This is a genomic window from Paenibacillus sp. FSL R10-2778, from assembly GCF_038593035.1.
GTDB classification, from domain to species: Bacteria; Bacillota; Bacilli; order Paenibacillales; family Paenibacillaceae; genus Paenibacillus_AQ; species Paenibacillus_AQ odorifer.
Genome location: NZ_CP151956.1, coordinates 1,383,981 through 1,441,651 on the forward strand (window position 1 = coordinate 1,383,981; position 57,671 = coordinate 1,441,651).

General features: G+C 44.6%; 59 protein-coding genes and 1 other annotated feature (3 of these 60 running past the window's edge). Of the genes, 38 read left to right on the forward strand and 21 right to left on the reverse strand.

What is annotated here, in order from left to right:
• Nucleotides 1-14 carry the end of a MaoC family dehydratase N-terminal domain-containing protein gene (locus tag NST40_RS06075; protein WP_076278027.1) on the forward strand. The gene continues 388 nt to the left of window position 1, outside the view, so 14 of the gene's 402 nt are visible here — the last part of the coding sequence; its start codon lies off the left edge, out of view; its stop codon occupies nucleotides 12-14.
• On the forward strand, nucleotides 1-330 hold the 3' portion of the coding sequence (locus tag NST40_RS06080) for a MaoC family dehydratase (protein ID WP_076308066.1). The gene continues 12 nt to the left of window position 1, outside the view; only the last 330 of its 342 coding nucleotides appear in the window; its start codon lies off the left edge, out of view; its stop codon occupies nucleotides 328-330. The genes NST40_RS06075 and NST40_RS06080 overlap by 26 nt, the downstream gene beginning before the upstream one ends.
• Before the next feature lie 2 nt (nucleotides 331-332).
• Nucleotides 333-1,154, forward strand: coding sequence for an SDR family NAD(P)-dependent oxidoreductase (locus tag NST40_RS06085; protein ID WP_342410514.1), 822 nt, complete (start codon nucleotides 333-335; stop codon nucleotides 1,152-1,154).
• Nucleotides 1,155-1,955, forward strand: coding sequence for an energy-coupling factor transporter ATPase (locus NST40_RS06090; RefSeq protein ID WP_342410515.1), 801 nt, complete (start codon nucleotides 1,155-1,157; stop codon nucleotides 1,953-1,955).
• Nucleotides 1,940-2,797: an ATP-binding cassette domain-containing protein gene (locus NST40_RS06095; protein ID WP_342410516.1), complete on the forward strand. Its 858-nt coding sequence runs from the start codon at nucleotides 1,940-1,942 to the stop codon at nucleotides 2,795-2,797. Before NST40_RS06090 ends, NST40_RS06095 begins: the two co-directional genes overlap by 16 nt.
• Entirely contained in the window at nucleotides 2,790-3,593 is an 804-nt protein-coding gene (locus NST40_RS06100; RefSeq protein WP_342410517.1) for an energy-coupling factor transporter transmembrane component T, read from the forward strand. Before NST40_RS06095 ends, NST40_RS06100 begins: the two co-directional genes overlap by 8 nt.
• A gap of 6 nt (nucleotides 3,594-3,599) precedes the next feature.
• Nucleotides 3,600-4,565 (forward strand): nitronate monooxygenase family protein, encoded by a 966-nt coding sequence (locus NST40_RS06105; RefSeq protein ID WP_076142180.1) that lies wholly within the window; start codon nucleotides 3,600-3,602, stop codon nucleotides 4,563-4,565.
• Between the two features lie 84 nt (nucleotides 4,566-4,649).
• Here the strand turns inward: NST40_RS06105 and NST40_RS06110 are convergent, their stop codons facing one another.
• Complete coding sequence (locus NST40_RS06110) at nucleotides 4,650-5,744, reverse strand: Xaa-Pro peptidase family protein (RefSeq protein ID WP_342410519.1); 1,095 nt, start codon at nucleotides 5,742-5,744, stop codon at nucleotides 4,650-4,652.
• Between the two features lie 225 nt (nucleotides 5,745-5,969).
• Here NST40_RS06110 and NST40_RS06115 point away from each other — a divergent pair, with 225 nt between their 5' ends.
• Together NST40_RS06115 and NST40_RS06120 are read left to right on the forward strand one after the other, a co-directional pair.
• Nucleotides 5,970-6,812 (forward strand): SDR family oxidoreductase, encoded by an 843-nt coding sequence (locus NST40_RS06115; RefSeq protein ID WP_076185723.1) that lies wholly within the window; start codon nucleotides 5,970-5,972, stop codon nucleotides 6,810-6,812.
• Between the two features lie 25 nt (nucleotides 6,813-6,837).
• Complete coding sequence (locus NST40_RS06120) at nucleotides 6,838-7,341, forward strand: N-acetyltransferase family protein (protein WP_342410521.1); 504 nt, start codon at nucleotides 6,838-6,840, stop codon at nucleotides 7,339-7,341.
• 17 nt (nucleotides 7,342-7,358) lie between these two features.
• On the opposite strand, the gene NST40_RS06125 is transcribed toward NST40_RS06120, so the two are convergent.
• Nucleotides 7,359-7,703, reverse strand: coding sequence for a helix-turn-helix domain-containing protein (locus NST40_RS06125; RefSeq protein ID WP_076128100.1), 345 nt, complete (start codon nucleotides 7,701-7,703; stop codon nucleotides 7,359-7,361).
• A 91-nt stretch (nucleotides 7,704-7,794) separates the two neighbouring features.
• Between NST40_RS06125 and NST40_RS06130 the strand changes: the two genes are divergently transcribed.
• The 10 genes from NST40_RS06130 (at nucleotide 7,795) to NST40_RS06175 (ending at nucleotide 15,941) form a co-directional block, all read left to right on the forward strand.
• A complete protein-coding gene (locus NST40_RS06130) occupies nucleotides 7,795-8,055 on the forward strand; it encodes a YqkE family protein (protein ID WP_036681837.1) in 261 nt (86 codons plus the stop codon).
• Nucleotides 8,056-8,283: 228 nt separating this feature from the next.
• A complete protein-coding gene (locus NST40_RS06135) occupies nucleotides 8,284-9,231 on the forward strand; it encodes an ABC transporter permease (RefSeq protein ID WP_036681839.1) in 948 nt (315 codons plus the stop codon).
• 2 nt (nucleotides 9,232-9,233) lie between these two features.
• Nucleotides 9,234-10,178 carry an iron chelate uptake ABC transporter family permease subunit gene (locus NST40_RS06140; RefSeq protein WP_036681842.1) on the forward strand — a complete coding sequence of 315 codons (945 nt, stop codon included), beginning with the start codon at nucleotides 9,234-9,236 and terminating at the stop codon, nucleotides 10,176-10,178.
• Nucleotides 10,172-10,927, forward strand: a complete 756-nt coding sequence (locus tag NST40_RS06145) for an ABC transporter ATP-binding protein (RefSeq protein ID WP_342410523.1) — start codon at nucleotides 10,172-10,174, stop codon at nucleotides 10,925-10,927. The genes NST40_RS06140 and NST40_RS06145 overlap by 7 nt, the downstream gene beginning before the upstream one ends.
• Before the next feature lie 122 nt (nucleotides 10,928-11,049).
• Nucleotides 11,050-12,054, forward strand: a complete 1,005-nt coding sequence (locus NST40_RS06150; RefSeq protein ID WP_282579687.1) for a siderophore ABC transporter substrate-binding protein — start codon at nucleotides 11,050-11,052, stop codon at nucleotides 12,052-12,054.
• Between the two features lie 168 nt (nucleotides 12,055-12,222).
• Nucleotides 12,223-12,726: a sigma-70 family RNA polymerase sigma factor gene (locus tag NST40_RS06155; RefSeq protein ID WP_036681849.1), complete on the forward strand. Its 504-nt coding sequence runs from the start codon at nucleotides 12,223-12,225 to the stop codon at nucleotides 12,724-12,726.
• On the forward strand, nucleotides 12,719-13,912 hold the full coding sequence (locus tag NST40_RS06160) for an anti-sigma factor (RefSeq protein ID WP_076220004.1): 1,194 nt from the start codon (nucleotides 12,719-12,721) through the stop codon (nucleotides 13,910-13,912). The genes NST40_RS06155 and NST40_RS06160 overlap by 8 nt, the downstream gene beginning before the upstream one ends.
• Before the next feature lie 202 nt (nucleotides 13,913-14,114).
• The gene (locus NST40_RS06165; RefSeq protein WP_036681852.1) at nucleotides 14,115-14,621 is read left to right on the forward strand and encodes a metallophosphoesterase; all 507 of its coding nucleotides are present in this window, start codon (nucleotides 14,115-14,117) and stop codon (nucleotides 14,619-14,621) included.
• Nucleotides 14,622-14,723: 102 nt separating this feature from the next.
• Nucleotides 14,724-15,185 (forward strand): GNAT family N-acetyltransferase, encoded by a 462-nt coding sequence (locus NST40_RS06170; protein WP_342410524.1) that lies wholly within the window; start codon nucleotides 14,724-14,726, stop codon nucleotides 15,183-15,185.
• A 33-nt stretch (nucleotides 15,186-15,218) separates the two neighbouring features.
• Nucleotides 15,219-15,941 (forward strand): HAD family hydrolase, encoded by a 723-nt coding sequence (locus NST40_RS06175; protein WP_076219374.1) that lies wholly within the window; start codon nucleotides 15,219-15,221, stop codon nucleotides 15,939-15,941.
• 147 nt (nucleotides 15,942-16,088) lie between these two features.
• Here the strand turns inward: NST40_RS06175 and NST40_RS06180 are convergent, their stop codons facing one another.
• Nucleotides 16,089-17,195 (reverse strand): FAD:protein FMN transferase, encoded by a 1,107-nt coding sequence (locus NST40_RS06180; RefSeq protein WP_076219375.1) that lies wholly within the window; start codon nucleotides 17,193-17,195, stop codon nucleotides 16,089-16,091.
• 173 nt (nucleotides 17,196-17,368) lie between these two features.
• Nucleotides 17,369-18,301, reverse strand: a complete 933-nt coding sequence (locus NST40_RS06185) for a glycosyltransferase family 2 protein (protein ID WP_036681860.1) — start codon at nucleotides 18,299-18,301, stop codon at nucleotides 17,369-17,371.
• Nucleotides 18,302-18,537: 236 nt separating this feature from the next.
• Between NST40_RS06185 and NST40_RS06190 the strand changes: the two genes are divergently transcribed.
• Entirely contained in the window at nucleotides 18,538-19,260 is a 723-nt protein-coding gene (locus NST40_RS06190) for a DsbA family oxidoreductase (RefSeq protein WP_076142179.1), read from the forward strand.
• A gap of 139 nt (nucleotides 19,261-19,399) precedes the next feature.
• Here the strand turns inward: NST40_RS06190 and NST40_RS06195 are convergent, their stop codons facing one another.
• From NST40_RS06195 to NST40_RS06235, 9 genes are all read right to left on the reverse strand, one after another.
• On the reverse strand, nucleotides 19,400-20,980 hold the full coding sequence (locus NST40_RS06195) for an oleate hydratase (protein WP_342410525.1): 1,581 nt from the start codon (nucleotides 20,978-20,980) through the stop codon (nucleotides 19,400-19,402).
• Between the two features lie 157 nt (nucleotides 20,981-21,137).
• Nucleotides 21,138-21,707: a TetR/AcrR family transcriptional regulator gene (locus NST40_RS06200; protein WP_036681438.1), complete on the reverse strand. Its 570-nt coding sequence runs from the start codon at nucleotides 21,705-21,707 to the stop codon at nucleotides 21,138-21,140.
• Between the two features lie 20 nt (nucleotides 21,708-21,727).
• Nucleotides 21,728-22,123 carry a hypothetical protein gene (locus NST40_RS06205; RefSeq protein WP_076219377.1) on the reverse strand — a complete coding sequence of 132 codons (396 nt, stop codon included), beginning with the start codon at nucleotides 22,121-22,123 and terminating at the stop codon, nucleotides 21,728-21,730.
• A gap of 47 nt (nucleotides 22,124-22,170) precedes the next feature.
• Entirely contained in the window at nucleotides 22,171-22,692 is a 522-nt protein-coding gene (locus NST40_RS06210) for a hypothetical protein (RefSeq protein WP_076193016.1), read from the reverse strand.
• Nucleotides 22,693-22,845: 153 nt separating this feature from the next.
• On the reverse strand, nucleotides 22,846-23,826 hold the full coding sequence (locus NST40_RS06215) for an RluA family pseudouridine synthase (protein WP_076219378.1): 981 nt from the start codon (nucleotides 23,824-23,826) through the stop codon (nucleotides 22,846-22,848).
• Nucleotides 23,827-23,927: 101 nt separating this feature from the next.
• Complete coding sequence (locus NST40_RS06220) at nucleotides 23,928-24,116, reverse strand: CLC_0170 family protein (protein ID WP_076219379.1); 189 nt, start codon at nucleotides 24,114-24,116, stop codon at nucleotides 23,928-23,930.
• 24 nt (nucleotides 24,117-24,140) lie between these two features.
• Complete coding sequence (locus tag NST40_RS06225) at nucleotides 24,141-25,364, reverse strand: Ger(x)C family spore germination protein (protein WP_342410527.1); 1,224 nt, start codon at nucleotides 25,362-25,364, stop codon at nucleotides 24,141-24,143.
• Entirely contained in the window at nucleotides 25,357-26,460 is a 1,104-nt protein-coding gene (locus NST40_RS06230) for an endospore germination permease (protein ID WP_342410528.1), read from the reverse strand. Before NST40_RS06230 ends, NST40_RS06225 begins: the two co-directional genes overlap by 8 nt.
• The gene (locus tag NST40_RS06235) at nucleotides 26,453-28,066 is read right to left on the reverse strand and encodes a spore germination protein (protein ID WP_139329939.1); all 1,614 of its coding nucleotides are present in this window, start codon (nucleotides 28,064-28,066) and stop codon (nucleotides 26,453-26,455) included. The genes NST40_RS06230 and NST40_RS06235 overlap by 8 nt, the downstream gene beginning before the upstream one ends.
• 170 nt (nucleotides 28,067-28,236) lie before the next feature.
• Here NST40_RS06235 and recQ point away from each other — a divergent pair, with 170 nt between their 5' ends.
• Both recQ and NST40_RS06245 read left to right on the forward strand, forming a co-directional pair.
• Nucleotides 28,237-30,072, forward strand: coding sequence for a DNA helicase RecQ (recQ, locus tag NST40_RS06240; RefSeq protein WP_342410529.1), 1,836 nt, complete (start codon nucleotides 28,237-28,239; stop codon nucleotides 30,070-30,072).
• A gap of 15 nt (nucleotides 30,073-30,087) precedes the next feature.
• On the forward strand, nucleotides 30,088-31,977 hold the full coding sequence (locus NST40_RS06245; protein WP_342410531.1) for a B12-binding domain-containing radical SAM protein: 1,890 nt from the start codon (nucleotides 30,088-30,090) through the stop codon (nucleotides 31,975-31,977).
• 1,689 nt (nucleotides 31,978-33,666) lie between these two features.
• Here NST40_RS06245 and NST40_RS06250 read toward each other — a convergent pair.
• Genes NST40_RS06250 through NST40_RS06265 form a run of 4 tightly spaced genes read right to left on the reverse strand, consistent with a single transcriptional unit; the run spans nucleotide 33,667 to nucleotide 37,220 of the window.
• Nucleotides 33,667-34,617 (reverse strand): alpha/beta hydrolase, encoded by a 951-nt coding sequence (locus tag NST40_RS06250; protein WP_076219070.1) that lies wholly within the window; start codon nucleotides 34,615-34,617, stop codon nucleotides 33,667-33,669.
• Between the two features lie 27 nt (nucleotides 34,618-34,644).
• Entirely contained in the window at nucleotides 34,645-35,613 is a 969-nt protein-coding gene (locus NST40_RS06255; RefSeq protein WP_076128070.1) for a type I phosphomannose isomerase catalytic subunit, read from the reverse strand.
• A gap of 48 nt (nucleotides 35,614-35,661) precedes the next feature.
• A complete protein-coding gene (locus tag NST40_RS06260; protein ID WP_076219068.1) occupies nucleotides 35,662-36,264 on the reverse strand; it encodes a class I SAM-dependent methyltransferase in 603 nt (200 codons plus the stop codon).
• Entirely contained in the window at nucleotides 36,264-37,220 is a 957-nt protein-coding gene (locus NST40_RS06265) for a TIGR01212 family radical SAM protein (RefSeq protein WP_076107276.1), read from the reverse strand. Before NST40_RS06265 ends, NST40_RS06260 begins: the two co-directional genes overlap by 1 nt.
• Before the next feature lie 324 nt (nucleotides 37,221-37,544).
• Here NST40_RS06265 and NST40_RS06270 point away from each other — a divergent pair, with 324 nt between their 5' ends.
• Both NST40_RS06270 and trmB read left to right on the forward strand, forming a co-directional pair.
• Nucleotides 37,545-37,724 (forward strand): hypothetical protein, encoded by a 180-nt coding sequence (locus NST40_RS06270; protein ID WP_036679526.1) that lies wholly within the window; start codon nucleotides 37,545-37,547, stop codon nucleotides 37,722-37,724.
• A 196-nt stretch (nucleotides 37,725-37,920) separates the two neighbouring features.
• Nucleotides 37,921-38,637: a tRNA (guanosine(46)-N7)-methyltransferase TrmB gene (gene trmB, locus NST40_RS06275; protein WP_036679523.1), complete on the forward strand. Its 717-nt coding sequence runs from the start codon at nucleotides 37,921-37,923 to the stop codon at nucleotides 38,635-38,637.
• 91 nt (nucleotides 38,638-38,728) lie between these two features.
• Here the strand turns inward: trmB and NST40_RS06280 are convergent, their stop codons facing one another.
• Nucleotides 38,729-39,844 carry a glycosyltransferase gene (locus NST40_RS06280; RefSeq protein ID WP_342410532.1) on the reverse strand — a complete coding sequence of 372 codons (1,116 nt, stop codon included), beginning with the start codon at nucleotides 39,842-39,844 and terminating at the stop codon, nucleotides 38,729-38,731.
• 51 nt (nucleotides 39,845-39,895) lie between these two features.
• Nucleotides 39,896-40,423, reverse strand: coding sequence for a phosphatase PAP2 family protein (locus NST40_RS06285; protein WP_076128062.1), 528 nt, complete (start codon nucleotides 40,421-40,423; stop codon nucleotides 39,896-39,898).
• A 404-nt stretch (nucleotides 40,424-40,827) separates the two neighbouring features.
• Between NST40_RS06285 and NST40_RS06290 the strand changes: the two genes are divergently transcribed.
• From NST40_RS06290 to rplT, 4 genes are all read left to right on the forward strand, one after another.
• Nucleotides 40,828-42,066, forward strand: a complete 1,239-nt coding sequence (locus NST40_RS06290; protein WP_036679513.1) for a glycosyltransferase family 2 protein — start codon at nucleotides 40,828-40,830, stop codon at nucleotides 42,064-42,066.
• Nucleotides 42,067-42,144: 78 nt separating this feature from the next.
• Nucleotides 42,145-42,289: a sequence feature (ribosomal protein L20 leader region), on the forward strand.
• Between the two features lie 57 nt (nucleotides 42,290-42,346).
• The gene (gene infC / locus NST40_RS06295) at nucleotides 42,347-42,844 is read left to right on the forward strand and encodes a translation initiation factor IF-3 (RefSeq protein ID WP_036679510.1); all 498 of its coding nucleotides are present in this window, start codon (nucleotides 42,347-42,349) and stop codon (nucleotides 42,842-42,844) included.
• Nucleotides 42,845-42,904: 60 nt separating this feature from the next.
• Entirely contained in the window at nucleotides 42,905-43,105 is a 201-nt protein-coding gene (rpmI, locus tag NST40_RS06300) for a 50S ribosomal protein L35 (protein ID WP_036679507.1), read from the forward strand.
• 31 nt (nucleotides 43,106-43,136) lie between these two features.
• Nucleotides 43,137-43,496, forward strand: coding sequence for a 50S ribosomal protein L20 (gene rplT / locus NST40_RS06305; RefSeq protein WP_036679505.1), 360 nt, complete (start codon nucleotides 43,137-43,139; stop codon nucleotides 43,494-43,496).
• 129 nt (nucleotides 43,497-43,625) lie between these two features.
• Here rplT and NST40_RS06310 read toward each other — a convergent pair whose 3' ends face one another.
• Complete coding sequence (locus NST40_RS06310) at nucleotides 43,626-44,168, reverse strand: acyl-CoA thioesterase (RefSeq protein ID WP_051491073.1); 543 nt, start codon at nucleotides 44,166-44,168, stop codon at nucleotides 43,626-43,628.
• Nucleotides 44,169-44,477: 309 nt separating this feature from the next.
• On the opposite strand from NST40_RS06310, the gene NST40_RS06315 reads away from it, so the two are divergent.
• From NST40_RS06315 to NST40_RS06335, 5 genes are all read left to right on the forward strand, one after another.
• Nucleotides 44,478-45,527 (forward strand): BMP family ABC transporter substrate-binding protein, encoded by a 1,050-nt coding sequence (locus NST40_RS06315; protein WP_076107271.1) that lies wholly within the window; start codon nucleotides 44,478-44,480, stop codon nucleotides 45,525-45,527.
• A 179-nt stretch (nucleotides 45,528-45,706) separates the two neighbouring features.
• The gene (locus NST40_RS06320; protein ID WP_036679500.1) at nucleotides 45,707-47,245 is read left to right on the forward strand and encodes an ABC transporter ATP-binding protein; all 1,539 of its coding nucleotides are present in this window, start codon (nucleotides 45,707-45,709) and stop codon (nucleotides 47,243-47,245) included.
• Nucleotides 47,238-48,311 carry an ABC transporter permease gene (locus tag NST40_RS06325; protein ID WP_076107269.1) on the forward strand — a complete coding sequence of 358 codons (1,074 nt, stop codon included), beginning with the start codon at nucleotides 47,238-47,240 and terminating at the stop codon, nucleotides 48,309-48,311. Before NST40_RS06320 ends, NST40_RS06325 begins: the two co-directional genes overlap by 8 nt.
• Entirely contained in the window at nucleotides 48,312-49,268 is a 957-nt protein-coding gene (locus NST40_RS06330; RefSeq protein ID WP_036679496.1) for an ABC transporter permease, read from the forward strand.
• A 184-nt stretch (nucleotides 49,269-49,452) separates the two neighbouring features.
• Nucleotides 49,453-49,782 (forward strand): hypothetical protein, encoded by a 330-nt coding sequence (locus NST40_RS06335; protein ID WP_076128060.1) that lies wholly within the window; start codon nucleotides 49,453-49,455, stop codon nucleotides 49,780-49,782.
• Nucleotides 49,783-49,804: 22 nt separating this feature from the next.
• On the opposite strand, the gene NST40_RS06340 is transcribed toward NST40_RS06335, so the two are convergent.
• Nucleotides 49,805-50,251: a GNAT family N-acetyltransferase gene (locus NST40_RS06340; RefSeq protein WP_036679492.1), complete on the reverse strand. Its 447-nt coding sequence runs from the start codon at nucleotides 50,249-50,251 to the stop codon at nucleotides 49,805-49,807.
• 591 nt (nucleotides 50,252-50,842) lie between these two features.
• Here NST40_RS06340 and ilvB point away from each other — a divergent pair.
• The 5 genes from ilvB to NST40_RS06365 form a co-directional block, all read left to right on the forward strand.
• Nucleotides 50,843-52,585 (forward strand): biosynthetic-type acetolactate synthase large subunit, encoded by a 1,743-nt coding sequence (ilvB, locus tag NST40_RS06345; protein WP_036679490.1) that lies wholly within the window; start codon nucleotides 50,843-50,845, stop codon nucleotides 52,583-52,585.
• Nucleotides 52,582-53,070: an acetolactate synthase small subunit gene (ilvN, locus tag NST40_RS06350; RefSeq protein ID WP_170914191.1), complete on the forward strand. Its 489-nt coding sequence runs from the start codon at nucleotides 52,582-52,584 to the stop codon at nucleotides 53,068-53,070. Before ilvB ends, ilvN begins: the two co-directional genes overlap by 4 nt.
• Before the next feature lie 177 nt (nucleotides 53,071-53,247).
• Nucleotides 53,248-54,240 (forward strand): ketol-acid reductoisomerase, encoded by a 993-nt coding sequence (ilvC, locus tag NST40_RS06355; protein ID WP_036679485.1) that lies wholly within the window; start codon nucleotides 53,248-53,250, stop codon nucleotides 54,238-54,240.
• Between the two features lie 102 nt (nucleotides 54,241-54,342).
• Nucleotides 54,343-55,884, forward strand: a complete 1,542-nt coding sequence (locus NST40_RS06360) for a 2-isopropylmalate synthase (RefSeq protein ID WP_038569217.1) — start codon at nucleotides 54,343-54,345, stop codon at nucleotides 55,882-55,884.
• A gap of 286 nt (nucleotides 55,885-56,170) precedes the next feature.
• Nucleotides 56,171-57,671, forward strand: partial view of a collagen binding domain-containing protein gene (locus tag NST40_RS06365; protein WP_342410533.1) — the start only. It continues 2,438 nt past the right edge of the window; 1,501 of the gene's 3,939 nt are visible here — the first part of the coding sequence; the start codon lies at nucleotides 56,171-56,173; its stop codon lies beyond the right edge, outside the window.

The window sequence follows — 57,671 nt, forward strand, 5'->3', positions numbered from 1 at the left end:
TGCATAACAGCTGAGGCTATCCGGCAATATGCAACTGCTTCCCAAGATTTGGCGCCTATACATCTAGATGCAGAGGCCGCAGCCAAGGCTGGTTTGGAGCGACCCATCGCACATGGGATGTATCTTATGGGATTAGCCCAATCTTTGTATATTGCTGAGTACCCTACACAGTGGATCACTCAATATGATATGAAATTTCATAAGCCAATAGAGGTCGATAGTGTCGTGATTTTTGATTTTGCAGCGGACGATTGCTTTGTGAAAGTGATCCTTACAACAGAAGCTGGCGATGTTATTGCTGCGGGAGCTTTTGCAGTGAAAGAGGTGTAGTGATGAATAAATTGGCCTTAATTACTGGAGCAACAAGAGGGATCGGACGTAGTATCGCCATGCAGCTTGGCAAGTCAGGTTATATAGTGGTTGTAAATGGTACGAAACAAGTCTTAATTGATGAGGTTGTGCGCGAGATCCGCCAGGCAGGCGGAGAGGCACTAGGGTACGCTGCTAATGTAGCCGATTCCGCCGCAGTCACTGCCATGGTAGGTGAGGTCATTGCCCGATACGGTCGTATCGAGGTGTTGATAGCTAACGCGGGAATTGTGCAGGATCAGAAATGTCAACGTATGACGGATGAACAGTGGAAGAATGTTCTGGATGTGCATTTAAATGGCACTTATTATTGCATTCAACGAGTATTACCACATATGCGTGAAACAGGTGGGGATATCCTGTTGATGACCTCTGCTGCTGGACTAGCAGGTTCCGTAGGTCAGGTGAATTATAGTGCAGCCAAGGCTGGAATACTGGGCATGATGTGGACGCTCGCAGCAGAGCTGAAACGTGACCAGATTAGGGTCAATGCGATTTCTCCAGCGGCATTAACGGATATGACCAGACCAATAATTGACCATTTGAAGGAGAAACATGCCAGTCGTAATGAACCTTTGCCTGATTTTTGGAGAATAGGTGACGCGGAGGCTATTGCTTCCTTCGTGACTGCATTGTTGAGGGAGTCCGACGCGGATTTAACCGGTGAAATCTTTGCTGTGAATGGATCAAAAGTGACAAAATGGGAGAAGCCTGCACCTGCATTTTCCGAGAATAGCATTGAGGCATTTTTTGCTGCTTGGCACCGTCAAAAGGGGACTGAATAAATGCTTACCTTCGATCAAGTTTGTTTTTATTATAAAAAAGGACAACCTCTTCTGGAGGATATTAGCTTTACGATAGACGCAGGGGAGTTTGTGGCGATAGTCGGGGCGAATGGTTCTGGCAAATCCACTATTGCAAAGCTCATGGACGGACTGCTGCTGCCGCGAAAAGGGACTGTACAATTTAAGAGCTTGGACACAGCAAAACCAACGGATCTTGCGGAGATTCATCAGCAAATCGGTTTTGTTTTTCAGAATCCAGAGGATCAATTTATCACTACAACCGTTATGGATGAGGTGCTTTTTGGTTTGGAGAATATCCGTGTGCCGAGGGAGGAAATGCGCAGCCGATTGGATCATGCCTTACAGGCCGTTCATATGGAGGATTATCTGGAAGCTATGCCACATCAGCTATCTGGAGGCCAAAAGCAAGGTGTCGCTATCGCAGCTATATTGGCGATGCGCCCGCAAGTCATTATTTTTGACGAGGCTACCTCAATGCTTGATCCTCAGGGAAGACAGCAGGTTCTTTCCATCATGCAAGAGCTGCATCGTCAAGGCCTGACGCTTATTCATATCACCCACCATATGGAGGAAGTGTTTGCAGCAGAACGCGTATTGCTCCTGCACCAAGGACGACTTGAGTTTGACGGCGATCCACTGACTTTTTTTGAAACCATGCCTGTTGCGGACTATCAATTACAACTGCCCTTCGCAGTGCGTGTACATACATTGCTCCATTCAGCAGCACCGCTAACAGCCGATTGGAAGGGGATAATTCGATCACAATGGTCTACCAATTAAAAAATCTATGTGTGAACTATGCCGATCATGTGGCTTTGCGCAATATAAACTGCACTATTCCTGAAGGCAAATGGATTTCTATTATCGGTCCAACAGGCGCAGGAAAGTCTACCTTTGTCAAAGTGCTGAAGGGCTTGATTCCCACCGAAAAAGGAGACTATTGGATTAACCAGCAGCCTGCCAGCAGAGATGCTAAAGGACGCTTAAAGGTTGTCCCCGAGTTGGGCTTTGTTTTTCAATATCCGGAGCATCAGCTATTCGAAACAACGGTGCATAAGGAGCTTGCTTTTGCTCTGAATCAGCAGGGTGCTTCACGTCAGCAAATTACAGAGGCGATTGAAATGATCTTGCCGCAAGTGGGTTTGCCAGAGGGGATTCTTCCCTTAAATCCATTCCAGCTAAGTGGTGGTGAAAAGCGCCGTGTAGCTATTGCCTCTGTACTGATGACAAATCCGAAGCTGCTGATATTGGATGAACCGACAGCGGGTCTCGATCCAGCTAGCCAAGTGTCTTTGCTGAGGCTACTAAAGGAATGGCAGCAACAAGACAATCGCACCATCCTCTTCGTTTCGCATCAGATGGGTGATGTTGCCGAATTCTCAGATGAGGTCATGGTTTTTCATGAAGGTCAGTTAAAAGGGCATCATGATACCAGAACATTGTTTCTGGAAAAGGAAGAATTACTGCTGGAACTTGGACTATCCTTGCCTGAACCCGTACAGCTCTTGAAGCTAGTGGAGGAATTATCTGGTCAGAAGATTGAAGTTGCCAGCTGTAAAGAGCAGGATATCTTCGAAGCGATTTTGCCGATTTGGCATTCGAGGGGGCAAGGGCATGGCTGATTCCGTATTAGTCGGTCAATATGTGGAGACGCATTCGATTTTTCATCGTTTAGATCCTCGTACAAAGCTTGTAAGTATCGGGATGCTCATGCTTAGCTTTATGATGCTTGGTACGGGGCTTAGTTATGTTTTTGCAACCTTTTTTGTATTGGGATTGTTACTACTGTCTAAAGTTCCTGTGCATTTTTTTTGGCGAGGGCTACGGCCGGTATTATTTATTTTATTATTTACTTTTGTTTACAATGCCGTGTTCACCAAGGGGACGATTCTCTGGTCATGGTTTTTTATCGAGGTGACTGAAGAGGGATTGCGGATAGGATTACGTTTTGTATGGCGGATTATATTGCTCATCTTGTTAGCCTCAATTCTGACATTAACTACTAAACCGCTAGACTTAGCTTATGGTCTGGAGAAGCTGCTTGCCCCTCTGTCCAAATTGGGGGTACCCGTAGAGCAGTTCTCTTTAATGATAGTGATTGCGATCCGTTTTATCCCTACCATCAAGGAGGAGCTTGATCGTATCCTTCTCGCACAAAAGGCTAGAGGTTATGATCTCACAGTATTATCACTGCCTAAACGGATATATGCGTACATTCCGATCATTATTCCTCTGCTCTTCACAACGATTCAACGTGCTGAACAGCTGAGCTATGCAATTGATGCGCGTGCTTATGGGAATGGTAAAGGAAGGACTTCTTTTAAAAGACTGCAATTTCAGCAAATAGATTATCTGGCAGGGGGAGCTGCCCTTTCAATTGCCGTGATTCTGCTTTGCTTAAAGATAGGAAAGGTGTAGATGAAGATGAAATGGAACACCCGTATTACGGAGTTATTGCACATAGAATATCCTATTATTCAAGGAGGACTTGCTTATTTAGGTTATGCAGACCTCGCGGCTGCGGTTTCAAATATCGGTGGACTGGGTCAGGTCACGGCAATGAGTCTTCCGGATGCGGAGGCCTTACGTGCAGAAATACGTCGGGTACGAACACTAACGGACAAACCATTTGGTGTTAATTTTGCTATCGGCATGCATGGGATTGGTTATGAAGATCGGGTGCAGGTCGCCATCGAAGAGCAGGTTCCCGTGGTGAGCCTTACTGGAGGGAATCCAGCCCCTATACTGGAAATGTTACAGCCCACCGATATTAAAACACTTGTGCTCGTCTCCTCACGCAGGCAAGCCCAAAAAGCTGAACAATTAGGGGCTTCTGCGGTTATTGTTGTTGGGCATGAGGGAGGGGGCCACTTAGGGCGTGACGATGTTGGAACCATGGTGCTCGTTCCGCAAGTGGTTGATGCGGTTAATATTCCTGTGATTGCTTCCGGAGGGATCGGAGATGGCCGTGGATGGATGGCTGCTCATGCACTTGGGGCTGAAGGAATCGAAATGGGCACTCGTTTCGTTGCTACAGTGGAATGTGTTCATGCGGCCGCGTCTTATAAAAAAGCTTTAGTAGAAAGCTCAGAGTCGGATACGGTTGTAATCAAACGTTCTATTGGAGCACCCGCACGAGTGTTACGTAGTGACTACATTGATCAAATTCTTGAAATCGAGCGCGTGACACCGACCTATGAAGCATTAAAAGAGTATATCAGTGGTGCAGCCAACAAGCGCTGGATCTATGATGATATCAAAGAAGAGGGCATCGGCTGGGCAGGTCAAGTGACAGGAATGATCCAAGATATTCCTACAGTCGCGGAGCTGATCGGCAGGATGGTGAAAGAGGCTAAGTTGGTTCGCGGGATGTGGGGAACACAGGTTTGAATTTAAAAAAACACAGAGCGGCGATTCTCTCATTATTGGAGGAATCGCTGCTCTGTATTTTTGGCTGTGGCTTGTAATTCTTTTCTATAAATGAAGAATAGTCAGTTCCTTAGGGAAGCTTGTTAAGGTCTCTGCACCTTCAGCTGTAATAATCAGATCATCTTCGATACGTACACCCGCTAGTCCAGGCACATAAATTCCTGGCTCAACGGTGAACACATTGCCGATTTCGATAATGTCGTCGTTCTGTCCGTGAAGTGATGGATATTCATGAACATCCATGCCCAGTCCGTGTCCGACACGGTGTAAGAAATATTCTCCGAATCCAGCTTCTTCAATCACATCACGTGCAGCTTTGTCGACTGAGCCGAAAGGTGCCCCAGGATTGGAGGCAGCGATCCCAGCTTCGTTGGCAGCCAGCACAGTGTTATAGATAGTGACTAGCTTGTCGTCCACGGATTCAATAGCAAAGGTACGTGTAATATCAGAAGCATAACCATCAGCATACACCCCGATATCAAACATCAGAAAGTCGCCGGGTTGAATGACCCGGTTGCCCGGAACACCGTGAGGCAGGGCAGTTTTCGGACCAGAAAGCACCATAGTGTCGAAGGAAGGGCCGGAAGCGCCAACCTTTTTCATTAGATATTCTAGCTCCGCTACTAGATCGTTTTCTGTAACGCCTGTTTTTACGTGGGTAAGAACGCGGCGCAAGGCTTCCTCAACTAGCTCAGCGGCATGTTTCATGCGCTTAACTTCATCCGGGGTCTTTTTGGAGCGCATGCTGCGCAGCAATGGACCAATATCACTAAACCTTTCAGCTGGAACAGCAGCGGTTAGGTGCTCAAAACGGGCTACTGAGAAATGTTCTTTTTCTATGCCGAGAGTACCTAGCTTACTGCTGCCGAAACAATCTTTTAGCAGGTTATAGGGATTATCAGTGTCAGTGTGAGTTAGGATTTTGGTGACCGAAGAAGCCGCTTGAGCCGCTTCTGCATCCAATGCAGGCAGAATGAGCATAGGCTCTTCTCCGCGTATCAGCAGCAGACCCAGAAAACGTTCATGCGGATCGCTGGCGAAGCCGGTTAAGTAGTAGACATGCTTGGGATCTGTTACGAGCAGGGCATCCAGACCTTCGCCCCCCATTTGCTGCTCTAGGCTTGTCAGAGCATTATTCATAGTTGGTGTTCCCCTTTCAACTTCACGATTAGAACTGCAATATTCCTATTATAGATCAAAAATAGACCAGACGCACCTGACGAACTATAACTATTGTTGGCTAATCATGACATGAAGCTTTTCTTAACCCTACTAGTTGGTGTAACATATCTTTAAATATATTTCTCCTAAGGTTAGGCTGAAGCTTATTCGGGTACGGTTGTTGAGAGAGGAGTGATTCTTGCAATGAGAGGAACAATCGCACTTGTTACCGGAGCGAATTCCGGTATGGGGCTGGCCACAACAGTTGAACTGGCTCGCAAGGGAGCTAAAGTTATTATGGTTTGCCGTAATCGCCAGCGGGGAGAAGAAGCACTTGCTGCCGCCAAACAAAAGAGCCACTCCGAGGATATCGAGCTCATGTTGTGTGATCTGGCTTCACTTGAGAGCATTCGCAGCTTTGCTGAGGAATTCACTATGAAATATCCGATGCTAGACATACTTATCAATAACGCCGGGGTAGTCACGATTAAGCGTCAGCTTACGAAGGACGGCTTTGAGATGGATCTTGGCGTAAATCATTTGGGGCATTTTCTACTTACCAATTTGTTACTTAAGTCGTTGCAGGCAGCAGAGCAAGGCCGTATCATTGTGGTTGCCTCCGGTGCTTACAAGATAGGTGCGCTCCATTATGAAGATCCAACCCTCGCTCGCCGTTTTAATCCTGCAAAAGCCTATGCCCGATCCAAGCTAGCCAATATTCTGTTCACGCGGGAGCTGGCTTCGCGTCTTCACGGAACAAGGGTGACGGTGAATTGCCTGCATCCAGGAGCAGTGGGGACGAATATAGGTGTAAACCGGGAGACTGGTTTTGGCAAGTCGGTACTTAAGTTACTCTCATACTTTTTCTTAACACCTGAACAAGGTGCCGATACAGCGATTTATTTAGCTACAGATCCCGATCTTGGAGAGGTAACCGGTCAATATTATTATCGAAGAAAGATTAAACAACTGTCTCCCAGAGCGCAGAATACAATAGAGGCCGAACGGCTGTGGCAATGGAGCCAGGAGCAGGTCGGCCTGAGTTAATTAACACATTTGGAGGAATTAAGGGATGAATTGGGAGAACAGCAGAATTGAAGATGCAACATCTGCAGACTTAGCAGCTATTGTAGATATTTATAACTCAACGATTGCTGGGAGGATGGTAACTGCAGATCTGGAACTCGTTACTGTTGCAGACCGGGAGAAATGGTTTCTTGAGCATAATAGCCATCACCGTCCCTTATGGGTACTGAAGCAAGGAGATGAAATTGCTGCATGGTTCAGTTTTCAATCCTTCTATGGTCGTCCAGCGTATAATGCAACAGCAGAAATCAGTGTATACGTGAATGAAAAGTTCCGTGGTGGTGGTGCGGGCAGAATTCTTCTGACAGAGGCCATTGAGAAAGCCCCTAGTCTCGGAATTAAGAATCTAGTCGGCTTTGTATTTGGACATAATGATCCAAGCCTTGGTCTGTTGAAAAAGTTTGGTTTTGAAGAGTGGGGAATGCTGCCTGGTGTGGCTGAACTTGACGGTATAGAGCGTGATTTAGTCATTGTAGGCCTTAAAATCTAATGCCTCAGATAAAACGCTTACATTTTGAGAGTTGAATTTAGATTATCGGTGTCACAATCGACCCATTCTTTGGACCAACTCTGTAAATCTCGGATGACTGATTCCAGAGCAAGACCTTTATCCGTCAAAGAATATTGGATCCGCACGGGGGTCTCTGGGAACACTTCTCGAAGAACGATCCCTTCCTGTTCCAGCTCTTTGAGCCGTTCGGAGAGCAGTCTTCCACTGATGGGTAATGCCGCTTCAATTACATTGAAACGTTGGGGTCCTTGAAGGAGCTGGTAGATAATTAAACCAGTCCAACGCCTGCCGATAATATCCATACTTTTTTGTAGCCGGGGACATAAATCATTGGACTTCATAGGGCTCACCTCTTAGTAAACATTATAAACGAAAAGACCAATAACTTAAACAAATTCTAATTTAATTCAGTACTAGAAAGGATGATGGACAGTGGCTAAAAAAAAGAAAATGCCTACCACACCAAGAGCCGCTACGAATGATGGCCCTGCTACGTTAAAAGATCTGCTAAGCAGTGATGTTCTAGGAAAGCTGAAGGCGCAATCTGATGCGTTGAAAGCGGAGGAAAATGACCGTAAAGAAGCTGCCCGTAAGGCAGTGGAGGATCAGCGCAAGGCTGAGCAGAAGCGGTTGGATAATGATTTTGCACATCTGCTGGAGAACAGTAATCAGGATTGGAAGAAATATAAATAAATCCTATAGCTTAGCGCTAAAAATATGGCAGAGATTAAAGAGGCACCCGTTAGGGTGTCTTTTTTTATGTAACTTAAGCAGATAAGCCTAAGTCTTAATTATTTTAAATTTAAGTATATGAAAGGGTTGACCCTCAAAGTGGGCTTAGGTATAATTTAAAACATTGCGAATGAAAATCATTATCATAAAATCGCATGTGTAAACTATTAAACAGATAAGGAACAACTCATGAAACTAAAATATTTGTCCCTACTTCTAATAGTATTTTCATTTATATCTTTGTTTATAGGCGTTAAAGATATATCCCCATTAGATCTCTTTCATCTTACGGAATCTCAAGCACAGACCTTGCTGGTAAGCCGGATTCCCCGGTTAGCCGCATTGATTATCGCTGGAGTCAGTATGAGTATTGCCGGATTAATTATGCAACAGCTGTCACGCAATAAATTTGTCTCCCCGACTACGGCAGGGACGATGGATTCCGCGAAATTTGGTATTCTCGTATCCCTCATGTTATTCACAGGCGCAACGCCAATGCAGAAATTGCTGGTTGCTTTTGTTTTTGCACTATTGGGCACCTTTATTTTTATGAGAATCCTGGATCGGATCAAGTTCAAGGATAGTATTTTTATCCCGCTGGTCGGACTCATGTTCGGCAACATTGTAGGCTCGATTACAACATTTTTTGCGTATAAAAATGATTTGATTCAGAATATCTCGTCTTGGATGCTTGGAGATTTCTCAACGATTATCAAAGGCCAATACGAATTAATTTATATCAGCATTCCACTTGTCATCCTGGCGTATCTCTTCGCTAATAAATTTACGGTAGCCGGTATGGGCGAGGATTTCTCCGTTAATCTTGGCATGAATTACAAAGCGGTTGTCAACGTGGGATTGGTAATTGTAGCGTTAATCTCTTCTGTTGTCATTTTAACCGTAGGTACGATTCCATTTCTGGGTCTGGTAGTACCTAACATTGTAACGTTGTACATAGGAGATAACCTCAAAAAAAGTCTGGCGCATACAGCCATTCTCGGTGCGGTGTTCCTCCTGTTCTGCGATATTCTGGGCAGGCTCATTATCTATCCATATGAAATATCAATCAGTCTCACGGTAGGCGTCATCGGTAGTGGTCTGTTTATCTACTTGCTGATGAGAAGAAAGGCGAACTAGAGATGAAGACAAAACTAACTATATTATCTATAAGTGCTGTCGCCCTCATCGTCTTGTTTATGACGTATCATGCTTTGGGAAATTGGGACTACGTTCTGCCCAGCCGGGGAAGAAAGCTGGCGGCCATTCTGATTACCGGAGCTGTGATAGCTGTCTCTACCGTAGTTTTTCAGAGCATCACGAACAATCGTATTTTGACACCAAGTATTCTCGGGCTCGATTCCCTGTACATGTTAATCCAGACATTCGGTGTATATGCCTTAGGTTCATCGAATATGACCTTTATGAATAAAAACATCAACTTCTTGTTCTCTGCATGTCTCATGGTCCTGTTTTCAGGCGTATTATATAAGCTAATGTTCCGTAGGGAAGGACAAAATATTTATTTCCTGCTGCTGGTAGGGCTGATCATGGGGACGATGTTCCAGAGCGCGTCTTCTTTTATGGAAGTGCTTATTGATCCGAACGAATTCCTGATTCTACAGGGTAAAATGTTTGCCAGCTTCAACAATGTCAGCAGTGACCTATTGATTCTCTCCACCATTGTTCTGACGCTAACTACGTTGTATTTCTTGCGATTTGTTAAGTATTTAGATGTTATTTCGCTTGGAAAAGATGAAGCCATTAATCTGGGGATCAATTATGACTATGTGGTCAAAAGGCTGCTAGTTATTGTATCTATCTACGTTTCGATCTCGACGGCTCTAGTGGGGCCAATCACTTTCTTAGGTTTGTTGGTAGCTAATGTGGGACACCAGCTGTTCCGTACCTATAAGCATGCCTATCTGATTCCTGGAACGATTCTGCTGAGCATTGTTGCGCTTGTCGGCGGGCAGTTCCTGGTCGAACGTGTTTTTGGATTCAATACTACGGTCAGTGTGATTATCAATTTTGCAGGCGGCGTCTACTTCGTCTATCTGCTGTTAAAGGAGAATAAGTCGTGGTAGAAGTTAAAAATTTAACCAAACGTTATGGCGGAGTAACCGTCGTTGATGATGTGTCTTTGTCCATTAAAAAGGGCGCAATCACCTCGTTTATCGGACCAAATGGTGCGGGTAAAAGTACACTGCTCTCCATGATCAGCAGACTTATCTCCAAAGACGCGGGAGAGGTGCTGATCGAAGGTAAGGAAATCGGTACCTGCAAAAGTAATGAGCTTGCTCGTAAAATATCGGTGTTAAAGCAGTCCAATCATATTAGCGTACGCCTCACTGTGAAGGAGCTCGTTTCTTTTGGGAGATTCCCGTATTCACAGGGGAAGCTGAGTCCTCAGGATCGGGCGTTCGTTGACGAAGCGATTGCTTACATGGATCTCCAAGAGATGCAGGATAAATATATTGATCAGCTCAGTGGAGGGCAACGCCAGCGGGCATATATTGCCATGGTTATGGCTCAGGATACAGAGTACATTCTGCTCGATGAACCGCTCAACAACCTTGATATGAAGCATTCCGTCCAAATTATGAAGGTGCTTCGCCGTTTGGTGGACGAGAAGGGGAAGACGATTGTGCTCGTTATCCATGATATTAACTTTGCTTCTTGTTACTCTGACTACATTGTTGCGCTTAAAAATGGAAGAGTAGCTTCCTCGGGTACAGCGGATGAAATTATAGATTCTGCAGTTCTTAAAGAGGTATATGACATGGACATTCCTATTGAAACTATAGGAGGCCGAAAAATCGGTGTCTATTTCTAAAAAGGTAACTATTACTATGCGGATATTATTATGACGTAACGTAAGAAGTGAAAGGCGCCAGCTTCTTAACGCATACGCGAATAATTCAAATAGCTTCACTATAAAAATTAGGGGTGAATACATTGAAGAAGAACTTATCTTTACTGATTATGACAGTATTTCTTGCGGTAATCTTGGCGGCTTGTGGCTCCAATAATGCAGCAACTTCAAATAACAACACAGCAGCGGCAGGCAATTCGGAAGCTACTACAGCACCAACAACGGAAGCTACTACAGCACCGACAGAGCTTACTTTCAAGCATGCGCTTGGCGAAACAACTATCAAAAGCAATCCGCAAAAAGTGGTTGTTTTTGACTTCGGTACACTGGATACGCTGGATAAACTGGGTGTAGAGGTGACTGGAGTGCCTCAAAGTAATGTACCGGCTTATCTCTCTAAATATAACGATGCTAAATATGAGAATGTTGGGGGTTTGAAAGAGCCTGACTTCGAAAAAATAAACAGTCTTTCTCCGGACCTGATCATCATTTCCGGCAGACAACAGGATTCTTATGAAGAATTCAGCAAAATTGCACCTACTCTGTATGTGGCTGTAGATAATGCAAACTACATGGAATCTTTTACGAATAACGTGAAAATGCTGGGTCAAATTTTTGGAAAAGAAGCAGAAGTAGAAACTGAGCTTGCGACTATCAATGATTCCATCAAAGCTTTGAATACGAAGGCAACAGCTGATGGCAAAAAAGCACTTGTTATTCTTGCGAATGAAGGGAAAATCAGTGCTTACGGTGCAGGTTCCCGTTTTGGGATTATCCATGATGTGTTCGGATTTGCACAGGCTGATGATAAAATTGAAGTATCCACTCACGGACAAAGCGTATCCTACGAATATGTAGCGGATAAGAATCCGGATTATCTGTTTGTAGTGGACAGAGATGCGGCTGTGAAGAGTGATGGCGGCGAAGCCGGCTCAGCTAAAAAAGCAGTTGAAAACGATCTAGTGAAGAACACAAATGCCTTTAAAAACGGTAAAATCATCTACTTGGATCCTAACTACTGGTATTTGTCCGGTGGCGGTTTAATATCCGTTAGCGAAATGCTCAAAGAAGTTGAAGTTGTTCTGTAAGCAGAGTAACTTGGTGAATTAAAAAGCCTGTTGGCAGGAGTAATACTCCTTGCCAGCAGGCTTTTTTTTCGCTTTTTTCCATGGAATTACTGGTATATTCATACTAGTTGCTAAATTTATCTGTAACTTTTTAGGCTGGGATACGTGGTTAGGTTAAGGGGGGAGTGCATGAAGCGAAAGTCATTGGATGAAATATATCAGATGTATGTGATGGATATTTACCGCTATTTGCGCTCCCTTTGTGGTGATCATTATGCGGCTGAAGATTTGATGCAAGAAACCTTTTATCGCGCTTATCTACATTTGGAGGATTGTAAAGAAGAGAAGATTAAGCCATGGTTGTTCCGTGTCGCTTATAACGCCTTCGTAGATTACAAGCGAAAGGAAGGCCGCAGTACAGTTCAGAGTGAGGATTATTTCAAAAAGCTTGCTCATCCAGATACCACAGAAAGCACACTGCTTCATCAGGAACGTTGGGAAGAGATGAGGATAGCAGTAGGTGAGCTACCGGACAATCAGAGAAATGCACTGCTGCTGCATGATTTTCATGGGCTGAGTTATCGGGAAGCATCGGACATTATGGATGTGGGCTTGTCCCAATATAAGATATTGATCTTTCGGGCCAGACAGAAGCTGCGTGAGGCAGAGCGGAGGAGAAATGAACATGAGTGAAGAGTTTAAGGAGAAGTTAAGAAGGTATGGCGAAGGCACTCTTGCTGATGAGGATAGGGATGAGGTTGAACGTGAGCTAGAGAAAATGGAAGCTTACCAGGCCTATCTGGATGAACTGATGGGCGAAGAAAAGCCGGCTTCAGATGAGGAGAAGAGCATAAAATTCGGAAAGGGTAAAAGAAACAGACCCGGCAAAGAAAAAAAGATCATCCGCCGTGGCAAGTGGAAAGCACGTATATCAAATACTTTGACGGTGATTTCTGCATTTTTGATTTTTTTGATCGTCAGCAGTATCATCACAGCGGTATTTTATGGCACTGGAGAAAGAGGAGAGACTTACCGTGATGTCGTTTCTTCCGCAATTGCTGTTTCACAGCCGAATACAATCGTCCATTTGAGTAGCGATTCCGGACCGTTTTTTAGTATGAATCTGCAGGGTGAAATAATAAAACAAATTGGTGACGCGCGGATTAATGTTGGAGATTATTCGATGAAGTTTCTATTAGGCTGGCCCAGAATATATAGTTATTCATGGACATATGAACGCAGTGGGACAGGTAATTACTTTATCTATCCCACTGAGAACCAGTCTGCAGAAAATAGGATGGATGACAGCAGTGAGTGGGAAAAACTAGAAAAGCTCCCTGAAGGTACGGTAGGAGAAGCCTATTTGTCTTTTGAACAATTTTTTACGACAGATGAGCTATTGAAGAAGTTTCAGCATAAAAATCTTGAGCTTTTATGGTTCGCAGCAGATACAGGTCCAAGGACACAAGAGCCAGTAATAAATGATCCCTTAGGATTTCCAAGTACGCCCATCTGGCATGCCGATGATATGAAGGTGACACAAGAGTCAAAGAAAAAGTGGGGTTGGTTTGGAGGGGTGACTAGCCGCACGAGTGTTTCTCCATCTGTTGACTCATATGGGGATGGTGAACTTCGTAATGCGAACTTCCTTAAGACACTGCACTTAATGCAGGAGCATAAATCGATCGCCAACAAGGTAATTCCGTTTATTGATCTGGATGACTCCATTAGTTATCTGGAGAAGAACGGAGTTAGGCTGTATGGAGCTGTCGTAACCGGTCCGGTTAAAGAACTGCTCAAGTTAAAGGAAGAAAAATGGGTCAGCAATATTCATGTTGAAGAAGTAAGATTATGGAATTGGCGGGATAGAGAGAACTGAATTGGGATGCTAAATACTGTAGAAGGTAGTAAGCGTAAATGATTTCTTCGTAATTCTTTAATGGCAGCCGGATATGCCCTGTGTTAGTGGGGTGTACCCGGCTTTTCTGTGTGGGAGAAGTCACAGAACTTGCTTCTCGTTTAAGCAAATCGTACAATTATTTGAATATGAGATGAGTATGATAGATTAGGAGCTGAGTTATATGAAAGTAGGCGTGGTATCAGATACACATATGACAAGAATGGCTAAGTCTCTGCCCAAAGCACTTGTTGCTGAATTCCGGAATGTAGACTTGATTCTACATCTTGGAGATTGGGTGAGTATGGGAATCTACGATTTGTTGGCTGAATTGGCTCCAGTGGAAGGGATTGCTGGGAATAACGATGGAATAGAGATCATCGAGCGTTTCGGGGAGCGTAAGCTGCTAACGCTTGAGGGAGTCCGGATCGGAATGGTCCATGGTCATACGCCACACTCCCGCAAAGGAACGGACGGGAATGCGCTGCTTGCTTTTGCGAACGATAAGGTGGATTGTATTTTATTCGGTCATTCGCATCAGCCTTTATTGCGGGAAGAGAATGGGATTCTGCTCTTTAATCCAGGATCGCCAACAGATAAACGACGTGAGAAACTGTATTCCTTCGGAATTTTGGATATCGAAGAGGGTAAAGTAAGTGCCCGCCATGTGTTCTACGATTCCAAAGAATAAGAATAATTGTCCAAATGATCTGGCGTTCGCTCCATGGTGCACGGTACGGCTGAAATATACAATAACGTTAAAACGGCCCAAGCCGGAAAGTGAGCGTTGAGGATGAACAACTATCGTATTGAACGTGTGATCTATGATGATTTGGAACGGCTTATCCCATTGTTTGATGAGTATCGGGTATTTTATGGGGTAGTCTCTGATCTGGATGGCGCACACGCTTTTTTATCAGATCGGTTGAAGCTGAACGAATCGGTAATCTTTATTGCGGTGGAGGGAGAAGGCGAGGAGAAACGAGCGTGGGGCTTCATTCAGCTCTATCCCTCTTTTTCATCGGTCTCTATGGAGCGTCTCTGGATATTGAATGATCTATATGTAACTACAGAACTGCGAGGACATGGGCTCGGCTCCAAGCTGCTGGAAAGTGCCATAGCTCATGCGCTCGCAACTAATACCAAGGGCTTGTCCCTGACAACAATGACGGCGAATGTGGGGGCACAGCGTTTATATGAAGCGCATGGCTACATTCGCGATGATGATTTTTATACCTATAACCTTTTTTTCTAAAGCTAGAGAGAAAGACGAGTAAGGGGCGTTAAAGTGGATACAAGTAATAAGCTGGCAATCTTTTTTGACCTTGATGATACCTTATATGATCATTTGGTTCCTTTTAAAGAAGCGGTGCGTCAAGTGCTTAGACCGGATGAGAGCAGTCTGGACTTTGCGGAATTATTTTATAAAGTAAGACATCATAGTGATGTATTATGGCCTATGTATTTACGTGGAGAAATTCCGCTGGAGGAGACTAGGGTACGCCGATTGGAGCTTGCTTTTGCAGAGTATGGTTTACAGCTCGATCGTGATCAAGCCACGGCGGTACAAGCGGCATATATTGGCCGTCAGTACACCATTCAAATGATAGATGGAGTCCGGGAGCAATTGGAAAGGTTCATTACTGCTGGTCATAAAGTAGGCATCATTACGAATGGACCCAAGGATCATCAAATGAAAAAGATTCGCGGATTAGGTCTGGATCAGATGATCCCCGAGGAGATGATTTTTATTTCTGACGCTGTAGGTCTGGCCAAACCAGATCCGCAACTCTTTTTGCATGTGAATCAGAAGTCTGGCACTTCACCAGACCATTCACTTTATATAGGTGATACCTGGGCTAACGATGTAGTAGGAGCGCTTGCGGCTGGCTGGAAGGTCTGCTGGTATAATCCGAGAGGCAGACAGCCGGCTACGGATCATAAGCCTAGTTATATTTTCACGAATTATAAGGAATTTAGCGAGTTGCCTTTGGTGCTGCAAAAATCTTGATCGGGAATTAATTAGGGAGGTTTTCCCTGATTATCAGGCTGCTGGGCGATGAATATCCCTCAGCCATGCCAAAAAACCTTTATCCACAACAAAAGAGCTTGCCTCCCAAAGCCAACAACGGCTTTATGGGGGCAAGCTCTATTTCATTTAATCAGCGAAGCTGTACGTAGGGTCAGTCAGATTCATTCTTTCTTTAATGCCTGGTGTGGCGTAGATTTTGTTGTTATCGGTAATAAAGAAAGCTTCTACATCTTCAGGTAACGACTCCAGATATTTCATGCCTTCTTCGATCCCCATCAAGAATACCCCAGTGGACAAAGCGTCCGCATCTGTTGCATTAGGGCTCATAATGGTCAAGCTTTTGAGACCGTTCTGAGAAGGGTAACCTGTGCGTGGATCAAGAATATGGTGGTAACGAACATTGTCTTGCATAAAATAACGTTCGTAAACACCAGAAGCATCGATGACCTCATCTGCGATTTTAATCGTTCCTAGCTGTGTGCCGCGGCTTTGGTCAGGGTCTTGCAGACCAATATTCCAATCCGTTCCGTTTGGTTTCGTACCTAACGCAATAATACTGCTGCCACCGAGGTTGATCATTGCACTGTTAAGGCCTTGCTCTTTTAAATAATCAGCGATACGGTCAGCAGCATACCCTTTGCCGATACCTCCAAGATCCAGTACCATATTTTCCTTCAATAGCTTCACGGTCTTAGCAGCTTCGTCAATTTCAACGTCCCTGTAATTGGTTAGGCTCTTGGCTGCATCGATAGCTGCTGGATCAGGGACTTTATCCCCGCCACTACCGATGTTCCAGAGGTCGATCAGCGGACCAATCGTGGGATCGAATAGCCCGTCCATTTCTTTTGCATATTGCACCGATTGTTTTACAACATCTAAGGTCTCGTCCGAAACGACAACCGCTTCTTTTCCTGCTGCTTGATTGACTGCGTAAACCTCGCCGCCTTCTTTTGTACGGCTAAGCTCCATATCCATTCGCTCCAGCATTTGCTGGATATCATCCATATTTTTTTGGGCTACATTTTCTCCGAACACTTTGATATTCACGACCGTGTCATAGATATAAAAGGTCTGTGAGAGTGACTTGGCTTCGCCTTTTCCTGAAGCTGTTGCGCCACCCGGTGTTTCCGTCGCTTTGTCATCCTTATTTTTAGTAATTAGCCAAGCGCCGACAGCTATGACGACGATGAGGATAACAACGAGGATCAACGTCGTTTTTTTGTTCTTGAACATATTCCACCATCCATAAAGTTAGTTTCTAAAACACATTATTACTATCATACCCTAGATCAGAAGTTGATGGAAATTAATTTCATGGCATATTTAGGTACAACTCCGTCTGCACGAAAAAAAAGCCCCGCAATCTGATTCGGAGCAACGCTGTGGATATAGAGGTAACTATTAAGCTAATCTAGCATGTATTCACGGTATTTGTTTTTACGAGGATTCATTACGAAAAGGATTCCCTTGGCATAACCGCTAACGGCTTTGAAATTTCGTTTGAGAGTTTCTTTGCCTGTCAGACAGGTTAACGTCCAGATCAATGCGGCATAATTCATAGGGGGTGCTTTACGTAAGTTGAGCAGATAATAATGATTGATGGCAGTAGCTCTTGCAACAACGCCCGCCTTATCCCGAGAACCCGGCGACTCATGATGAATGATTTTCATAGCCGGGTTAATGACAAGCTTGCCATAACGGCTAGCCAAATGGGACAAGTAAATATCTTCGGCAATGGAGTAACTTGTCATCCAGGGATAGGGTTTCATATCTTGTAATGCTGAGCGCCGGAATGACATATTACAGCCGTGAAAAAAATCTGTCTCAAAAACCTGCTCCTTCTCTCCCCACAGGAATAGGGAGCCTGCAAACATGCTTGGGGATAATCTGCCCGGGGATCCGGACATTTGTCCGGTCAGCATGCCAAACAGCCGGCCCGGTTTGCTGCTGCGCATGCCTTTTGCCACACCGCCTACACCGACAATTGAATCGTCCGCTGCATAAGTATCAAGTAATCGTCGAATATATAAGGAATCATCTAATTCTGCATCATCGTCTAAATGAAGCACAATTTCAGCATTTACTAGTCCAAGTGACTCATAACGGGAAAGCCAGAGTCCCGGATTAGTCTTACGATGATATCGAAACTCAGCCTGTGGCAATTTGTTCAGTATGTTACGATAATAGGTTAATCTTTCTTCAGGAATCTCACCGTCATCCACAATCCAGAGCTCGATGGAGACATTCTCTAGCTGTGTCTGCTTGCTAATAGACTCTATGCACACTGTAAGGTCGTTTATACGGTTACGGGTAGGTATCACTATAGATACATCATGCATATGGGGATCTCCCTTCGGAATTTCTGGTGTTAACTTTATTCTATCTGCCCTGAAGGGGAGCGTATATACCACTTTCGTTTACTTTTTGCTTTAACATTCACGTCTATAAATGTTATTTTAATAAAAGTTAAGTTTGTAATTTTGAGTTTTTAACTATATAATAGTAAGTGACGTATATTTAGTTATTACTCTTATATAGCAGCTACAAATTATCAATAATATTAGGAGGTTTTTTCGTGAGAATAGATATCTGGTCCGATTATGCATGTCCTTTTTGTTATATTGGCAAAAGACGGTTGGAGAATGCGCTAAGCCAATTCCCGAACCGTGATCAAGTGGAGGTAGTATTCCGTAGCTTTCAACTGGATCCACATGCAGAGGTAAGTACAGACAAGAGTATTCATGAGCTGCTGGCTACCAAATACGGGATGACCGTCGAAAAGGCAAAAGCAATGAACGCACAACTAGCGGAGCAAGCTAAAGATGTGGGCTTGGAATTTAATTTTGATACAGTGAAGCATACCAACACTTTTGACAGTCACCGACTGAGTCATTTTGCAAGCACAAAGGGAAAAGGTGCAGAAATGTCCGAACGTCTGCTGCGTGCCTACTTTACGGATTCATTAAATCTTGGAGATCGCAGTGTACTGGCTTCACTCGCTGCTGAAGTAGGTCTGGATCAAGCGGAAGCTGCGGCAATGCTGGAAACGGATGCTTTTGCGAATGAGGTTAATGGCGATATTGAAGAAGGAAGCCGTCTTAATATTACCGGTGTACCTTTCTTTGTATTCAACAATAAATATGCTTTATCTGGTGCACAACCAGGTCCTGTATTTACAGAGGTACTGGATACTGTGTGGGCGGAGGAACAAGCAGGGCCAACATTACAAGTGGTTGGTAAGGGGAATTCTGAAGTATCCACCGATGATGGCTGCGCAGATGGATCTTGCAATATTTAAAGTTTGGATTCGAGTAAAACAAAAGAGCTGAGGGAGCCTTCAGCTCTTTTTTGTTTCGATAAAACTGTTCTTTTGTTGCTTCCCACACTCAAAAACAAGCGCTCCCGATATCCGGAAGCGCTCGCTGCTGATTGTTGTTTTATCTGAAAGATGTAACAAAGCTTGAGAATAGTGTACGTACATCGTATTGATATTGGTTGATTGGCTCGATAGGCCGTTCGATACCAAGTAGAGTATATACCGCAATTCTCGCTGCTCTCACGGAGTATTCTTCAGTGAATACAACGTCATCTGGAATTTCACAGAATTGTCCAATAAAGGCCAGGTTCGTGGAACCCTCAGGGACAACTTTTGGTCTGTCACTATTGAGTCTAGGCATGAACTGTGAAGTGATATAAGGCATCATGCAAGGAATACAGTTGGCGGTAGCCATGATCTCGTCCTTATATTCTTCAAAGTGAAGATGACCGATCAATTCTTGCATGATTTCTTCGCCGGTACAATCACACATTCTCTTTTTCACGAAATCCCCAACTTTGTCTGGATACAGTCCGTAACCCCAGAACACTTTAACATGCTCAGGTTGATTGCGGAAATGCGGTTGGTAGGCCAGTACAACGGACATAAACCAGCTCGAATCCTTGAATGTGACCAAAGCGCCTGTGCCGGCACGGTTACGTGTGAAATTTTCCATCAGATCGAAGAATTTGGAGTCATGGAAAGTTACAGTAAAGGACTCCCATTTCGAACCGTCTACATGATCATCGAACGAAGAAGGATTGCCAAGACTTGGTTTCTTGGAAGCGATGTTTTCCCATAATTTCCACGAGCTTCCCTTGCCGTTAAGGCGTGGAGCAGAAGTCATAGAACCAAGGCTGGAGCCTTCGGTCATAGAACCGTTTGTGATAATCACGAGATCATCTTCTTTTACATCAATCACATCTTTGACACCTTCGCGCACTACATTCATTTGGGTTACGGTAATTCCGTCACCTTTTTTGAACTGCAGATCAGTCACTGTACATTTCAGTGTGAAATCGACACCAAATGGTTCAAGATATTTGTGCAAAGGCAGAATGATGGAATCATATTGGTTATAAGGAGTGCGGGTTACACCTTCCAGTGTTTGAATTCTTGGGAATTCATGGAAGAAACGGAGCATATATCTTTTAAACTCTACAGCGCTGTGCCAAGGTTGAAATGCAAAAGTAGTAGCCCACATATACCAGAAGTTTGTTGTGAAAAAGTGAGGGGCGAACCAGTCGTTGATACGCGCTTTCCCCATTTTATCTTCTGGTGTAATAATCAGCTTGCCCATAGCGAGACGATCAGCCATATCAAAACCCATGGACAATACATCTTCTACTTTGCCGTCTTTATTTACTAGTCTGGCGTTTGAGTGTGTTGGATTAGCGGTATCAAAAGCAATAATTTCATCCCGCACAGACAACCCCGGACGGTCGACAGAAGGAATCGTTGTTAATAGTTCCCAGAGATTTTCATAAGCTTCATCGTTGAGCATACGGCCGCCGCGGACAACGTAACCATGTTCAGCGTCACCTGCGCCGTCATTGCTACCACCAAGAATCTTCATCTCTTCAATAATGTGAATGTTTTGTCCCGGAAAATCACAGTCTCTGACCAGGTAAGCAGCGCCCGCTAGGGATGCAATTCCGCCACCGACAAAATAAACCTGTCTATTACCGTACTCTTTTTTCACAATGGTCGCCTCCAAGTAGTTGTTTAAATAATCACACTCTTAATGTAAACCAACTCCTATTTTGAAGGTATAATCAAACTCTTTAGAGTGTCTGGATTTTTGTCATTATGGGTGATCTGTCTAGTTTTTAGACAAAAAAAACCGCTGCAACCAAAGGTTACAACGGATGGTTCTCATATTTGTGTAAAGCTTTCAGAAAATTTCCTTCAATTAGATCACTTAGCTTCTCAATCATATGGTGCGGTTGTTCCTTCATGCCTTCTCTCATCCACTGGATGATTAGGCCTGTGAAGGCGAGCGTATAGAAATTGGCTATAAAATGCTTGTCTTCTTCGCAAACCTCCATCCCGGAGGACAGCTCGTTTATAACCCCCATGATGAGATCGTTTGTCACCTCGTACAGATATGCATCCAGGTGATTTCTGCCTAGTGAATTTAGCGTGTTACAGCAAAAGGATTTATTCCGCTCAATATAGCAGAAGATTCTATAAAAACCGTCCGTCCAAGTGCTGTAGCTGCGATACTGGGCGAGGCTTTCGACAGCCTCAGTCTTATAGATCCAACCTAGCAAATCAAATATATCCTGAAAATGATAATAAAAGGTTTGTCTGTTTAGTCCGCAATGGTCCACTAGTTGTTTAACAGTAATTTTATTGAGCGGTGTATGCTCCATTAGTTCTTTTAAAGAATGGGACAATGCATTTTTGGTTAGAAAAGAATTGGACAACAGCGTTTCACCTCTTCCATTCAAGACTTCGATGCTCGCGTATACAGCAGACGAATACCTTCCGCTAATAAACCCAGTGCAAATCCGGCACATGAAAATAAGGAAAATGCGAGGAAGCCTGCGAGATCCTCCCAACCGGACATCTCTTTGTAGGTGTAGCCCAGCATAAATGCCGCGCCTATGATTATTCCCGCCGTACTAAATACCCAGAGCAGACGTGCTCCGAGCCAGCCTAAAGTGTTGACGATGCCTGCCACTACTACGGAAAAAAGAGCAAAGCGCAGTAAGAGTGTGGTATCCATTTCTTGGGCCAGCATCACAAATCGGTGCAGAGGGAAGAGAAGCCATAGCAGAATGGCATAAACGGTCATCCAGAGAAACCAACTTTTACTTTTGGCAGCAGGCAGGAATTTCATTTCATGCACACCTCTTTTCCCATAGTTCGAACGTTAAAAAGTAGGAATTATACCGTGAAGGATTCCAGTTCTTCCGCACTTTGCAGCAGGTGGCTTAGCAGGTTTGGAATGTCCTCCATTTGTTCTTCTGTAAGTTGTCTTTTGAATTGCAGCTCGATGCAGTTATTGTAAGTTTCACTTTCCTGGCCATATATGAAGCTTAAAGATTGCACAGGCTGGAAATCAGGTCCCCAGATCGCTTTTAGAATACTGTCTATCGCCTGACATTCACTAGGAATATCTTCGACTTCCATATAAAAACGAAGTGAAAGATTACAGCCGGGATCCGTATTAGGAACCTCCATGATTTCATCGCTGAGATCTTTCGTGGTCGAAGTGAGCAGGATTTCGGCGGTTACTTTCCTGCCTGCAGTTAATTGGAAGGAGAGACTGAACTCTCTGGACATCAGCGCCATATTCAGAAGGTCGGAGCGATCCGTAACCACCAGTATTCCGTCTAAATTATCGTAGTCATAAATCTGGTTCTCAAAGGCGATCTTAATATTATCGAAAACAGTAGGGTGGAACAATAAGGGCACCTTCTTTGTTTATTTATATTGTAACATGATGTGATAGGAAGTTAAAAAAAGACGCCCAGGACCAAATGGACCGGGCATCTTGTGTAGAAGTTACAGCTTCCCATAAGGGGGAAGGCTCGTCAGTCGTGGGTATACGTTCAATTCTTAGTTTGTAGGCGCAGGCGCAGTATATTTCAGGAACGTCTTCGGAATCGGGCTCTCAAAGGTCATCAGTTCTCCAGTGGTTGGATGAATAAAAGAGAGCACTCGAGCATGTAGACCAAGTCTTCCTACCGTTTTGGTCTCTGCCCCATATTTCTTGTCACCTGCGATAGGGTGGCCGATATCTGCCATATGCACCCGAATCTGATTTTTTCGTCCGGTTTCGAGCTTAACCTCTAGCAAGGAAAAATGGCGGTTAGCCTGAATAAGCTTATAATGTGTAATTGCATGTAGTCCATCGCCTTCATGAGGACTGGAATACATTTTAAGGGTTGAGGTTTCTTTGAGCCAAGAGCTTATCTTGCCTTCAGGTCTTTTAACCGCGCCTTCGACGAGCGCTACGTAAGAACGTTCCTTCACAGTATCTTTCCACGTAGTTTGTAATGCCTGCTGAATCCGTTCGCTTTTGGCAAACATCATTACGCCTGAAGTATCTCTGTCCAAACGGTGTACGACAAAAATCCGATTTTTTGGATTGCTAACACGGACATGCTCCATAAGCTGGCGGTAAGCCGTCAATTCATTTTCTTCCGCAGTGGCGATAGATAGCAGTCCAGCATCCTTTTGAACAATAATCAGGTCATCATCCTCATGAACGATTTTAAGTCCGATCATCTCTGCTGTTTGTACAGGCTTCTCTTGATCAATAGTAACGTTTTGACCCGGATGCAGTTGGAAATTATGCTGTGTAACTACCTTATCATTCACCGACACTTGTCCACGCGATAGGATGGATTTAATCGCATTTCGTCCGCGACCCGTGACGTGGGTGAGTAAGAAGGGCAACAGTTCAGAAGGTTCGTTTACAGTAAAAGACTTGGGTGCTGCGGTTGTTTTAGTTTTATGGTTAAGCTTGCCAGTAGGCTTGCTGTGAGAACGAGTACCTCTTTTGGCTGTTTCTTTAGGATTTCTTCTTGAGTTCATGGATGCATTCTCCGTCCTTTAATATTGTACTCCTCAATATACCATGGGCTGTGAAGAAATACTATGGAGAGGGCAGGCTTGCTGGTTTGGTTTGTAAATGCTCATAGATAGAACAGCTGGGCTAATCCAAGAAGCAGGAATAAACCGAGATATACCCAGCCTAATATGCGGGCATATTTCTTTTCCCGGTGCATGGCATTGACTGCATATATTTTAGTATCCACAGTAAGCAACAGAACACTGGAGATCAGCAGCGCAACAATTACGTAGGTTAGCTGGTGATAGAGCATAGTAGAGCCTCCCATAAACGTCATTTAATTTTGTTTAAGACCTACTCTGTCGATGTGAGTTTTCAACTTAACTTCAATACTGAGATTGGAATACTGCTGCTCCCAGTCATGTTTGTCACGAATATTGGCTTTCCAGTAGGAGGGAGCATATGCACGAATATATTCACCCATGCCAAAGACATCGGAATGCGCTTGTTGAGTTTCTTTGATAAGGTGGTTGAAAATACCGATCACTCTCTTTTGAAAAATATCTTCAATCTTTTCTAAAGAACGGCTGGAATCGATAGGGATATCACTACGTAAATGCTCATCTAGAGCCGCCTCTAAAGTGAGGTTATAGGTGATGTGAGGTTTGCCCTCTTTGAAATGAACCTTCACCCTCGTGAACCGGTCGTTGACCTTGAGCATCACCGGACCGAATTCATCAGCATAAAAAAGATCGGAGTATCCCCCGGGATTAATGCCCTTCATGGACATATATGCGCCAATCTCAATCGGAATCGTCGATCCGACCATCACTCCACCACTAAAGTAAGCTAGGCCTTTAATCATGATATTGTCTTCCTGATGTAATGAGACGTAAGGCAGATAACCACTTTCGCCCCATTTGGATTCTGCTGACCAGAATACACCTATATAATCAGCGGGGAATTTTCCTGATGTTACTGCTTTTTCCATGGTGGAGAGGATGTAAAGGGTCGGCACTCGCTGCAGCGGAGGATTAATATTCATAAATTTAGCAGCCTCCCCTTCGGATACTAGCAGCCAGGTCCGGCGACGAACTTCTGGATTTCGCCGCAAATAATCATTTAAGTCATTCATGCTTTTTTTTGCTATGTCCTCACTAATAATAATCACTCGTAAATGAATTAGATAACGTGGATCAGAAATTTGCTGCTGTAAATTGTTCATGGCGTCATCTAAGGTGTACCCGTACACTTCTACGACCCATACTGGATTTTGATTCACGCCTCCGCCTTCTCCCCCACTGCCTGGTCCGAGTGGAACTCTTCCCGGAACCGCAATTTGGGCGGTCACACGGATTTTGGTAAGGTTAATATTTGCGCTTTTAAGATGAGTGGTTTGATCATCATTTATTTTGCTGTCTGGAGGGACGGAATCAATGGATAACCCTAGTACCAATGCACGGTCTTCTATTTCAAGCTGGTCCCAGCACCCTGAGAGTAAGCCAGACATGAGTGAGAGAATAAATATAAGAACTACACGCTTGTAAATTTTTTTATTCATGAGGAATGGCTCCTTTATTTCGGATTAGAGAGACTAACCATAATAAAAGAGGATAGAAGGTCAAAAAAATCAAACCGATTATCGCTGTAATGCTAGCAAATGAATAGACCTGAAATATATTTCTCGGCAAAAGTGAAAAAGTGATGATAAGTGGAAGTAAGAAGCTGGATATTAGGCGGTGATCCTTGTGCCGCAGCACTTGTTGCAGAGAGTATGCAGCTAAGTAGTAGTTCGTAAAGATGGAAGTGAATATAGAAACCACCCAAATTATTATAAAAAGAGCATCAAACCGTTCTAAAAGTCCTGCGCCGATGGATATGGAGCGAGCTGCTTCTAAGGTTGGATAGGAAAGTAATTTGGTTTCTTGAGCTCCAAACATGCCTAAAGTGACCCAAACGATCATTACATAAATGAATCCAATGATACAAAGCGCAACAGTGCCTGCTTTAAGGATCTGTTGAGGTTTTTTCATTAAAGGAACCAGCAGGATGATGACAAATGTGCCCTGATAAAGGCCAGCGGATGTAATCGTTCCTTTGGAAAAGCTTGAAAAGGTGGTCTGATTTCCGGTGAGGGGTAGCAAGTTTAGAACGTCAACATTTTTCATAGCTACCAAGGCAATTGCTATAACTGATAATAGAATAAAAGGTAAATAGAAAACATGAACATAAGTGAATTTCACAATATTTCTTCGGATTGATAAGGCAACCAGTAGGAGCATTAAGAGAATTACTGCTTCGATGGGTGTCTTTTTAAAGACAACCGCAACACATACTTCTCCGAATTGGCGCATGGTGATCCCGGCAGAGAAAGCAAAAAACAAAGAAATAAAAATGGAGAAAATATCCGCGAGCCCAGTTCCGAGAAGACGGCGGCTGAATACGAACAACGTTTCGTTCGGGAATTTTCGGCAGACAGCTGCTGTAAACCAGCAACCCAAAAAAGCAACAGGTACACCAGAAGCAGTCACGAGCGGTGCACCACTGTCTCCGGCTTCAGCCATATAACGAGGAATACTTAAGATTCCTATTCCTATAATCGTACTGACGATTACAGCCATGACTTGGATCGTTGTTATGGGGCGGTTACTATTCATCAGCTTCACTTTTCTCCTTAAAAATCAGATCGGTATGCATTTTCGGGATATCCTTAGCAAGAAGATCAGGATCAGGTGTATTAAGAAAGCTTGGGCGGCTTCGCATCCACCATAAAGGTACCCGAACGATACTATCCTTAAGGTCCTTCCATATCGTAGGGACAAAGGGGGTCATGTAGGGAACGCCAAAAGATTCCAGGAATAACAAGTGGTTGATAATAACAATAGTGCCCAGCATTACTCCGTACAGGCCAAAGCAGCCTGCCAATATGATCAATGGAAATCTAAGCATTCTTGAAGAGATTGCGGCATTGTAAGCGGGTGTGGCAAAAGACCCTATGGTCGTTATAGCGACAACAACTACGGTAGTTGGACTCGCCAGACCTGCTGCTACGGCTGCCTGACCAATGACAAGCACACCTACAATAGAAAGAGCCCCGCCAATCATTTGCGGTAGGCGAATGGTTGCTTCGCGCAGCACCTCCATGAAGACTTCCATAATCAGAACTTCCAATACGGCTGGAAAGGGTACGCCAGCTCTTGCACCTGTTATTGCTACGGCGAACTCTGTCGGCAGTAGCTCAGGATTGAAAGAGATAATGGATACATATAAGGCAGGGAAGAAAAGGGAAAATAATAATGCGATCAAGCGGATCATTCTTAGGAGGCTTCCTACGATAAAACGTTCCGTATAGTCATCCATCGTCTGAAAGAATTGATTGAAAAGTGCCGGGACGATGAGGCAGAAAGGTGAGCCATCTACAAGGATGATGACTCGTCCTTCTAATAAAGAGGCTATAGATTTATCCGGACGTTCGGTTGGCTGAACCTGTGGAAACGGGGAAAGGGGATGATCCTCTATAAATTGCTCGATATACCCCGCATCAAGGATGCCGTCTACATTTATTGCTGATAATCTCTTCATCACCTTTTGAACTAGCCCTGGATCGGCTATTCCTTCGATATAACAAACAGCTACTTTTGAGCGCGTCCGTACGCCAAGAGGGGCAGTTACTACACGAAAATCCGGCGTTTGTAGTCGATAGCGAAGCAAAGAGATATTGGATTCTAAATTCTCTATAAACCCATCACGCGAACCGCGTATAACTTGTTCAGTTTGAGGTTGCTCAATGCTACGATGCTCAATTTTACGCAGATTGAAGTAAAGTGCCTGATCCATTCCATCTATGATTAGAACTACATTTCCATCCAACAAGACGGAGACTAGAGTATTTAGGTCCTTAGTGCGGTTACCTTGTGTGACTTGTACCGTCATACTCCAGATGTAATCAGGTAAATCCTTTAGATCTTTTGGAATTTCTGAGTGGTCGGAGGAAACATTCATTAATGGCTTTAAAACATAGTTCTGAATTTGATTCTGGTCCACCACAGAAGAAAAAAAGATAATAGCCGCATCATATCTACCGTATACCTTGAAGTTACGGACAATAAGGTCGCTGTCTTCTCCAAAGACTTGTCGAATGAAGCTTATATTGCTCTTCAGGCTGGAATCCAATGGCTTTACCGGACGATTGTCCTGGGCAGAGGACTCTTTACGTGCAGGCTTTTGTTTAAAGGAGGTATATTTTTGTTTCCAATTTTGCACGGTCGCTCCACCTTTCTATGAAATCACGCTTATTAAAGCTTGGCTTAAAAGAAGACCTTTTATGTAAATATTTCAAAAGAAGAACAGGGTGATGATAGTTAAGAAGTGTTGCTCATTACACCATTGACCGCTAAACTAAAGATAGAAACGCCTAAGGAGTTATGAGAGATATGAAGATGCAAGCACCTACTATTGAACAGGCGCAGGCTGAGCTGCAAAAATATTACGGTTATCCAGACTTTCGGGATGGCCAGAAAAAGATTGTTCAGAACTTGCTGGAAGGACGCGACACACTGGGAATCCTCCCTACGGGTGGCGGGAAATCGATCTGTTATCAGGTTCCTGCACTGCTCCTGCCAGGGCTGACACTGGTAATATCACCACTGATCTCGCTGATGAAAGACCAGGTGGATGCGTTAACTACTGCGGGTATTCCGGCAGCCTTTATTAATAGCACGTTAAGCGGAAAAGAAGTGAATGAGCGGATTCGGGCTGCCCGGCGGGGCGATTTGAAGCTGCTCTATGTTGCGCCCGAAAGACTTGAGCTGGACTGGTTCCGTCTGGAAATGGCTGAGCTGTCTATTTCCTGCGTGGCTGTTGATGAAGCGCACTGTGTATCCCAGTGGGGACATGATTTCCGGACAAGTTATCTGTCGGTATCTCCATTTGTAGATGAGCTGCCTAAACGTCCGATCCTGGCAGCATTTACCGCCACGGCGACGCCGGAGGTTATGGAGGATATGGTCCGGCTGCTGCGCTTGCGCGAGCCGGGTATTTTCATGACGGGGCTAGGAAGAGATAATCTGGCAATGTCCGTGCTGCGTGGAGAGAACAAGCGGGAGTTCGTTATGGATTATGCGGCTACGCATTCTCACCAGCCGGGGATTGTATATGCGGCAACCCGCAAAGAAGTAGATGATCTGTATCAGAGGCTGCAAGCTTCTGGCATAGCGGCAGGTCGCTATCATGCGGGTATGAACGACCAGGAGCGGGCAGATAGCCAGGAAGGGTTCCTCTATGACGATATCCGGGTCATGGTGGCTACGAATGCCTTTGGGATGGGGATTGATAAATCCAATGTCCGGTACGTAATTCACTACAATATGCCCAAAAATATGGAAGCTTATGTTCAGGAAGCAGGTCGTGCTGGACGTGACGGGGAGCCGAGTGAATGTATTTTGCTGTTTAGTGCGCAGGATATTATGACGCAAAAGTTCCTGATCGAGCAGAATCCACAGGATACTGACCGTAAAGCTAACGAATATCGCAAGCTTCAGCAAATGATTGATTATTGCTATACTACTCGCTGCTTGCGCAGTGCCCAGCTGGATTATTTCGGGGAAGAGCATGGGGACAAGCCATGTGGTATCTGTAGCTCATGTACGGATGAACGAGAGCTAGTGGATATGACCGTCGATGCGCAAAAGATCTTCTCCTGCATCCACCGCATGCGGGAGCGTTATGGTGTAGCCTTGGTGGCATCTGTGCTGAAAGGCTCGCGCAATCAAAAGGTGATGCAGTACGGCTTCGATAAGCTGCCCACACATGGGGCGATGTCGAGCCGGACGGAGAAGGAAATCTCAGAGAGTATCAATGTGCTTATCTCAGAAGGGTATCTTGGCTTGTCGGAAGGCCAGTACCCTGTAGTACGGCTTCAGCCTCTGGCTGCCGAGGTCCTGCGCGGACAGCGTGAGGTGATGCAGCGTGTGGCACGGCCTTCGCGGACAGGTACAACATCTGGTACGAGAGTTCGTAGCCGGGGGCATGACCTGTCGCCATCAGCCGTCAATGAGACTGTCTTTGAGCAGCTGCGTCTTATCCGGCGTGAATTGGCAGGACGCGAGCATGTGCCGTCGTACATTATTTTTAATGATGCCACGCTGCGTGAGATGAGTGTGGTTTGCCCGCAGACCGAAGCGGAAATGCTGAGGGTAAAGGGTGTTGGGGAAGTGAAATACCGGAAGTACGGTAAGGCATTCTTAGAGTTTTTTCAAAATGAAATGTAGAAAAGGTCGTGTAGCATGAAAATCGTCCTGACCACGTTAAACGCCAAATATATTCATACCTCACTCGCAATCCGCTTGTTAAAAGCGTACAGTGAGCATGAATTTAAGGATATTCATTTGGCAGAGTACACCATCAAAGATCCCGTGATGAATATTGTGTCCGACTTGTTTCAGAAACGGCCAGATGTGATTGGTTTCTCCTGTTATATCTGGAACATCGAAGAGACGCTGAAGCTGATTGGTATTCTTAAGCAAGTGATGCCTGAAGTTACGATTGTTCTCGGAGGACCGGAAGTTTCGTATGAGCCGCTTCATTGGATGAAAAGAGAAGCTGGCATTGATTTTATAGTTAATGGAGATGGGGAAGAGACGTTCCACCATTTGCTGCAGGAGCTAAGGGATGATCGTAAGTTTCACTTTGTGTATGGAGCCGCTTATCGCAAGGGAGAGGAGATCATTGTCAATCCACCACGTCCCAAAAGCGATCTGAATACGCTGCCTACGCCGCATCGTTTTTCTGAGGATATTCCAGATTTGAGTAAACGTATTGTTTATTTTGAGACAAGCCGCGGGTGCCCATTTAACTGCCAGTTCTGTTTATCCAGTATTGAGGTAGGCGTACGTTATTATGATATTGAACGAGTGAAATCTGATCTGCTCTATTTAATACAGAATGGCGCCAAAATCATTAAATTTCTGGATCGTACCTTTAATATCAACCGCAACTATGCGATGGAAATGTTTCAATTCCTGATCGATAATCATCAAGGCTGCGTGTTTCAGTTCGAAATTACCGCAGATATCATGCGGCCGGAAGTTCTGGATTTCCTATCTAAGAATGCGCCTCCGGGTATTTTTAGATTTGAGATTGGGGTGCAATCTACCAACGATGAGACGAATGAGCTTGTTAAACGCCGCCAGAATTTCAAAAAGCTGTCCCGTACCGTAATGAAGATTAAGGCAAGCGGCAATATCGATCAGCATCTGGATTTGATTGCCGGACTACCTATGGAGGATTACAGTACCTTCCGTAAAACTTTTAATGATGTATTCGTTATGGAGCCGGAAGAGCTACAGCTAGGATTCCTCAAAATGCTGCGGGGAACGGGGCTGCGGGCGCAGGCGTCTAAATATGAGTACACGTATATGGAACACGCACCTTATGAAATCCTTAGCAGTCATATGATGCCTTTCTCAGACATTATCCGTTTGAAGCGGCTTGAGGATGTGCTGGAGAAATACTGGAACAGCCACCGGATGGATCATACGGCCAAGTACTTGATCCGTCATGTATTTGATTCGCCATTCGATTTCTTTCAGGAGTTCGGTGACTATTGGGAGGAGAGAGGCTGGCAAAAGATTGGCCATCAGCTGGAAGATCTCTTTACCCGCTTGCAGTCCTTCCTGATAGATCGCGGGACGCCGTCTATGGATGTTATAACTGGCTTGATGAAGCTGGATTATTTTCTTGGACACAAGTACAAGCCGCGCAAAATCTGGTGGGATTTCGTGCTGGATAAGTCGGATTGGTCGAGCTATTTAAAAGATATCGCGGCTAATCCGGGTCAAATTTCTGCCCAGTTAGCAGAAGCAGGACTTAACGAAAGAGAACTGCAAAAGTATACTGTGCTGGAAGTATTGCCATTCTCGCTGGAAGCGGTGCTGGATTCCATCAGCGGCATGCGTGCCGATGAAGGCTTGGAGGATAGTGAAGCTGATATGGCTAATCTGGAGGCGTTGCCTTCGGCAGACTCGCCATTCCATTTAAAAGAGACTGCGCAAGCAGCAAGCTCGGCTGTAGCTGTAGCGGAGCCCGCTTCCATTAGAGAAGGGCGCACGCTACTAATCGTAATGTATCAGCAGAACGAGAGCCAACGCGCTCAGTACTACACACTGCCTTTGTAATAGGCGGGTGGAAGGATAGACCGTTCCTTTATGGGACGGTCTATTTTTTTGTCTTGTGCGATAGCGTCAACGGAGTCCGGAAGTGGCTGGGAAGGGGATGAGGTGGAGCTTAGTGACGATTGAGTCCACATGTTGTGGAGGAGAGGGATGGTGACAACTGGGTCCGAAAGCGGAGGAGGAAGGTGATGATGTGTAATTAGTGACAGCTGAGTCCGAAAGCAGCGAGTAACCCGGCGAAGGCGGACTCAGCGGACCTTATACTCGGAATTATCCTGTTTTTTAGATCCTAACGGACCGCATAGTCGCTATTGGCATGAAAAACACCCAATACGAACCTGTTTCACATGAATAGCTGCACTGGAGTCCGATATCTAGCTCGAATGTCTGAAAATCAGCAAATAGCGTCATCTGAGTCCGAAAGCAGCGAGTAACCCGGCGTAGGCGGACCCAGCGGACCTTATACGTGAAATTATCCTGTTTTTTGGATGCTAATGGACCGCATAGTCGCTATTTGCACGAAACACACCTAATACGAACCTGTTTCACATGAATAGCTGCACTGGAGTCCGATATCTAGCTCGAATGTCTGAAAATCAGCAAATAGCGTCATCTGAGTCCGAAAGCGGCGGGGGAAGGTGATGATGTGGATCTAGTGACGATTGAGTCTGCAAGTGGTGGAGGAAGGTGATCAGATGGAGGCTGAGTCCGAAAGTAGCAGGGAGAGTAATGATGTGTAGTTAGCGACAGCTGAGTCCGAAAGCGGTGAGTAACCCGGCGTAGGCGGACCCAGCGGACCTTATACGTGGAATTATCCTGTTTTTTGGATGCTAACGGACCGCATAGTCGCTATTGGCACGAAACACACCCAATATGATCCTGTTTCACATGAATAGCTGCACTGGAGTCCGAAACCTAGCTCGAATGTCTGGAAATTAGCAAATAGCGTCAACTGGGTCCGAAAGCACCCGGGGAAGGTGATGATGTGGATCTAGTGACGATTGAGTCTGCAAGTGGTGGAGGAAGGTGATCAGATGGAGGCTGAGTCCGAAAGTAGCGTGGAGAGTAATGATGTGTAGTTAGCGACAGCTGAGTCCGAAAGCGGTGAGTAACCCGGCGTAGGCGGACCCAGCGGACCTTATACGTGGAATTATCCTGTTTTTTGGATGCTAACGGACCGCATAGTCGCTATTGGCACGAAACACACCCAATATGATCCTGTTTCACATGAATAGCTGCACTGGAGTCCGATATCTAGCTCGAATGTCTGAAAATTAGCAAATAGCGTCAACTGGGTCCGAAAGCACCCGGGGAAAGTGATGATGTGTAGTTAGTGTCAACTGGGTCCGAAAGCGGCGGGGGAAGGTGATGAGGTGTAGCTAGTGACTATTGAGTCCGGAAGTGGTGGAGGAAGATGATGAGCTGTAGTTAGTGTCAACCGAGTCCGAAGGTGAGGGGGAAGTTTATCTACTAAAGTTCAGATGCGCAGAGGAACTGGAGATTGTTAGATTGAGAAGTCTGCTGAGTCAAGCTACCAAACCGCAAACCGCAAACCGCAAACCGCAAACCGCAAACCGCAAACCGCAAACCGCAAAGAAGCGACCCCCAAAATAATTGGAGCATCGCTTCTATGTTGCCACATTTATTGTCTCATTTCTCGTCTCATAAATTCACTAACAACCGCGTTTTTTCTTAACTTATCGTTGAAACCTCTGAAGGAAGGTGGCGCTCTAACCAGTTGAGCACATCGGCTGTGACTTGATCTCGATTCACTTCATTTAGCATTTCGTGTCTGCCTTCTGGATAGAGTCGGTACTCAACGTCTGACACTCCTCGTTTCTTATACAACTCCGCAAGACGGGGAATGCCTTGACCGTTCATACCGACAGGGTCCTTATCCCCACCAAATATATAAATGGGCTTACCTGTACACAATGTGCTAAGTGATTCCTCAGTATGGATCTCTCTTAGGAGGTGGAAGAAACCACGGAAAAAGCGTGTTGTACAAATAGCTCCGCAGAATGGATCGGAAATGTACTTATCTACTTCCGCAGTATCGCTGCTCAGCCAGTCAAATGTTGTTCTGACCGGGGAAAAGGCGCGGTTATAGCTGCCGAATACCAGACTGTTCAGCAGTACACTGCGATGATGCTCACCCTTTAGCTTAAGCTGCGCGCTAGCCAGAGATTCTCCAATACGCAGCATACTGCGTGGACCGTTTGTCCCGCTTAGGATAAACCCTGAATAGATTTCGTTGCCTTCTTCGCACATGAGTTTTTGACCCAGAAAGGAACCCATACTGTGTGCGAATAAAATGATGGGCTTTCCTTCATGCTTGGAGAGTGCTGCGGCACCTACCTGTAGAAGATTGCGCCGCATCCAATAAAATCCGTCCTCCCCAACATCACCAAGCAGGTTGACTTGACCAGCGGTTCTACCATGTCCCCGGTGATCATTGGCATATACTGCATAACCAACCCCGGTTAAAGCTTCCGCAAAACGAGCGTAGCGGGCAGCAGTTTCACACATCCCGTGTGAAATTTGCACGATTCCTCTAACTGGGACATCGGACTCAGGTAACCATTCATAGACATGGATGGTTACACCTATGGGATCCGTTAGAGTAAAGCTGTTTTCCTTCATGGTCCATTCCTCCTAAAGGTTCTCGACTTATGGTAAATAAGAGCGAAGCACAGTAGAATGACCCTCGATAGTATAACGGCCTAGGTTGGAAGGAATCAGATAACATTCCCCTGCGGCATAAGGCTGGGAGCCGCCTTCCCAAGTCAGATGTCCGCTGCCTTCGCAGATAACCAGAATAGTGAAGCTGTCTTCTGAAGTGGTGAGATCCCATGAACCATTTACGATCCCTTTTTCGACAATAAAATAAGGTGAAGCGGCAAGCTGCAGCCACTCTCCAGGCACTGCATGATCGGTCTTCATCGAAGTAGCGCCGGCGCCTTCATAAGCTGTAACATTCAGAGAATCCTCGATATGAAGCTCGCGTGGTTTTCCATCTAGTCCTGGACGGTCGTAGTCATAAATACGGTATGTAGTGTCGGAATTCTGTTGAATTTCCGCTACAACGACACCAGCACATAGAGCATGTACCGTTCCGGCAGGGATGTAGAAGGAATCGCCAGCGGAGACAGATACCTCTTGAAGGCTATCCATAACCGTGCCTTTTTCCAGTGCTTCGCGTAATGTTTCACGGTCTACGCCTTCTTTAAGGCCGTAGATGATTTTTGCATCTGGCTTAGCGTCTAATACGTACCACATCTCTGTTTTACCCAGTTCACCTTTAGGCAATCCTACATAATCATCCGTAGGGTGGACTTGAACGGAAAGGTTGTCGTTGCAATCCAATAATTTGATCAAGAGTGGAAATCTTCCGCCAGCTTCTGATATTCCCTTGCTTCCGAACCACTCATGACCAAATTGCTCACGAATTTGATCCAGACCTTGTCCAGCTAATTCTCCATTAACCACTGAAGATGTTCCATTCGCATGATCGGCAATCATCCAGCCTTCACCAATATGGCCTTCTGGTAGATTCAGGCCGAATTTCTCCAGCGCGCGGCCACCCCAGACACGTTCTTTAAACTCCGGTTGAAATTTTAAAGGATATGGTTGTGTCATTCGTAATCTTCCTTCCCAATTACAAGATTGTTTGATTGTTTACAAAGCTTAAGATGGGGAACCTTTTTTCTTCTCGAGGGCAATTACATAAGGTGCGTCCGTGCGCTGCAACTGGCGATATACAATGCTCTGCGCTACCTTAGGGGAAACAGTCGCAGCCCAAGCTTCAACAGCGGCGGCTTCGAGATCTCCGCCTGCATGGCCAGGATACAGTACAGCCGTAATAATTCCCCCCGGACGCAGCAGCTGGAGTGAAGCTTCCAGGGCTGCAATAGAGCTATCCGGCTCAGTAATGATATTCTTGTCGGCATCGCCTGAAGGCAGATAGCCAAGATTGAACATTACAGCACCAACGGTGCCTGGCCAGTTAGCCGGGACGGCTTCTGCCATTTCGGCATGGCTGCGTTCCAGTAAGGTAACGGCAGAGAGTGAGGAAGTGTCCTCCCGCGCAAGCCGGAGACGTTCTTCTGCCAGCTTCAGCGCCGCAGCTTGAATGTCAAAGCCGTAAACTTCGCCACGAGCTCCGGTTGTTTTGGCTAGAAAAAGCGTGTCAGCACCAGTACCTACAGTTGCATCAATCGCACGGTCACCTAAAGTTAGCCGCTCAGAGATTAATTTATGAGCAAAGCTTAGAACGGACATAAAGCCCATTAGCCCTTCCTCCAATACTTACCCTGCCAAGTATCACGAGCAACAAGCTCATCGTCAATGGCATTTAGCACTTCCCATTTCTTGAGACTCCACATCGGTCCAACTAAGAGATCCCGTGGGGCATCTCCAGTCAAGCGATGAACAATCATCTCAGGGGGCAGAATTTCAAGTGAATCAGCAATCAGCTTCACATACTCGTCCTGTTCCATGAATCGGAGCAATCCTGCTTCATACTGCTTCACCATTGGTGTTTTGCGCATGAGATGCAGAAGGTGAATCTTAATTCCCTGCACATCCATGCGAGCTACAGCAGATACCGTTTCAAGCATCATTTCGTGCGTCTCCTGTGGGAGACCGTGAATGATATGGGTACAGATTCGAATATTGTGACGGCGCAGCTTCTCCACAGCCTCCACATAACACTGCGTATCATGCGCCCGGTTAATAAGCTCAGAAGTGGAGTCATGTATAGTCTGAAGACCCATCTCTACCCAAAGATACGTACGCTTGTTCAGCTCTGCTAAATATTCGACCACATCATCCGGCAGACAGTCAGGGCGGGTAGCAATAGACAATCCAACGACACCAGGCTGCTGCAAAATAACTTCGAAATATTCTCTCAGCTCTTCGACCGGAGCGTACGTATTAGTATAGGCTTGGAAGTAACCGATATATTTAGCATTTGGCCATTTCAGATGCTGTCTGTCACGGACGTTATTGAATTGTGTGACTAGGTCATCTCGGCGGCTTCCGGCAAAATCACCAGAACCTCTGGCACTGCAAAATGTGCAGCCTCCCTTAGCAATGGAGCCGTCACGATTGGGACAGGTAAAGCCTGCATCAAGCATAACTTTGAATACCTTGGTGTTCATGTGTTCACGCATTTCGTAATTCCAAGTATGAAAACGTTTATCTCCCCAAAGTTGCGGAGGAGAAGTGTATTGAAGATTAGACACGAGAAGCCCCTTTCTGAAAATATAATTATGGATAAGATTCCTTATCCTTATATTTTTCTGAGACAGATGGCGTCCTTATCCCAGAGAACGCACAGCCGTTTCTTATAATCCAATACATTGTATCAAAAAACCGAGCTCGGCGTAACATTGACTCCTCATAACGGCATGAAAAATAGGCAGGAAATAAGGCGCTTTCAGCTTGAAAATGCTTACATAGTATGTTATATTCAGAGTGTGAAAAGCTGCTGTGGCATAAAGAAATTCATCCAAGAGTTCATAATTTCGTGTCGTCCGATCCATAATAATAACCGTGAGGTGATAGCAATGAATTCTCAAACGGTATATGCTGAGGGTAAAGATTCGATTGAAGTCCACTTAACACCAGATGAAGCCCTTGCACTAACGGGCGTGGAATTTAACGGCAACCCTAAGATCAAGACAGATGCGCAGCGCAAAATTCGTAGCGCATTCGAAAAAAAGACATTTGCCACAAACACAAAGTAAATCCTGATTTGCCAGACAAGAACGAAATCTATTCCAATATACAACAACGAAGGAATTCCTCTGAACAGCTCATTTAAGAGCTGAACCAGAGAATTCCTTTTTCTTTTTTTACCGCAATCCCTTTACTTTTCGGGACAATTTCGGCACAATATTGCAAGTGACAGTTATCGTATAAGAGATAATCGGAGGAATACCTATGCGTTTACGCGGAAGAAAAGGAATACGTGAAAGTTTGGAAGAACAGACGGATTTAGTCATTCTAGATCCTCGGAGTTATAAAGGTGAGTGGTCCAAGCTGTTCGGTAACGATCATCCGATCCATGTGGAGTTCGGAATGGGCAAAGGACAGTTTATCAGCCAAATGAGCTTTAAATATCCTGATATTAACTTTATCGGAGTGGATATGTATGATGAGCTGATCCGCCGTGCTGGAGATAAGGCTAGAGCAGTATGGGAGCCGGCAGGACATGAAACACCGCCTAACCTGAAATTGGCACTTGCAAATATCGATTATGCTGAGGAAGTATTTGCTCCGGGAGAGCTTGAACGGATTTATCTTAATTTCAGCGATCCGTGGCCTAAAAGCAAGCATGCCCGGCGTCGTTTGACACATCCGCGTTTTCTTGACAAATATCGCGGTTTGCTTAGCGATCTAGGTGAAATTCATCTAAAAACAGATTCCCGCAGTCTTTTTGAGTTCTCATTAAATGCCTTTGCGGACTTTGGCTTGCAGATGAAAAATATTTCTTTGGACCTACATGCAGATGGCATCATCAACGAGGATCATATCATGACAGAATATGAGACGAAATTTGTCGGACGTGGCGTGAATATCCATCGTTGCGAGGCAATTGTAGGTGCAGAAGCACTCAAACAGTATCAGGCTACCCGATTGGATAAATATCGGCTGTAGTTACAAAGCACTGCTTCAAATGGCATGCTTCAATAATAAAGCGGCAACTCTCCAAGTAAAGTAGTTTGGAGGCTGCCGCTTTTTTAATTAACTATTCCAATAATTCGATGATACTCTGAGCACATTGTAAAGGATGGTAGCGCGCAATTTCTTCAAGATGAAGTTTGCGCTTGTTTTGCACATCCTCATAGTTGTTTAAGAGGCGCTCCATCCACATTTCGACAACCTCTAAAGATTCGATGGGTTCTCCGAAGCCGGCTGCAGTAAAGTAGCGGCAATTCTCCTCCTCCTGCCCGGGAAGAGGGTGATGGAAGAGCATCGGAATACCTTTTGCAAGCCCTTCACTGCAGGTCATTCCTCCCGGTTTTGTAACCAGCAGATCGGACACCTCCATCAGCTTGTGGATTTCACGCGTAAAGCCGAGTAAGGAAATATTAGGATGATTATAATGCGGGTCTTCTTTCATTTCCTTTAGCAGCTGTTCGTTATTGCCGAGACAGAAAACAATCTGAATCTTGTCACGCCATTCCGCCAGACAAGCGTTTACGACTTGGTCGTTCATGATTCCCCAGCCGCCGCCCATGACAAGAACGGATGGCATCTCCCGCAGATTGAATTGCTCTCGAATCTCCTGCTTTCCGGGATGCTTCCAAAAATTAGGGTGTATCGGTATACCTGTTACCTGAATTTTCGTGGCAGGAATATTTCGGCTGCGCAATTTGGATTTAACCTCAGGTGTTGAAACCAGGTAAAGGTCTACCTCTGGGCTAATCCAGGTTGCATGCGCATCATAATCGGTTATGACGGTGACGAGCGGAACATTTAGGGTAGGATCCAATCTCTTTAGGCGGGACACTACAGCACCTGGAATAAAATGTGTGCAGACAATTACGTCGGGTTTCAGTTGTCTCACAATATTTTTGGCATGCGTATAAAATATACGATGCAAGGCAAGCGTGGTAAGACGATTGAATGATTTCTGGTGACGGTAGACATAACCCATCAATTTTGGCTGTGTCGTTACCGTCTTTCGGTAAGCAGACAGAATAATAGGTGCCATCTTGGGGTTTAAAAAATTTCCAAGTTCTAGCACCTTCGTTTGTAAATTAGGCGATAATTGGCGCAGACTGCTCGACAACGCATAAGCTGCTTGTGTATGTCCGGCGCCAAAACCTTCCGAGAGTATTAAGATTCTTTTTTTACGCAATGTTGATTCACCTATTCTCAAGGGTTTTCCCGGTTATTAACAATAAATGCTTTACATCCATAAGGCTATAGTACCAGCTGCTACGCAGGAACCGATCACTGCGCCAGCTATAACATCTGATGGATAATGCAATCCAAGATAAATACGAGAAAATCCGACAATACAAGCTAGCGGCAGCAGAATAACGGTCAAAGCAGGAAACGCCAGCATATAAGGGACCGTAGAAGCAAAGATAGCTGTAGTATGACCAGATGGAAAAGAATGATCCTTTAATGGATTACGAAAAGTATTGGTTTCCGGTAACGCCAGATAAGGACGCATACGCGGGTACAGTTTTTTGGCGATAGCTACGGGTATATGGCTGACAGCTAGTGCTGTCAAGGCTTGTAAACCTGTAGTTCTCCAAGGCTCAGGAGCTAATACCCATACCAGTATATTGATAACAATCGTGCTTGTAGCTCCACCCAAATGAGTAAGGTAAAAGAGCCAAAAGTTCAAAAAACGATTATGCATTCGTCCGTTGATCCACTTAAAAAGATGCCGCTCCCAGAGATGTAGTTTCATGAATAAATGTCTCATATCTAATTCCCTCCGCTAGTCCGGCTACCGTTAACAGATGTTAATGCAGTAATCCGTTCTATAGCTTAGATCTGTCTTAATCATACTTTTTAAAGGTAGTTCATTTCAAGGAAAAGCTCAGGTTTACACGAAATTTGCCAGTTTTGACTTAGAGCACTATTACGCTTTACAATGATTCAAGCAGACTAAACCTGTTTAAAAGGGTAAGAGATAAATAAGGATTCAAAAAAAGGAATCCATAGAATTCTTTTAAACAGCATATATAAAAATTGTGAAGTCTGCCGAGAATAAGAATACTCTTGGTCTATTGTTAAGGGATGCAACAAAAGGGTCAGAAAGAACGTCAAGCAAGCTAGAGAGAAAAAAAGAACACCAAGAGTGAAAAAAGGGGGCATCAAAAGGTCATGACAGACGCACTGTTTGTTACGCTCCAAGTGATCTTGGCAGCAATCGCAGTCTATCAGTTTACGTTTTCATTATTCGGACTGCACAGGAAAAAGAAAAAAACGCAGTATAAGCCGGAAAAATCTTTTGCCGTACTTGTTGCCGCACATAACGAGGAAGAAGTTGTCGGCGCATTAATGGAGAATCTGAAGCAGCTTAATTATCCATCAGAACTGTACGATGTATTTGTAATTTGTGACAATTGTACAGACGGTACAGCTCGCATCGTTAGAGAACACGGCATGAACGCTTGTGTCCGCACCAATGCAAATCTGAGAGGTAAAGGCTACGCAATAGAATGGATGCTTAAAGAGCTGTGGGCTATGCCCCGGCAATATGATGCTGTTGTCATGTTCGATGCCGATAACTTGGCGCATACTGAGTTCCTGATGGAGATGAATAATGATCTTTGTTCAGGTGCACGGGTAATCCAAGGTTATATCGACACCAAGAATCCAGAGGATTCCTGGATTACAGCTGCTTATGGTATTTCGTACTGGTATATTAACCGTTTGTGGCAACTTTCACGCCATAATTTAAATATGGCTAACTTCCTTGGCGGAACCGGAATGTGTTTTGAGACCACACTTCTTAAAGAAATGGGCTGGGGAGCTACAAGTTTGGTCGAGGACTTGGAGTTTACGATGCGTAGTGCAGCACATGGTGTATATCCTAAGTTCAATTATGATGCAAAGGTATTTGATGAGAAGCCGTTAACCTTCAAGGCCTCCTCAAGACAGCGTCTGCGTTGGATGCAGGGGCACTTCACTGTTGCTCGCCGTTATTTTTTCCCATTGCTTTGGCAAAGTATTAAAGAACGCAGCTTAACGAAGTTTGACCTCGCGCTTTATGGAGCGAATGTATATATTGTATTGCTCACTTTTTTAATGACGGCGGTAATGTGGGTGGATATGGCGTTCTTTAACGGACCGAATATCGCTAACATTTACGGCAGCTTGCCGATCTGGCTCAGCTTCCTGGCTATTGGCGCCAATCTGGTGACTTTTGGTATTGCGATGGCATTAGAGAAGGTTACGTTCAAGAAAGTATATGCTTATCTTGTATTCTTCCCGATCTACTTGATCTCGTGGTATCCGATTACGTTCTATGCGTTCTTCACGCAGAACAATAAGCAATGGAGCCATACCAAGCATACTCGCGTAGTACGACTTGAAGAAGTACAAAGTAAGCAGGTATAAAATTCACGAAATTTCTGCATAAAAGGATTGACACCCCAAATAGTGTGGTGTATAGTATTCAAGTACGCAAATCATAGGGATTGCAAGAAGAAGCACCTGCTTCTCACCTGACTGGCATATTCGCCGGCTGGTTTTGATCTCAATGCTTTATGAATGTTAATGTTCATGAACGTTGATCAAACACGGGGTGTCGGGTGTTACCGGCACCCCTTTTTTATGGAGTTACGTGAGAATAGTTGTTAAAAAGATCCGGAGGTGGAGAGTTATCAGTAAGGAACATATGATCAATGATGAAATTCGGGCCAAAGAGGTACGGTTGGTTGGTGCGGAAGGTGAGCAAATCGGAATTAAACCGATCCGCGAAGCGCTGCAAATGGCGATCGATCTTAATCTGGATCTAGTCAATGTAGCACCACAGGCTAAGCCGCCGGTATGCCGCATCATGGATTACGGCAAGTTCCGTTATGAAACGCAGAAGAAAGAGAAGGAAGCGCGTAAAAACCAGAAGGTCGTTGATATCAAGGAAGTCTGGTTCCGTGCTAACATTGAGGAACATGATTATCAAACTAAGTTCCGCAATGTGATCAAGTTCTTGGGTGAGGGCGATAAAGTGAAGTGCTCCGTACGTTTCCGCGGACGTGAGATTACACACGCGAATATCGGCCAAAAAATCCTCGAACGAGTGAAGAACGAAGTGGCTGATATATCTGTTGTTGAGCGCCAGCCAAAGCTGGAAGGCCGCAGCATGATTATGATTTTGGCTCCTAAAGCTCAATAAATCTGGAGTCACTTGCTTATCTGCAATTTGGCGCCGCATAATATTCAAGGAGGAAACACCATGCCTAAGATGAAAACACACAGCAGCCTGAAAGGCCGCTTCAAAATTACCGGAACTGGTAAAGTAACACGTTACAAAGCTCACAAAAACCACTTGCTGTCCCACAAATCTAAACGCGCTAAGCGCGTTCTGAACGGAAATCCAGTAATGGCCCCTGGGGATGTAAGACGTTTGAAACAAGGATTGGCTAACTTGAAATAGTTTATTACACATTTTTGGGAGGTTTATTAATATGGCAAGAGTTAAGGGCGGATTTGTAGTTCGTCGTAAACATAAAAAAGTGTTGAAATTGGCAAAAGGTTATTTCGGTTCTAAACACCGTATTTTTAAAACAGCTAAAGAACAAGTAATGAAATCGATGGTTTACGCTTACCGCGACCGTCGTCAAACTAAACGTAACTTCCGCAGACTGTGGATCGTTCGTATTAATGCAGCAGCTCGTTTGAACGGTCTTTCTTACAGCAAGCTTGTATACGGCCTGAAATTGGCTGGTGTAGAAGTTAACCGTAAAATGCTGGCTGATCTGGCTGTAAATGATCTTAACGCATTCAACTCCTTGGCTGGTATTGCTAAAGAGAAAATCAACGCGTAAGTGTTGTAATATAACCGAAAAGCACCGCCTGCGGGTTGCCCATGCAGCGGTGCTTTTTTGTGCGGTAAGATAGGGATGAAGCAGCGTTGACATTCCCTACATAAAAGAAAAAGCTCTGCATCTGCAGAGCTATTCCCAGTACTTTATGGTGTTTAATTGAGCGGCGAGTTTTTTGCTGATATTGCGGCGAACTTTTCGTAGCTCGGAACGTTCATTAGCAGATTCGTTGATCAGCTTCTCTTCGTCTGTCTCTGGGATGATAGCTGGGACCGGAGTAGGCGTGCCATCCTCTTCGACTGCGACAAAGGTTAGGAATGAAGTAGCAGCGACAGCGCGCTCTCCAGTATATAGATTTTCTGAAATGATCTTCACAAACACCTCTATGCTTGTCCGTCCGGTCCAGGAGACGAAGGATTCAAAGCATACGGAGTCAGTAGGGCGAATGGGTCTCAAGAAGTCTACAGAGTCTGTAGAGGCTGTGACGACGTTAGTTCGACAATGGCGCATAGCTGAAATGGAGGCTACTTCATCAATGCCGCTCATAAGCTTGCCACCGAATAATGTTTTGTGATTATTGACATCATTAGGGAAAACGCGTCCGGTTTTGAAGACACGGGATTCACGGCAATATTTGAAGGCCGGTGTTGTTTGTGGATTTATTTCTTCGGTCATGATCTGATAACTTCCTTTCAGTGCAATTACTAAGGAATCATAATAATAGAAAACACTTAAGTGTGCAATAATATTTGTAATGTGTTGGAATACTATACAGAGTAAAATCAGGGTTTCTGACATTAACCGGACATAACTGTAACATGCTATGTCATGGAAAGCGGTTACTTGCTAAAAAGTGCAAATTATTATTGACCTGAGGTCATTTATGCACTGGATTTTAGATTTTATTGCAGTTATAATTTGAACTAATGGAATGTCCAAGCAGAACACAGAAGACATCCAATATTTTAAGGGGGATTACATTCAATGAAAAAAGGTTTAAAGCTATCTCTTGCAATGTTGCTGTCTCTTACAGTCGTTTTGACAGGCTGTGGAAACAACAATAACAACGCCGCTAAAGGTGAAACTAATGCAGGAACCAATGCAGGAACAAACGCACCTAAATCCGATTTCAAATTTGGTATGGTTACTGACATTGGTGGTGTAAACGATAAATCGTTTAACCAATCCGCATGGGAAGCATTGCAAGCTCTTGAAAAAGAAACAGGTAGTGGCGTTAAGTACTTGCAAAGTAAATCAAATGCTGACTATGAGCCAAACCTTAACTCCTTCGTTAAAGATGGATACAACTTGACTTGGGGTATTGGTTTTGATCTTGGCGACGCAATTAAAAAAGTAGCTACTGAGAACCCAAATGCTAACTTGGCTATCATTGATAGCGTAGTTGAAGCTCCTAACGTAGCTTCCGTTACTTTCTCCGAAAATGAAGGTTCCTTCTTGGTTGGTGTGGTTGCTGGTCTGACTACAAAAACTAACAAAGTTGCATTCATCGGCGGTCTGGAAAGCCCTGTAATCAAACGTTTTGAAGCTGGCTTTAAAGCTGGTGTAGCAGCAGTTAACCCTTCAGCTAAAGTAACACCTACTTATGCTGGTGGTTATGACAAACCAGACGTTGGTAAATCTCTTGCGGCTACATTGTATAACGACGGAAACGACATTATCTTCCCTGCTGCTGGACAAACAGGAAATGGCGTATTCAACGAAGCTAAAGCTCGTAACAAAGCAGGCGGTACTAAAGTATGGGTTATTGGTGTAGATAAAGACCAATCCATCGAGTTTGGTACTGACGTTACTTTGACTTCCATGATCAAACGTGTAGACGAAGCTGTTCTTAAAGTTTCTAAAGAAGTAATTGACGGTACGTTCAAGGGCGGTACTACAACCGTTCTTGGTCTGAAAGATAATGGTGTAGGTATTTCTGATACTAAGGATAACGTTTCTGAAGAGATCCTGGCTAAAGTTGAAGAATACAAAAAACAAATCATTGATGGAACAATCACTGTTCCTTCCGAGTAATAGTTAGTCTCCATTTATTGCAATACAATAAGGATCAAAGAATAAGGCCGGTGTTGTGCTGGCCTTATTCCTTGTTAAAGCACTGGTTATGATAAGAGGAACATAGATATACCGCCTTACAAAGGGCGGTACATCCGTGTCTATAAGGTAGTTATATATTCTGTGATGAGGGTGATTCCATGAGTGCTGCGGCTCCTGTCGTAGAGTTGAAGCAAATCACAAAACGCTTTCCCGGTATTGTTGCTAACGATTCCATTAGCTTGACGCTTAAAAAGGGTGAAATCCTTGCATTGCTTGGTGAGAATGGTGCAGGCAAGTCCACTTTGATGAACATTGTATTTGGATTGTATCAACCGGATGAAGGCAGTATTGAAATCGACGGGAAACCGGTTATTATTGATAACCCCAATAAAGCTATTGAGCTTGGTATTGGTATGGTTCATCAGCATTTCAAGCTTGTGGAGCCTTTTACGGTGACCGAGAATATTGTTCTTGGGATGGAGCCGAAAAAAGGTCTTAAAATTGACTATAAATCCGCTGCGGAACAGGTTCGGAAGCTATCGGAGCAATATGGCCTGCAAGTGAATCCAAATGCCGTTATTCATGACATTTCGGTAGGTATGCAGCAAAGGGTAGAAATTATGAAGACCCTGTACCGTGGAGCGGATATTCTCATATTTGATGAGCCGACCGCAGTACTTACGCCTCAAGAAATTACGGAACTCATGGCGATTATGAAGCGGCTTGTTGCAGAGGGAAAATCCATTATTTTGATCACGCATAAGCTTAAAGAAATCATGCAAATATCTGATCGGGTCACCATTATTAGACGTGGGAAAGTAATTGATACTGTGAATACCGCAGAGACCAATCCTAATGAGCTAGCTGAAAAAATGGTTGGGCGTGGCGTAACTTTCAAAGTGGACAAGAAGGCTCCTGAGGTTGGCCAATCTGTACTCAAACTGAAGGATGTCAGCAGTAAGAGTAAAGATGGGGTCTCCGTACTGGATGGTCTTAGCTTTGAAGTTAAAGCAGGGGAAATTCTCGGGATTGCTGGCGTAGATGGTAATGGACAAAGTGAGTTGATCCAGGCCATTACAGGTCTGCGCAAAATTGATTCGGGTTCGATAACCGTGTCTGGCAATGAAATTGCTAATTTATCACCGCGGAAGGTTTCAGAGATGAATGTCTCTCATATTCCTGAGGACCGCCACAAGCATGGGTTAGTGCTTGATTTCACCATGAGTGAGAATATGGTTTTGGAAACCTATTATAAGAGTCCTTACAATAAAAATGGCTTTTTGCAAAATGATGTCATTGATAAGTACGCAGCGAAGCTTATAGAGCAATTTGATGTACGTACACCTTCAATAGAGACCAAAGCACGTTCTTTATCCGGCGGAAATCAACAGAAAGCGATTATTGCGCGGGAAATAGATAAAAATCCGACATTGTTAATTGCCGCACAACCTACACGCGGTCTAGATGTTGGGGCTATTGAATTTGTTCAGAAGCAACTCATAGCTCAGCGTGATCAAGGAAAGGCTGTTCTACTTATTTCCTTTGAATTGGACGAGATTATGAACGTTTCTGACAGAATCGCTGTTATCTATGAAGGGAAAATTGTCGGTGAAGTGTTCCCGCAAGATACGAATGATCAGGAACTGGGTCTTATGATGGCAGGCAGCTTGCAGCGGGGAGGTAAGGCAGTTGAATAAGTTCAAAAAAATCTTCACAACTGACAGCTACATCGTTCCTCTGGTTGCCATCGTGCTTGGTTTTCTTGTGGGAGCAATAGTTATGCTTCTGGGCGGTTATGATCCGATAACTGCTTACTCCGCACTGTTCAAACGTGTGTTTGGTAATTTGTATAACTTTGGTGAAGCTGTGCGCGAAATGACACCATTAATGCTTACCGGGCTAGCCGTAGCTTTCGCATTCCGTTCAGGGATGTTTAATATCGGGGCAGATGGCCAAGTAATGATTGGTATGACAGCGGCAACAGTGGTGGGTATTAAGATGGCAGGTCTGCCATCCTTCCTGCTTGTCCCGCTTGCTGTAATTATTGCGGGTGTCTGCGGTGGTTTATGGGCAGGGATCGCCGGTTATTTGAAAGCAAAACGTGGGATTAACGAAGTTATTACCACAATCATGTTAAACTGGATTGCTCTTTACCTGTCGAATTATATCGTTAGAAACTTTTTGTTGCTTCCAGGACAAAATCGTTCCGAGGATATTCCGGCCTCGCTTTCCATGACCTTTTTGAATTCGATATTTGATAATGCACGTCTACACTGGGGTACAGCTATTGCTCTTGCTGCAGCGGTATTCTTCTATGTGTACTTATGGAAGACCAAGCAGGGCTACGAAATGCGTGCAGTTGGTTACAATCCACATGCTGCCGAATATGCAGGGATGAATGTTGGACGTAACGTTATGAAGGCAATGTTCATAAGTGGTGTATTCGCCGGTCTGGCCGGAGCAGGAGAGGTGCTTGGTGTATTCCATTATCAAGCTATTTTCGCGGCATCGCCAGGATATGGATTTGATGGTATCGCTGTTGCTCTTCTTGGTTTAACACATCCACTTGGTGTTATTCTGGCTGCGATTCTCTACGGTACGCTGACTTATGGTTCTGCGGGTATGAGTTTTGCTGCAGATGTTCCACCAGAGCTTATTCGTATCGTTATTGGTTCAATCATATTCTTTATTGCGGCACAAGGGATTGTGCGCTGGGTGCTTAAGCCCTTTTACTTCAAGCGCAAGAAAGAGAAGGTGTTATAGATGGATCTGCAGACGTTAGGTCAACTGCTTAATACAACGCTTGTTTTTTCCACAGCGCTCATTTTTGCCTCACTTGGCGGCATCTTCTCTGAACGTTCCGGTGTCGTAAACATTGGACTTGAAGGTTTGATGATGTTTGGTGCCTTTGCTGCAGCAGTAGGCGGTTATTATGCTCAGGACGCTGGAATGGGCGAATGGGCTCCTTGGGTTGGTGTACTCTGTGCTATAGCTGTTGGTGTGCTAGGCTCACTAATTCATGCGGTTGCATCTATAACCTTTAAATCTGATCAGACGATTAGTGGTACGGTTATTAACTTTTTAGCTGCAGGAAGCACGCTCTATATGGTAAAGCTCCTGTTTGATGGATCTGCTGAAACTCCGATCATTGATGGGTTTAGCAAGGTTGCAATTCCTGGGCTCTCCAAAATCCCAGTGATTGGTGAAGGGATTTTTAATTCCTATCCTACAACTTATCTGGCCATAATACTGGTCATCGTTATTTATTTGGTTCTGTTTAAGACGCCATTTGGATTGCGTTTGCGTGCAGTAGGTGAGCATCCAAGTGCTGCAGATACACTGGGTGTAAAAGTTAATCGGATGAGATATATCGGTGTAATGTTGAGTGGGTTGATGGCGGGTATTGGTGGAGCTACAATCACTTTAACAACAACCGGAACCTTTGGACATAATACAATCTCTGGTCAAGGTTTTATCGCCATTGCAGCGATGATCTTTGGGAAATGGAATCCACTTGGGGCCTTTGGTGCAGCGGTATTCTTCGGATTCTCCCAAGCGATTCGCAACTATGTTCAATTGTATGAGTGGTCACAAAATATTCCTCAAGAGTTTATCTTTATGATCCCTTATGTACTGACTATCATCGTACTGGTAGGGGCTGTAGGCCGTTCCTCTGCTCCTAAGGCATTAGGTCAGCCATACGATCCTGGTAAGCGATAGAAATGTAACTTTTCAAAGCCGTATTTCCGGTCTTTTCCCGGAAATACGGCTTTTTTATTAGGATCAGCAAGGATAAACATTGAGGCAGGAGGGCAAGTGTACAGGCGAAGGTCCTTTCCATCGAATAGACTGTTTTGTAGATGATGCAAATGAGAGGCGTACAAAACATTTAGGAGGGGATCATATGACTAAGCCAGTTACGAAGAAGCAGGTTATGAGACTCGTAGGTAAGCAGATCATTGCAGTAAAAAAGGACGGTACTCAGGTGACAGGGAAACTGCTTCGTGTATCCGGAAATCGTCTGATATTACAACGCGTAAGTGGTAAAAAAGTACAAACCAAAGCAATCATTCCTTTAGTGTTGTTTGATTTGCTAGCAATTGGTACAGCACCTTATGCTTTTGGTGGTGGCTATGGCGGTGGAGCGCCTTATGGCGGAGGTCCTGGCTATGGTAATCCTTATGGAGGTTACGGGTACGGAGGCACACCCTATCCACCTTTCGGATTCTTTTAAGTTCAGTTGAAATTTGATTTAACTAGATGAACCTTTTCTCCAATTCGTAACAGAAGCTTAGGGATTGATAACGGGCTACGCTGTAGCCCAATTTTTGATAAAAGGCAAGAGCTGCTGTGTTTCCTAAATCGACGGATACCTTAGCCCGATGACATCCGCGTGATAGTGCAAATCGTTCTGCTCGATCCATGAGCATATTCCCCAAGTGTTTGCGCCGTGCTGCGGGTGCTATGGCTAACATATCGATATAAAGTAAATCACCATGCAGCAGGAAATGGACAAACCCCATTGGATCACTCTCATAGTCGGGACAGGCGACTAAGGTGATACCGTGTCCCAGACGACGGGGGATATCTTTTTTGATTTTGGCAATTTCAGTCTTTGGCAAATGAGATAATGGTACAAGCTGTCGCTCGATTAAATCAAGGATAATGACGTCATCCTGCTTGGGTCGACGATAACGGATCATAGAGCGCCCCCTTTCTACGCATTGTCGTACATCATATGTCGGGAGCGTGGTGGGGGTTCCCAGCACGTAGAAGTAGGAGTTGTGACAATATTAAAAATAAGGGTATTGACTTATCCATGTTAGGAATCATATAATGTGTCTAAACATTTTATCGAACATACATGTATCGGCAATGATGAGGACGAAGTTTTAAGGGCTCTTTTGCTCAGAGAGTGTGAGGATCTGCTGCAACCTCCACCGAAATCCCTTATATACGAGCTCACCTCGGAGCTGTTTTCCTGAAAGGTCCACTGGCTAGAGTGGTGGAATTATTAGGGAAAATCGTTTAGTCCGCGTTAGGGACTTCAGGTTACAGAGATTAGGGCCCTTGCCTACATCGATGGATTTTTGTATACCTGATAAGGCGTTGCATCGCGAGATGTAATGCAAACATGGGTGGTACCACGGAAGATCAACCTTTCGTCCCTCACGCGCTAATACTGTGCGTGGGAGGCGGAAGGTTTTTTTGTTTTATAAGGAACCATTTGCTGATGTATAAAGGACGGTCCGTCATTTGCATAATGAATGTTAAATATCGGAGGAGGAATACTGATGAGCGCGCAAATACCGGAATTACGGTCTACTGAGCAGTTAAAAGAAAAATGGATGGAGCCGGAGGTCATTTCCGGTTCCGAGATATTACTCCGCAGCCTTGTATTAGAAGGTGTAGACACTGTATTCGGATATCCGGGTGGAGCTGTACTGTACATCTATGATGCATTGTACGGTTTTACGGATTTCAATCACGTGTTAACACGTCATGAGCAAGGTGCTATTCATGCAGCTGACGGTTACGCTAGAGCAAGTGGCAAACCAGGGGTATGTATAGCTACCTCAGGTCCCGGAGCAACGAATCTTGTAACAGGTATTGCTACAGCATATATGGACTCCACTCCATTGGTTGTAATCACAGGTAACGTATTCTCCAGCCTGATCGGTACAGATGCTTTCCAGGAAGCAGACATTACCGGGATAACGATGCCAATTACTAAGCATAGCTACTTTGTAAGAGATGTTGAGGATCTCCCGCGTGTTATACATGAAGCTTTTCATGTGGCGAATACCGGTCGTAAAGGTCCAGTGTTGATCGATATTCCGAAAGACGTGTCAGCAGCGAAGACGTTGTTCACACCAGTGAAAACAGTGAATCTTCGGGGCTACAATCCTTGTACAGTTCCAAACAAACTGCAGCTTGATAAATTGGTTCGTGCGATTGCGGTTGCTGAACGTCCGATCATCATTGCAGGTGGTGGAGTCATTTACTCCGGAGCACATGAAGCTATGTTCGAATTCGTGAAACGGACAGAGATTCCAATTACTACAACCTTGCTGGGTCTCGGAGCTTTCCCTAGTGCAGAAGAACTTTGGATGGGAATGCCGGGTATGCATGGTACGTATACCGCGAATAATGCGATCCAACAGTGCGATTTGCTCATTAATATCGGTGCACGTTTTGATGACCGTGTTACTGGCAGACTGGACGGCTTCGCGCCAAAAGCCAAAATCGTGCATATCGACATAGACCCTGCAGAAATCGGGAAAAATGTATCACCTGATATTCCGATTGTAGGCGATGTGAAAACGGTATTGGAAATGCTGAATCCTGAGGTTGGCCGCGCATCTAATGCTGATGCTTGGAGAACACAGATTGCTCAGTGGAAGCTAGATCAGCCGCTTCGGTATAAGGATTCAGAAACAGAGCTTAAACCACAATGGGTGATTGAAATGATCAATGACACCACTAAAGGTGAAGCGATTGTTACAACGGATGTTGGTCAGCATCAAATGTGGGCTGCACAATACTATAAGTTCAATCATCCGCGTTCATGGATTACTTCAGGCGGTCTTGGAACGATGGGCTTCGGATTCCCGTCAGCTATCGGTGCACAGATGGCACATCCTGAACGGTTGGTAGTATCGATTAATGGTGATGGCGGCATGCAAATGTGTTCCCAAGAGCTAGCGATATGTGCGATTAACAATATACCAGTCAAAATTGTAGTAATTAACAATCAGGTGCTTGGCATGGTTCGCCAATGGCAGAATCTTATCTATGATAAACGTTACAGCTTTACAGACCTCGCAGGCAGTCCGGACTTCGTTAAGCTGGCTGAGGCCTATGGTGTAAAAGGTCTACGGGCGACGAATAAGGAAGAAGCACGTGATGCATGGCAGAAAGCACTGGAAACACCGGGTCCAGTATTGGTAGAATTCGTTGTTCCAAAAGACGAGAATGTCTACCCGATGGTAACTCAAGGTTCAACCATCGATCATATGCTGATGGGGGATGAATAACAGTGACAAGACATACGATTTCTGTACTCGTAAATGATCAGCCGGGTGTGCTTCAACGGGTGTCGGGTTTGTTCGGTCGCCGCGGATTTAATATTGAGAGTATAACGGTTGGCCAGTCTGAAGAGGTTGGATTGTCCCGGATGGTTATCGTTACTCTTGGAGACCAGCATACGCTTGAACAAATCGAGAAGCAGCTCTACAAGTTAATTGATGTAATTAAAGTCGTTGATCTTGGATCTAAGCCCATGGTTGCTCGTGAGCTGGCTCTGATTAAAGTGAATGCTGATCCAAGTGAGCGTCCGGAAATTATGGGCGTTGTAGAAACCTTCCGGGCTTCAGTTGTTGATATTGGCAGCACTACATTGTTAGTACAGGTAGTTGGAGATACAGTGAAGATTGATGCGATGATCGAGCTTTTGAAACCTTATGGAATCAGAGAGCTGTCTCGCACGGGTATTACGGCTATGGTACGCGGTAACTCTTAAATAGTTTATTTTGCGACTTTAACGGATTACTGCTTGATTGCATTAATCTGATATGATATGAATGAACTTCCCGCTAAAGAGCGGGAGCTTGAGGAGCAGCTAGATCTTCTATGATTCCAGTTCTCTTGAAGCACCCGCTCTTTATGATGGGTCTCAAATTAAAGGAGGATATTGACAATGGCAGTTACAACGTACTATGAACAGGATGCAGAACTTAGTGTATTAAAAGGAAAGACAATTGCGGTAATCGGGTACGGTAGCCAAGGACATGCCCAAGCACAAAACCTGCGTGACAGTGGTCTTCAAGTTGTCATCGGTCTTCGTGAAGGTAAATCTTTTGAAACTGCGAAAAATGACGGTTTTGAAGTATTGCCAGTAGCTGAAGCAGTATCCCGTGCAGATGTTGTGCAAATCCTAATGCCAGATGAAACACAGGCTTCGGTATATAAAAATGAAGTAGAACCAAACCTCAAAAAAGGCGCAGCTTTGATGTTCTCCCACGGCTTTAACGTACACTTTGGACAAATCGTTGCTCCTAAAGATGCAGACGTGTTGCTTGTAGCACCAAAATCTCCAGGTCACATGGTTCGTCGTACTTATGTTGAAGGCTTTGGCGTTCCTGGCTTGATTGCTATCGAACAAGATGCAACTGGAAAAGCTAAAGAAATCGGTCTTGCTTATGCAAAAGGTATCGGCTGTACACGCGCAGGGGTTATCGAAACTTCCTTCCGTGAAGAAACCGAAACTGACTTGTTCGGTGAACAAGCTGTACTTTGTGGTGGTGTATCCGCACTGATCAAAGCTGGCTTCGAAACATTGACAGAAGCAGGATATGCTCCTGAGATGGCTTACTTCGAATGTCTGCACGAATTGAAGCTGATCGTTGACATGGTATACGAAGGCGGATTGTCCAGCATGCGCGATTCTATCAGTAACACTGCTGAGTACGGTGACTATGTAACTGGACCACGCATTGTAACTGAAGATACTAAAAAAGCTATGAAAGCTGTTCTGACAGATATTCAAGAAGGTAAATTCGCTCGTGACTTTATCCTTGAGAACCAATCCGGACGTGCTTTCCTTACCGCTACTCGCCGCAACGAAGCTGCTCACCCAGTAGAAGTTGTAGGTAGCCAATTGCGTGAAATGATGCACTGGATTAAGAAATAATCATAATCATACTTATGATTAAATAGTATTACCTTCAAATGCGGCCGTAACTTTGCGAGCCGCATTTGAGAGTTTCAGCACAATTTTTGGGAGGTGCTTAGCATGCGGAAAATTTATGTGTTCGATACGACACTGCGAGATGGAGAGCAGTCACCAGGTGTGAACCTCAACACGCGTGAGAAAGTGGAGATCGCTTACCAGTTAGAGAAGCTGGGAATTGATCGCATGGAAGCGGGTTTTCCTGCAGCTTCTCCAGGTGATCTAGCTTCTGTTAATGCGGTGGCAAGAGCTGTGAAGAACGTCACGGTAATCGGCCTTTCTCGTTCTAGAGAGACAGATATTGATGCTGTAAAAGAAGCACTACAGGGAGCGCAGGACCCTTGTATTCATATTTTTCTGGCTACATCTCCTATTCACCGCCAGCATAAGCTACGGATGGATAAGGCTCAGGTGCTGGAAACTGCACAGTCTGCTATCCGATACGCTAAAAAATATTTCCCTAAGCTCGAGTTTTCATTAGAAGATGCGGGCCGTACGGAGTATGATTTCATGGCTGAAATGGTCGGCATGGCTATCCGGGAAGGCGCTAATGTTGTTAATATCCCGGATACTGTAGGTTATTTGAATCCTTCGGAGTACGGAGCTATCTTTAAATATCTAAAAGAGAATGTGCCTGATATTGAACGCGTACAGCTTAGTGCCCATTGTCATAACGATCTTGGTATGGCTACAGCAAATACGCTGGCTGCGATTCAGAATGGTGCAGATCAGATCGAAGGAACGATCAACGGTATCGGTGAACGTGCCGGGAACACAGCGATTGAAGAAGTTGCGCTAGCGCTTGAGACACGGGCTGAATTTTTTGGTGCAAAAACATCGCTTACGTTATCCGAGATCTCTCGCACAAGCCGTCTGGTCAGCAAGCTTACAGGTATGGTGGTTCCAGGGAATAAAGCGATTGTAGGAGCTAACGCATTTGCTCATGAATCGGGTATTCACCAGGACGGGATGCTGAAAGAGAAAACTACCTACGAGATCATGACACCGGAGACTATTGGACTCAAAGAGAGCAAGCTGGTACTCGGCAAACACTCTGGACGTCACGCTTTCCGCGATAAGTTGAGTGATCTTGGGTATGATTTGTCCGAAGAAGAGCTGAACACCGCTTTTTCTAGATTTAAGGATTTGGCAGATAAGAAAAAAGAAGTATCAGATGAAGACATTTTGGCTTTGATTGAAGAGAAATTAATTGATACGCCAGAAGTCTTTAAGCTGCAAACGATGTTCGTTACTTATGGTAATGAAGCTGTTCCAACCGCCAAGGTTATTATTGCGGGTCCGGAAGATCAGCCGATTGTAGCTGAGGCCGAAGGTAATGGTTCAGTAGATGCCATCTACAATGCTATTGATAAAGCCACGAATGAGGAAGTTACCCTTGGAGATTATTCGATTAAATCGGTCTCCCGTGGTAAAGATGCGCAGGGTGAGGTTCATGTGGTGCTTTCGCAGGGAGAAGTAGCTGCACAAGGCCGTGGACTTAGCACCGATATTCTAGAAGCAAGTGCACGCGCTTATATTGATGCGCTGAACAAGCTTCTGGAGAAGCGTAAGACTTACACCAAACGTGATCACGCTAGTCTATAAGATGTACAATGTTATTTTTATTTTCCACTAAGTAGTAAATACGACAGGGATATGCGAGTTATTGCGCATATCCCTGTTTTTTTTGCAATAAAAAGATCTCCAAGACTGCAATAGGACGCTGTTCAGATTATGTATAGATGGACTATTTACAATAGTTGTTAGGTTGCAAATTTATACCATGAGAAAGAGTCAAGGAGGTTAATGCGGGGGAGTAGAGTACAGGATTCAAAGGATAAAGCTTAGGAAAAGCACGATAAACAGAGTGACAAAGGAGGCATTTTTAATAATGTTATCAAAAAAGAAAATTAGCGCATTGCTCGTAGTATTCTTGCTTGTGACGCAATGGGCTTACAGCTTTGGCTTTGGAGTCAATTCGCAGGCATATGCGAGTGGCAATGGTACTGTAATTGGAGATGACCTCATTACTAGTGTTACGCTTGCTGTATACACCGATGATAAATACACAAATACGGTTACAGAAAGCGTATATGAACTTGATTCCTATTCGGAATTGAACTATACATGGTCACTTCCAGATGGGCATGGATATAAGGATGGGTCCACCTATACCTTTGATCTTCCAACACAGTTTGAACTTTATAACGATCTGAATGGTGATCTTATTTTTGACGATGAGCCTGTAGGGACTTATACCGTCGACAAAAATACTAACCGCGTTGTATTTACATTTAATGCTTATATCGAAACTCACGATAAAGTGGGAGGGACTTTCTCCGTAAGGTCGCTTTTGAGCTCCAAGAAAATTACAGGCTCCACGAAGCAAACCCTGATTTTCCCGATACAAGGCGGTACTCAGACCATTGAGCTTAATTTTAAGCCGAAGGTTAGCTCTACTATAGAAAAAGACGGTTCGCCTAAGCCGCAGTATTATAACCCAACAAGCATCGCTTGGACGGTTGATGTGAATAAGGCACTGGAAAGCGTAAAAAATGCAGTTGTCACCGACACACTTCCTGCGGGATTATCACTGAATACGGTATCTATTGCTGTTTATGAGCTTGATGTGAAGGTCGATGGGACTGTGAGTCTTGGCAATCTAGTGGACAGCAGCAAGTATGATGTGACAGGATCCACTTTGGGAGAGTTAAAGCTGAAATTTGCGGATAACCCGCTTACTAAGGCTTACCGGATTGGCTTCTCTACGGATATTACTGGTACTGGTGTAGATGCGAAAACCTTTTTGAATGAGGCAGTCTTAACAGGAGATAACGGATTTTCTAAAAAGGCTAGCACTACAGTTACAGTAGGACGTGGCAAACCACTATCGAAAGAGTCCATCAATTACGATGCAGCGAATCAGGTGATTTCCTGGGCTGTTAATTTCAATTACAATGAAAAAACAATTTTAGCGGCAAATGCTATTTTGAAGGATACATTCAATAACACCCAAGATCTAATTCTCAGCTCGGTTAAAGTTTATCCTGTAACGATCGACAGTAATGGCAACGGGGTTAAAAGCGCGGAAATCGCTTCAAGCGAATATACAATAACTCCAACAACTGCAACGGGATTAAATGGTTTTGATCTGAAATTTAACAATGATATAAATTCTGCCTACCGTATTGAATATCAGACAAAGGCAAATGGCAGAGTATTTGATGATGGCAAGATTACGAACAAAGTTACTTATGATGGAAAAACAGAAACAGGTTACAGTGATATCAAGCAGCAAATTCTCCATAAAAATTATAGCAACGTTAATTATGCGACTAAGACCCTCGATTGGACTATCCAAATTAACGATGACAGCAAGACTATGGAAAATC

What these genes read in the sequence shown, in the direction of transcription:
- NST40_RS06140 (WP_036681842.1), top strand. Translation starts at nt 9,234, where the DNA reads ATGAAGACAAAACTAACTATATTATCTATAAGTGCTGTCGCCCTCATC.
- NST40_RS06310 (WP_051491073.1), bottom strand. Translation starts at nt 44,168, where the DNA reads ATGACCGAAGAAATAAATCCACAAACAACACCGGCCTTCAAATATTGC.
- ilvB (WP_036679490.1), top strand. Translation starts at nt 50,843, where the DNA reads ATGAGCGCGCAAATACCGGAATTACGGTCTACTGAGCAGTTAAAAGAA.
- NST40_RS06160 (WP_076220004.1), top strand. Translation starts at nt 12,719, where the DNA reads ATGAGTGAAGAGTTTAAGGAGAAGTTAAGAAGGTATGGCGAAGGCACT.
- infC (WP_036679510.1), top strand. Translation starts at nt 42,347, where the DNA reads ATGATCAATGATGAAATTCGGGCCAAAGAGGTACGGTTGGTTGGTGCG.
- NST40_RS06110 (WP_342410519.1), bottom strand. Translation starts at nt 5,744, where the DNA reads ATGAATAATGCTCTGACAAGCCTAGAGCAGCAAATGGGGGGCGAAGGT.
- NST40_RS06360 (WP_038569217.1), top strand. Translation starts at nt 54,343, where the DNA reads ATGCGGAAAATTTATGTGTTCGATACGACACTGCGAGATGGAGAGCAG.
- recQ (WP_342410529.1), top strand. Translation starts at nt 28,237, where the DNA reads ATGAAGATGCAAGCACCTACTATTGAACAGGCGCAGGCTGAGCTGCAA.
- NST40_RS06165 (WP_036681852.1), top strand. Translation starts at nt 14,115, where the DNA reads ATGAAAGTAGGCGTGGTATCAGATACACATATGACAAGAATGGCTAAG.
- ilvC (WP_036679485.1), top strand. Translation starts at nt 53,248, where the DNA reads ATGGCAGTTACAACGTACTATGAACAGGATGCAGAACTTAGTGTATTA.
- NST40_RS06270 (WP_036679526.1), top strand. Translation starts at nt 37,545, where the DNA reads ATGAATTCTCAAACGGTATATGCTGAGGGTAAAGATTCGATTGAAGTC.
- NST40_RS06090 (WP_342410515.1), top strand. Translation starts at nt 1,155, where the DNA reads ATGCTTACCTTCGATCAAGTTTGTTTTTATTATAAAAAAGGACAACCT.
- NST40_RS06255 (WP_076128070.1), bottom strand. Translation starts at nt 35,613, where the DNA reads ATGACACAACCATATCCTTTAAAATTTCAACCGGAGTTTAAAGAACGT.
- NST40_RS06215 (WP_076219378.1), bottom strand. Translation starts at nt 23,826, where the DNA reads ATGAACTCAAGAAGAAATCCTAAAGAAACAGCCAAAAGAGGTACTCGT.
- rpmI (WP_036679507.1), top strand. Translation starts at nt 42,905, where the DNA reads ATGCCTAAGATGAAAACACACAGCAGCCTGAAAGGCCGCTTCAAAATT.
- NST40_RS06315 (WP_076107271.1), top strand. Translation starts at nt 44,478, where the DNA reads ATGAAAAAAGGTTTAAAGCTATCTCTTGCAATGTTGCTGTCTCTTACA.
- NST40_RS06335 (WP_076128060.1), top strand. Translation starts at nt 49,453, where the DNA reads ATGACTAAGCCAGTTACGAAGAAGCAGGTTATGAGACTCGTAGGTAAG.
- NST40_RS06115 (WP_076185723.1), top strand. Translation starts at nt 5,970, where the DNA reads ATGAGAGGAACAATCGCACTTGTTACCGGAGCGAATTCCGGTATGGGG.
- NST40_RS06260 (WP_076219068.1), bottom strand. Translation starts at nt 36,264, where the DNA reads ATGGGCTTTATGTCCGTTCTAAGCTTTGCTCATAAATTAATCTCTGAG.
- NST40_RS06245 (WP_342410531.1), top strand. Translation starts at nt 30,088, where the DNA reads ATGAAAATCGTCCTGACCACGTTAAACGCCAAATATATTCATACCTCA.
- NST40_RS06155 (WP_036681849.1), top strand. Translation starts at nt 12,223, where the DNA reads ATGAAGCGAAAGTCATTGGATGAAATATATCAGATGTATGTGATGGAT.
- NST40_RS06290 (WP_036679513.1), top strand. Translation starts at nt 40,828, where the DNA reads ATGACAGACGCACTGTTTGTTACGCTCCAAGTGATCTTGGCAGCAATC.
- NST40_RS06180 (WP_076219375.1), bottom strand. Translation starts at nt 17,195, where the DNA reads ATGTTCAAGAACAAAAAAACGACGTTGATCCTCGTTGTTATCCTCATC.
- NST40_RS06340 (WP_036679492.1), bottom strand. Translation starts at nt 50,251, where the DNA reads ATGATCCGTTATCGTCGACCCAAGCAGGATGACGTCATTATCCTTGAT.
- NST40_RS06135 (WP_036681839.1), top strand. Translation starts at nt 8,284, where the DNA reads ATGAAACTAAAATATTTGTCCCTACTTCTAATAGTATTTTCATTTATA.
- NST40_RS06285 (WP_076128062.1), bottom strand. Translation starts at nt 40,423, where the DNA reads ATGAGACATTTATTCATGAAACTACATCTCTGGGAGCGGCATCTTTTT.
- NST40_RS06250 (WP_076219070.1), bottom strand. Translation starts at nt 34,617, where the DNA reads ATGAAGGAAAACAGCTTTACTCTAACGGATCCCATAGGTGTAACCATC.
- NST40_RS06185 (WP_036681860.1), bottom strand. Translation starts at nt 18,301, where the DNA reads ATGCATGATGTATCTATAGTGATACCTACCCGTAACCGTATAAACGAC.
- NST40_RS06220 (WP_076219379.1), bottom strand. Translation starts at nt 24,116, where the DNA reads ATGCTCTATCACCAGCTAACCTACGTAATTGTTGCGCTGCTGATCTCC.
- NST40_RS06230 (WP_342410528.1), bottom strand. Translation starts at nt 26,460, where the DNA reads ATGAATAGTAACCGCCCCATAACAACGATCCAAGTCATGGCTGTAATC.
- NST40_RS06205 (WP_076219377.1), bottom strand. Translation starts at nt 22,123, where the DNA reads ATGAAATTCCTGCCTGCTGCCAAAAGTAAAAGTTGGTTTCTCTGGATG.
- NST40_RS06320 (WP_036679500.1), top strand. Translation starts at nt 45,707, where the DNA reads ATGAGTGCTGCGGCTCCTGTCGTAGAGTTGAAGCAAATCACAAAACGC.
- NST40_RS06100 (WP_342410517.1), top strand. Translation starts at nt 2,790, where the DNA reads ATGGCTGATTCCGTATTAGTCGGTCAATATGTGGAGACGCATTCGATT.
- NST40_RS06095 (WP_342410516.1), top strand. Translation starts at nt 1,940, where the DNA reads ATGGTCTACCAATTAAAAAATCTATGTGTGAACTATGCCGATCATGTG.
- NST40_RS06330 (WP_036679496.1), top strand. Translation starts at nt 48,312, where the DNA reads ATGGATCTGCAGACGTTAGGTCAACTGCTTAATACAACGCTTGTTTTT.
- NST40_RS06225 (WP_342410527.1), bottom strand. Translation starts at nt 25,364, where the DNA reads ATGAATAAAAAAATTTACAAGCGTGTAGTTCTTATATTTATTCTCTCA.
- NST40_RS06170 (WP_342410524.1), top strand. Translation starts at nt 14,724, where the DNA reads ATGAACAACTATCGTATTGAACGTGTGATCTATGATGATTTGGAACGG.
- NST40_RS06120 (WP_342410521.1), top strand. Translation starts at nt 6,838, where the DNA reads ATGAATTGGGAGAACAGCAGAATTGAAGATGCAACATCTGCAGACTTA.
- rplT (WP_036679505.1), top strand. Translation starts at nt 43,137, where the DNA reads ATGGCAAGAGTTAAGGGCGGATTTGTAGTTCGTCGTAAACATAAAAAA.
- trmB (WP_036679523.1), top strand. Translation starts at nt 37,921, where the DNA reads ATGCGTTTACGCGGAAGAAAAGGAATACGTGAAAGTTTGGAAGAACAG.
- NST40_RS06105 (WP_076142180.1), top strand. Translation starts at nt 3,600, where the DNA reads ATGAAATGGAACACCCGTATTACGGAGTTATTGCACATAGAATATCCT.
- NST40_RS06125 (WP_076128100.1), bottom strand. Translation starts at nt 7,703, where the DNA reads ATGAAGTCCAATGATTTATGTCCCCGGCTACAAAAAAGTATGGATATT.
- NST40_RS06085 (WP_342410514.1), top strand. Translation starts at nt 333, where the DNA reads ATGAATAAATTGGCCTTAATTACTGGAGCAACAAGAGGGATCGGACGT.